29 protein-coding genes (1 of these 29 running past the window's edge) are annotated in these 52,587 nt (G+C 45.0%); 16 read left to right on the plus strand and 13 right to left on the minus strand.

Going from position 1 to position 52,587, the window contains the following annotated elements; translation table 11 throughout:
• From FOT42_RS11865 to FOT42_RS11885, 5 genes are all read right to left on the minus strand, one after another.
• Nucleotides 1-435: the beginning of a cellulase family glycosylhydrolase gene (locus FOT42_RS11865; RefSeq protein ID WP_151890783.1), read on the minus strand. The gene continues 1,302 nt to the left of window position 1, outside the view; the window shows 435 of its 1,737 coding nt (coding positions 1-435); the start codon lies at nt 433-435; its stop codon lies off the left edge, out of view.
• Between the two features lie 9 nt (nt 436-444).
• Nucleotides 445-1,926 (minus strand): glycoside hydrolase family 30 protein, encoded by a 1,482-nt coding sequence (locus tag FOT42_RS11870; RefSeq protein ID WP_226789877.1) that lies wholly within the window; start codon nt 1,924-1,926, stop codon nt 445-447.
• A gap of 204 nt (nt 1,927-2,130) precedes the next feature.
• The gene (locus FOT42_RS11875) at nt 2,131-2,991 is read right to left on the minus strand and encodes a hypothetical protein (RefSeq protein ID WP_151890784.1); all 861 of its coding nucleotides are present in this window, start codon (nt 2,989-2,991) and stop codon (nt 2,131-2,133) included.
• Between the two features lie 23 nt (nt 2,992-3,014).
• Entirely contained in the window at nt 3,015-4,526 is a 1,512-nt protein-coding gene (locus FOT42_RS11880; protein ID WP_151890785.1) for a RagB/SusD family nutrient uptake outer membrane protein, read from the minus strand.
• A 10-nt stretch (nt 4,527-4,536) separates the two neighbouring features.
• Entirely contained in the window at nt 4,537-7,659 is a 3,123-nt protein-coding gene (locus FOT42_RS11885) for a SusC/RagA family TonB-linked outer membrane protein (protein ID WP_151890786.1), read from the minus strand.
• Between the two features lie 385 nt (nt 7,660-8,044).
• Here FOT42_RS11885 and FOT42_RS11890 point away from each other — a divergent pair, with 385 nt between their 5' ends.
• Nucleotides 8,045-10,885 carry a helix-turn-helix and ligand-binding sensor domain-containing protein gene (locus FOT42_RS11890; RefSeq protein ID WP_226789878.1) on the plus strand — a complete coding sequence of 947 codons (2,841 nt, stop codon included), beginning with the start codon at nt 8,045-8,047 and terminating at the stop codon, nt 10,883-10,885.
• A gap of 159 nt (nt 10,886-11,044) precedes the next feature.
• On the opposite strand, the gene FOT42_RS11895 is transcribed toward FOT42_RS11890, so the two are convergent.
• Nucleotides 11,045-12,184 carry a glycoside hydrolase family 43 protein gene (locus FOT42_RS11895; protein WP_226789879.1) on the minus strand — a complete coding sequence of 380 codons (1,140 nt, stop codon included), beginning with the start codon at nt 12,182-12,184 and terminating at the stop codon, nt 11,045-11,047.
• Nucleotides 12,185-12,515: 331 nt separating this feature from the next.
• On the opposite strand from FOT42_RS11895, the gene FOT42_RS11900 reads away from it, so the two are divergent.
• From FOT42_RS11900 to FOT42_RS11915, 5 genes are all read left to right on the plus strand, one after another.
• Entirely contained in the window at nt 12,516-15,608 is a 3,093-nt protein-coding gene (locus FOT42_RS11900; protein ID WP_226789880.1) for a SusC/RagA family TonB-linked outer membrane protein, read from the plus strand.
• Nucleotides 15,609-15,612: 4 nt separating this feature from the next.
• Nucleotides 15,613-17,556 (plus strand): RagB/SusD family nutrient uptake outer membrane protein, encoded by a 1,944-nt coding sequence (locus FOT42_RS11905; RefSeq protein ID WP_151890789.1) that lies wholly within the window; start codon nt 15,613-15,615, stop codon nt 17,554-17,556.
• Between the two features lie 180 nt (nt 17,557-17,736).
• Nucleotides 17,737-19,536, plus strand: coding sequence for a carbamoyltransferase family protein (locus FOT42_RS11910; RefSeq protein ID WP_151890790.1), 1,800 nt, complete (start codon nt 17,737-17,739; stop codon nt 19,534-19,536).
• Complete coding sequence (locus tag FOT42_RS18340; protein WP_220113944.1) at nt 19,536-19,685, plus strand: DUF5989 family protein; 150 nt, start codon at nt 19,536-19,538, stop codon at nt 19,683-19,685. Before FOT42_RS11910 ends, FOT42_RS18340 begins: the two co-directional genes overlap by 1 nt.
• Complete coding sequence (locus FOT42_RS11915) at nt 19,685-20,044, plus strand: hypothetical protein (protein ID WP_151890791.1); 360 nt, start codon at nt 19,685-19,687, stop codon at nt 20,042-20,044. The genes FOT42_RS18340 and FOT42_RS11915 overlap by 1 nt, the downstream gene beginning before the upstream one ends.
• 15 nt (nt 20,045-20,059) lie before the next feature.
• Here the strand turns inward: FOT42_RS11915 and FOT42_RS11920 are convergent, their stop codons facing one another.
• A complete protein-coding gene (locus FOT42_RS11920; protein WP_151890792.1) occupies nt 20,060-21,724 on the minus strand; it encodes an SGNH/GDSL hydrolase family protein in 1,665 nt (554 codons plus the stop codon).
• 316 nt (nt 21,725-22,040) lie between these two features.
• Between FOT42_RS11920 and FOT42_RS11925 the strand changes: the two genes are divergently transcribed.
• From FOT42_RS11925 to FOT42_RS11935, 3 genes are read left to right on the plus strand one after another with little or no spacing between them, the layout of a single operon-like run.
• Nucleotides 22,041-23,156 carry an endo-1,4-beta-xylanase gene (locus FOT42_RS11925; RefSeq protein ID WP_151890793.1) on the plus strand — a complete coding sequence of 372 codons (1,116 nt, stop codon included), beginning with the start codon at nt 22,041-22,043 and terminating at the stop codon, nt 23,154-23,156.
• A gap of 27 nt (nt 23,157-23,183) precedes the next feature.
• Nucleotides 23,184-26,168: a glycosyl hydrolase 115 family protein gene (locus FOT42_RS11930; RefSeq protein ID WP_151890794.1), complete on the plus strand. Its 2,985-nt coding sequence runs from the start codon at nt 23,184-23,186 to the stop codon at nt 26,166-26,168.
• Between the two features lie 35 nt (nt 26,169-26,203).
• A complete protein-coding gene (locus FOT42_RS11935) occupies nt 26,204-28,165 on the plus strand; it encodes a sialate O-acetylesterase (RefSeq protein ID WP_226789881.1) in 1,962 nt (653 codons plus the stop codon).
• Between the two features lie 88 nt (nt 28,166-28,253).
• On the opposite strand, the gene FOT42_RS11940 is transcribed toward FOT42_RS11935, so the two are convergent.
• From FOT42_RS11940 to FOT42_RS11955, 4 genes are read right to left on the minus strand one after another with little or no spacing between them, the layout of a single operon-like run.
• Nucleotides 28,254-29,936 (minus strand): glycoside hydrolase family 43 protein, encoded by a 1,683-nt coding sequence (locus FOT42_RS11940; protein ID WP_151890795.1) that lies wholly within the window; start codon nt 29,934-29,936, stop codon nt 28,254-28,256.
• On the minus strand, nt 29,933-31,105 hold the full coding sequence (uxuA, locus tag FOT42_RS11945; RefSeq protein WP_192938387.1) for a mannonate dehydratase: 1,173 nt from the start codon (nt 31,103-31,105) through the stop codon (nt 29,933-29,935). Before uxuA ends, FOT42_RS11940 begins: the two co-directional genes overlap by 4 nt.
• Before the next feature lie 26 nt (nt 31,106-31,131).
• A complete protein-coding gene (locus FOT42_RS11950; RefSeq protein ID WP_151890796.1) occupies nt 31,132-31,872 on the minus strand; it encodes an SDR family NAD(P)-dependent oxidoreductase in 741 nt (246 codons plus the stop codon).
• Nucleotides 31,873-31,889: 17 nt separating this feature from the next.
• Complete coding sequence (locus FOT42_RS11955; protein WP_226789882.1) at nt 31,890-34,070, minus strand: alpha-glucuronidase family glycosyl hydrolase; 2,181 nt, start codon at nt 34,068-34,070, stop codon at nt 31,890-31,892.
• Nucleotides 34,071-34,334: 264 nt separating this feature from the next.
• On the opposite strand from FOT42_RS11955, the gene uxaC reads away from it, so the two are divergent.
• Nucleotides 34,335-35,765 carry a glucuronate isomerase gene (gene uxaC / locus FOT42_RS11960; RefSeq protein ID WP_151890797.1) on the plus strand — a complete coding sequence of 477 codons (1,431 nt, stop codon included), beginning with the start codon at nt 34,335-34,337 and terminating at the stop codon, nt 35,763-35,765.
• 58 nt (nt 35,766-35,823) lie between these two features.
• On the opposite strand, the gene FOT42_RS11965 is transcribed toward uxaC, so the two are convergent.
• A complete protein-coding gene (locus FOT42_RS11965; protein ID WP_151890798.1) occupies nt 35,824-36,879 on the minus strand; it encodes a LacI family DNA-binding transcriptional regulator in 1,056 nt (351 codons plus the stop codon).
• A 300-nt stretch (nt 36,880-37,179) separates the two neighbouring features.
• On the opposite strand from FOT42_RS11965, the gene FOT42_RS11970 reads away from it, so the two are divergent.
• The 6 genes from FOT42_RS11970 to FOT42_RS11995 all read left to right on the plus strand — a co-directional run bounded on the left by FOT42_RS11970 (nt 37,180) and on the right by FOT42_RS11995 (nt 50,763).
• Nucleotides 37,180-38,664 (plus strand): xylulokinase, encoded by a 1,485-nt coding sequence (locus FOT42_RS11970; protein WP_151890799.1) that lies wholly within the window; start codon nt 37,180-37,182, stop codon nt 38,662-38,664.
• A gap of 13 nt (nt 38,665-38,677) precedes the next feature.
• Complete coding sequence (xylA, locus tag FOT42_RS11975) at nt 38,678-40,003, plus strand: xylose isomerase (protein WP_151890800.1); 1,326 nt, start codon at nt 38,678-38,680, stop codon at nt 40,001-40,003.
• Nucleotides 40,004-40,034: 31 nt separating this feature from the next.
• Nucleotides 40,035-41,687, plus strand: coding sequence for a sodium:solute symporter (locus tag FOT42_RS11980; protein WP_151890801.1), 1,653 nt, complete (start codon nt 40,035-40,037; stop codon nt 41,685-41,687).
• 515 nt (nt 41,688-42,202) lie between these two features.
• Entirely contained in the window at nt 42,203-45,406 is a 3,204-nt protein-coding gene (locus FOT42_RS11985; protein WP_151890802.1) for a SusC/RagA family TonB-linked outer membrane protein, read from the plus strand.
• Nucleotides 45,407-45,409: 3 nt separating this feature from the next.
• Nucleotides 45,410-47,131: a RagB/SusD family nutrient uptake outer membrane protein gene (locus tag FOT42_RS11990; protein WP_151890803.1), complete on the plus strand. Its 1,722-nt coding sequence runs from the start codon at nt 45,410-45,412 to the stop codon at nt 47,129-47,131.
• Between the two features lie 368 nt (nt 47,132-47,499).
• Nucleotides 47,500-50,763: a VCBS repeat-containing protein gene (locus tag FOT42_RS11995; protein ID WP_226789883.1), complete on the plus strand. Its 3,264-nt coding sequence runs from the start codon at nt 47,500-47,502 to the stop codon at nt 50,761-50,763.
• A gap of 10 nt (nt 50,764-50,773) precedes the next feature.
• Here FOT42_RS11995 and FOT42_RS12000 read toward each other — a convergent pair whose 3' ends face one another.
• Nucleotides 50,774-52,276, minus strand: a complete 1,503-nt coding sequence (locus FOT42_RS12000; protein ID WP_151890805.1) for an FG-GAP-like repeat-containing protein — start codon at nt 52,274-52,276, stop codon at nt 50,774-50,776.
• Nucleotides 52,277-52,587 lie beyond the last annotated feature (311 nt).

Below are 52,587 nucleotides of genomic sequence, written 5' to 3' on the forward strand. Positions count from 1 at the left end.
CCATTCCAAAAGATCGTCCGTCATGGCAAACCCCTTTTCCAACCACGTGATCTCCCCATTCTTTTCTTCCTCGATGGGAGGTGTGTAGAGGTTGTAGTGCATGGGCAACCGCACCGAATTGAAACCCCACGCCTTCAGCGAGTCAATATCCCTTTTAGTGATACCATTGGCCATATAGGCCTCATAGAAGGCTTCTGTATTTTCCTCGCCAATGAGTTCCGTGATCTTTTGTTTGATGACATGTTGTGGTCCGGCAAAACTGGCTGTTTGCAACATATAGCCTTCCTGCACCATCCACCCACCAAGTCCGAGACCTCTCAGGAGCACATTGTTTCCTTGTGCATCCACAATCTTCTGTCCATCAGTGTGCAGAAACCCTTGCCCAAAAACGGTGGAATTGATCAAAATGAATAAAAAGTATATTGATTTTTTCATGCGAAAAATTTATTGTTCCCAAATATACGTGGCAACAGCCCCACTGTCCAGCGTGGCGGTGACCCATTGGTTCTTGTATTTGATATTGAATGATGTAATGGCCCCTCCATCGTTTTCCACAATAAGGACCATCTGGCCATCTGGGGTCCTAAAGGCCACATTTTGAAGGTCGCCCTGTATATTGGAGCCCACCCGAACCGAACCCGAAGGAACAAATTTTGAGGCATGGGCCACAATATAGTAGCCCACATTGCGGGTAATGTTCCCACTAGAACTGATGGTAAGCCCTCCTTTGCAGACGGTGCAACCTCCATCGGTGTGCGGACCAAAGTTTTCATTGTTGGCCAGGTTCCACTCCAACGCATTCTTGCTCCAGTTGCGCATGGACCCAATGATCACATTTTTCAAATGCCATTTCAAATCCCCTTCAAAAGAGCCGCTTGAAGAAGTATACTGTTCTGTAAAATAGAGATTCTTTTCGGGAAAAGCATTGTGGACAGTAGAGAGTGCACTAATGTCTCCATTGTACAGGTGGAATGCGGAACCATCCACATAGGGATTGGTATCCGGATCACTGAGAATGGTGATCGGGTATTGTGGATTGTCGCAATTATGGTCCCAAACGATGATCTTGGTGGTGATCCCTGCACTGGAAAAGGCAGGGCCAAGGTGATTTTTGATAAAATCCGACTGTTCCTCGGCAGTCATGAACATACTGGGATTGTTCCCATCATGCATGGGTTCGTTCTGTATGGTGATGGCATCCAAAACTATCCCTTCGGCTTCCATAGCTTCGAGATACTTTACAAAATATTGCGCATATACACTATAGTATTGCGATTGAAGACTACCTCCCACAAAGCTACCATTGTCCTTCATCCAAACTGGGGCAGACCAAGGGGAGCCCATGATCTTGATGTTGGGATTGATTTCCAAAATTTCCTTGAGAACAGCCACGACGCCGTCCATATCCGGTTCCAAACTAAAATGTGTCAAGGCTTCATCGGTTTCCCCTTCGGGCATGTCATTGTAGGTAAAAGGAGCTTCATTGAGGTCGGATGCCCCGATGCTTATCCTTAGATAACTTATGCCTATATCACCTTCCGAAGTACCAAAAAGTTCCTGCAAAAGTGCATCTTTCTTATTTGTATCCAATTGATTGATGACCGCTGCGCTGCCACCTGTCAAGGTAAACCCAAAACCGTCTATGGTCTGATAGGTCAAGGATTCATCCACTGTAATGGTGGGAAAAGTGTTCGAAGTGGTCCCAAAGGACAGGACATTGTCCTGTTTTTTCAACAACACGGTCTGGTTCGAGAGCGTCAACCAAGCCTCCACATCACTTATGGTGGCCGGTGGGTTATTGCCCGGAGGATTTCCATCAGGGGTCTGTCCAGTATCGTCGGTACCCCTATCTCCTGAAGAAGAACAGTGTGTCATGGGAAGCAGAAGCGCCCAAACTGCCATTAGAACTATATTCTTTCTAATCATATGCCTATTTTATTTTTGTGTCAACCATCCTTTGATGGCCACCATTTCCATCTTGTTCATTTAGGATCAGCGTACCTATCTTGCCAGGAACTGACCCTTTATCCCTGTCTTGAACATGCCTTAAAAATAGCCCATGGCCAAGAAGACCATGGGCCTTGAATTAAAAAAAACTAACTCAACTCAAATAATCGATTAAATGATTTTTCAATTGGTACCTCTAAACTCCACATTGTCGATAGTGATAGCTCCCACATTTCCACCTCCGCATTTGATGACCAGATAGACCGTGGTGTCGGTATCAAAACTTACAATGTTTCCCTCACCAGCACAACTCAGTTGGGAGAGTTTTCCACTAAATGGTGCATTGCCACAACCATTCCAAGTGTTCAGGCCTATCTTGGTGCCATCGGCCGAATAATCGGATCCTTGGACCGGTGCTGTTGTGGACACATAGACCTCAAACCAAGTATCCACCGAACCTTCACCCTGCACGGACATATCCACGGCATAGTTTTTACCGCCTTGCACATCTATGGCCTGAAAGACTCCCTGTTGGTTCCAATCACTTGCCGTAATGGTAGCGGTGCCTGAACCGAAGGTCCAATTTGCCCCTGATGCACTTATGTTCAAAATGGTCCATTGGGCAATATCCTCTTCAGTTTCAAACTTGCCTCCTACGACCAAGTTTCCCGCATTGGGGTCCGATTCTGCCACAACCAGTTCTTGGGAACTGCTTAGGGTTGAACCTCCCCTTCCTATGGCAATGTGGGTAATGGTATAGTTCCCTGCATCAGGCAGAAAGATCTCCTCGGTGGACTTGCCTTGGTATATTCCCTCCCCGATGTTCCATTTGGAGGCAATGACATTGGTGGTGTTTGCTTCCAGCACATATCTATTGGATTCACCCTCGACAGGGGTTATGGTGAAGGATGCATCCACATTGTTATCGGTCAATCCATTGTTGCCAAAGGAGTCCTCCGGGGTGCATGAAGCCAATGTGACCATACCGAATATGACCAGGATGATCAATCTATAGCTATTGGTTATTTTATGTTTTAAACTCATAACAAAATTCATTTTATGGTTGATCAATAATTGGGGTTTTGAACGATCAAAGTGTTTTCCATTTCCCGTAACGGAATAGGGAGCACTTCGTTTTTTCCTGCAACAAAACCCTTATCTGCCAAGGCAGTGGCGGCATTCCCTGTCCGAACCAAATCGAACCATCTATGTCCTTCCCCAGCCAACTCGATACGCCTTTCATTCCATATGGCCTGAAGGGAAACGGGAACCGGTGACAAACCTACCCTGGCCCGTACTGCATCTAGAAGGGCCTGCGCCCTTGCACCGGAACCGCCCAAGGCCTCTGCTTCCAAAAGATAGGTATCGGCCAAACGGATCATATATACGTGTTGCTGATAGTTCAACTCCTTGACCCCTCCGCCAGTGGTGGCATCGCTGTTCAATGGCATAAACTTCTTCAAGTAGTACCCCGTGTCTTTATCCCCATACAAATATTCGATCTCCCCAGCTTCCTCATATGCTTTTAGATTGGCGATGGTCTCGTCAAATCTGGGATCGTTCTCAATGACATCAAAGAACTCGTCGGTAAACACATTGAAACTCCAGCCCGGTGCAAAGTCCGGTGCGGTGGAAGTGGCACTTCTCACATAACTGCGTGGGCCCACCATGATGTTGATACTGTTTCCTTCATCGGCGCCTGACCCCCAAAAACTCCAGTCTGCATTACTTTGATTGGTATTGGTGGTCTCCAAAATGGATTCCGAATTGAAGGTATTGCTGAAATCCCACAGATCTGCAAAATCGTCCAATAGACGGTAGCCATATTTACTGGTACCTCCAGGTGTTCCATTTACCTCGGCCAGTTCTGCGGCGGCTTGGCTGTTCTTGCCATTGTAGAGATATACCTTGCCCAACAGTGCCTGGGCTGCCCCTTTGGAAAAACGTCCTGCTTCGGTGGCAAGGTTCACCATATCGGGAAGACTGTTCTTTGCTTCTTCCAAATCGGTCTCGATTTGTGCATAGACCGCCTCTTTTGATGCCTGTTCCACATTGTAGATCTCTGCGGTCGGAAGGGGTTCCACTATGAGCGGGATGTTTCCGAACATCCGTACCAATTGAAAATAAAAATAGGCACGAAGGGCTTTGGCCTCAGCAGTGAATCGAGTCCTATTACCTTCGCTCATTGGGATTTCGGGCAGTTTGGAAAGCAACACATTGGCCCTGAATATGCCTTGGAAATAATCGTTCCAATAGCTTGCAGGGATGTTGGAGGCCGTAATGGTATAATTGGCGAATGCATGGATCCCTGCACCATCATCCGGTCCACCACCACCAGCGTGATGATCGTCCGACCCTGCGTTCATCATGGTCACCATGTTCTCAAATCCTTTGGATTCCTTACCCAAAACATCGTAAATGGCAATCAACCCGGAATAGGCTTGATTTTCATTGCTGTAATAGTTCTCTTCCAAATAGGTCCCTTTGGGCTCCACATCCAAAAACTCCTTGGTACAGGAAGTGAATGCGAAAACCAGAATTGAACCAAAAACCAAATTCTTTATGTTTCTCAGTTTCATTGTATCTTTTTTAAAATTGTAGATTAATGCCCAACATTCCCGTTCTGGCCTGTGGATAATAGCCTCTGTCTATACCAAATACATTGCCCCCTATTTCGGGATCAAATCCAGTATACTTGGTGAACGTGATCAGGTTTTCCCCTGTCACATACAATCGTATCTTGGAAATACCCACTTTGCCCAAAACATCTTGTGGCAAGGTATACCCGAACTGGATGGTCTTGAACCTCAAATAGTCTCCATCTTCCAAATAGAAGTCGGAGGGATTGGTGAAGTTCTTATTGGTATCATTGGTCGTAAGTCGTGGGAAGGTATTGGACGAACCTTCGCCGGACCATCTGCCCAAAGCCGATGTCTGGAAATTCGCACTTCCAATATCCAATCGACGTAGGGCCTGGAAAATCTTGTTTCCTGCGGCTCCTTGGGCGAAAACGAGCAGGTCAAAATTCTTATAATTTACATTGAGGTTGATACCGAAGGTCACTTTGGGAATGGAACTCCCTATGAAATCCCTGTCATTGTCCGTAATCGATCCATCGCCATCGACATCCTTCCACCTGAAATCCCCAGGTCTGGCCACAGGCTGCATCGGCTGCCCTTCAGAATTCACATAGGCATCTATCTCTGCTTGGTTCTGGAAGATTCCATCGGTCACAAATCCAAAAAATGAATTGACGGGCTGTCCCACTTGGGTGCGGGTAATGGGAAAGGTACTGGCCTGCACCGTAGTACCACCTGATAAGAACTCGACACCTTCTCCCAAAAAGGTGACCTCATTGTGTACGGTGGACATATTGCCGCTCAACGAAAATCTAAGATCTCCAAAACTTTTGTTATAGCTCAACCCAAGGTCCACGCCCTTGTTTTCCATATCGGCCACGTTGCCTGCCGGACTTCCTGTAGCTCCAACATACCCTGGAAGGGGCACATCCCTAAGAATGCCCGTGGTTTTTTTATAATACCAATCAAAGGTGACGTTCAATCCGTTGAACAGCGTTGCATCCAACCCGATGTTGGTCTGGCTGGTCTCTTCCCATTTCAAATCTGGGTTTGCAGGTGCATCGGGACTGTTTCCGATGACCACCGATCCTGTGTTTCCCACTGCGTAGTTTCGACCATCACCTATGGTGGACAGGTATTTAAAGTCACCTATCTGGTCACTACCCGTTACGCCATAGCTTCCCCGGATCTTCAATTGGTTCACAATATTGTTCTCTGGCCAAAAATTTTCCTTATTGGCTACCCATCCCGCTGAAAAGGATGGGAATATCCCAAACTTGTTATTGGACCCGAAACGACTTGAACCGTCCCGTCGCACAATGCCCGTGAACAGGTATTTTTCTTGGAAGGCATAGTTCAGTCTTGCAAATAGCGAGGTGACCTTATGGATTACCCCAGTATAGGCACTGGCATTGATCTGTTCTGTGGGAATGTCAAAATTGAAAGATGCATCCTTGTAATTGTTGACCGGAATGTTGTTATAGGTGATGGACTGTCCTTCGGTGATATTGTCCACATACACGCCTTGGCCCAACAGCACCGTAAAATCGTGTCCCCCAAGGGCCTTGTTGTAGGAAGCAGTATTTTCAATGTTCCAGCCAAACCCCTTGTTGGTGTTTCTGCTCAGGCTATTTTGGGATGTCACAAAAGAAGAAGTCAAAAAGGCAACTGGATTGAAGGATTCCCCTCCCCAGTAAGCCAACTTTCCACCAAAAGTGCTCCGTATCCTCAAATTTTCAATGGGTTCCACCTCAACATAGGCGTTGCCCACAAAATTGTCCGACCAGCTATGGTTGCCCAATCTTGTTTTGGTAAAGGCCAAGGGATTGGTCATCTCTTGTCCCACCAAAGTGGAAATACCGTAGGGAAATCCATTTGGGGCCAAAATAAGATCTGGTCGCAAACTCCCTGTACCATCCACATAGGGAACCCCTGCCAAAACAGCCGGGTCGGTCTCAATGGCCGGTGTTATTGGGTCCAAGTTGACCGCTGAGGACAATGGTCCACCATAGAAGGTGTTTCCATCAATGGCGGCATTTTTCTCATTGGAATATCCAAAAGTTTGGCCTACCCTGATGTAATCGTTGATTTGATGGGTGGAGTTCAACCGGAAATTCTTTCTGATGTAATGGGAAATGTCCGAAACCACAATACCTTCTTGGTCCAAGTAACCAAAAGAGGCATAAAACGTGGATTTTTCAGTTCCACCGCTTACACTAATCTCATGGTTCTCCCGCTTGGCACTATTGCTGAAAATTTGTTCCTGCCAATCCGTTCCCTTTCCATAGGAGTCTGGATTTGGAAAAAGAATGGAACCACCACCGGCCACGGAGGCCTCGTTTCGTAAAGTGGCATATTGGGCCGCATTGAGCAGATCCAACTTTCTAGCAGGGGCCGAAATACCTGTATAGCCATTGTAATTGACAGACAATTTCCCGGATTTCCCACTTTTGGTGGTCACAAGGATAACCCCGGCCGCGGCCCTAGATCCGTAAATGGCTGCAGAAGCGGCATCCTTCAATACTTCAATGGAAGCAACATCGGATTGATTAAGGTAACCTATCCCCCCCGCATCCACGATGACACCATCCACGACCCAAAGAGGCTCGTTGTTGTTCAGGGTAGTGATTCCTCTGACCCGTATGGTAGAGGCTGCGCCCGGTTGCCCAGAATTTGCCGCAATGGTAATCCCCGATGCCCTTCCCTGCAAAGATTGCTCCACCCGGTTGATGGGGAGATCTTGAAGATCACCTTCCTTTACCCCGGATATGGCACCTGTGACCACGCTCTTCTTTTGTGTACCGTATCCTACAACGACAATTTCATCCAGAAGGCTCACATCAGGTTGCAATGTGACCTCTATCTGAGATCTGCCCGCGATTGTTTCTTCTGCTGGCGTGTAGCCAACATAGCTGAAAACCAAGGTTCCATCCGAAGGAACCCCTATTTCAAAATTCCCGTCAAAATCCGTGGTGGTACCCCTGGATGTGTTTTTGAGAATTACAGATGCCCCAGGAAGCGGGGCGCCACTTTCATCCTTGACCGTGCCTCGGACAGTTGAGTCCTGTGCCTGTACGAGCACGGTAAACAGTAAAGATAAAGCACATAATACATATGACTTTGTTAGCTTCATGTGTTGTTAGTTTAAGTTAATTAATGTTAAAAAAATGTGCATTTTTCAGCGATGATAGGCAAGATTTTGACAATGCCACAATAAAATTCCCCTACAAAAACACATCAACATTAAATTTAAATCTTACAAAAACACATCAAAAAATACTATATATCATTGTTTTACAATATTTTAAAAACAAAATAATACTTATCTTGTATTTCATGTTTTTTGTAAAAAACACAACAAACGGATAAATTGCGCTTTATGGACACAATCAGGGGAAATTATGGGTAGTCTCAAATCAATTTTTTATCTATTTATTACGTTTTGCCATCTAGAAGGGAGAATCAAGGAAGACAGTCTAAAATTCACCTTTAAATGCATCCTTGCGTTTCTTGTTTTTTTGCAGCACCTATCCCCTGTCCAGGGTCAGGTCAAGGGCATTGGATTGCCCAGTATCACGAACTATACAAAAACAGAATATCAAAGTGGCACCCAAAACTGGGACATAGATCAAGATACCAATGGCAATGTCTATTTTGCCAATAACAATGGGTTGCTGCAATTTGATGGATCCACTTGGCGAACCTATAAAATACCCAACTCCAACAATGTACGGTCTGTAAAGTTCGACCCCTCGTCAGGAAGGATCTATGTAGGGGCATACAATGAGTTTGGATACTTTGAATCAAGTGAAGATGGTGGGCTTTCCTATGTTTCCCTAATTCCTAAAATTTTGGAATCCAAATACAGGTCCACTGATTTTATCTGGAACATCCATCTTTTCCAGGACGAGGTCATTTTTCAGTCTTTTGGAACTGTGTATGTACTTAAAAATGAGAAAATTACTCCAATGCCAGCGGAAGGCAGATTCCAGTTTTCATACAAGGCCGAAGACAAGCTTTACTTTCAAGAGGTGACCAAAGGAATCTTGGAGTATAAGGATGGAAGAATGTTCGCTTTACCAGGGACAAATTCACTGAATTCCTATGAAATCTGGGGAATCTTTTCACTGGAAGACGATACATTATTGATCGCCACATTGGAAGCAGGCCTCTTTATCCATGATGGGCAACATGTATACCCCTGGAACACTGAGGCAAATCAATTCATCAAAAACAACAGTTCATTGGGCGGGGTAAAGATCAATGAAGATCTCTTTGTCCTCAACTCGGTTTTAGGAGGCATTGTCATTTGCAATTCCAAAGGTGGGGTTGTTCAACAAATAGATTTAAAAAAAGGCCTAAAGAACAATACCGTATTGAGTTCCTTTTTAGATAATTCGAACAACCTTTGGTTGGGTCTGGACAATGGGATTTCCTACCTGAACATCAACTCACCCTTTACCTATTTCAGCTCCAGCCTGAATTTGAGTTCCGTATATGCCACTGTGGTCCATAACGAAAACCTCTACGTGGCCACCAACCAAGGTGTATTCTATCACAAATTGAACGGGACTTTTAAGGACGATTCCTTCAGATTGGTGGAAGGGACCGCTACCCAATCATGGAACATACAGGTAATTGCGGGCGAACTGATCTGCGCCAACAACAAAGGGGCCTTGGTCATTAACGGTAACAAGGTGAGCCGGGTATTGGGACATACAGGCTATTTTGGTTTCAAGGAAATCCCTGGGCTTCCCGGATATATCTTGGGATCCAACTATGGGGGTTTCTCACTTTTTAAGATGGGTCCAAGAGGTATTGAATTTCAGAACAGGATGGATGGTTTTTATAATTCTTCCAAGGATTTTGAAATGGATGCCGATTATGTCTGGCTCCTTCGCGATCAGTTCCTATACCAGCTCGAATTGGCGGATGACCTCCAGACCTTATCCATAAAAAAAAGGCACACGTCCTTAAACGGTGATGGCACCGGCATCAATACCCTTAAAAAAATAGACAACACCCTTTATTTCGTTTCTGAAAACCACTTCTATAGTTATTCCAAAGAGTTGGATGCCTTTCGAGAAGATTTGGTACTAAGTGGGCTCTTCAAGGGGCTCCCTACCATTAATTCCGTAGCTAAAGATACCCATGGAAATTTATGGTACACCTACGATCAATCCAATGAAATTGGGGTGCTCATGAAATTGGAAGGCCCCGGATACACCAATGTACTAGAGCCCTTTTCCAATCTTACGGGAAACCTTGTGTTCAACTACCTATCGGTGAACACGATCGATCCAAACAATATTTTTATTGGCTTGATCAATGGCTTGGCGCATTACGATTCCCAGTTTTCCAAGGAAAACATAGCCCGCCCCAAAGCCTTTATCCGAAGTTTCTCCTATGGGGATCAAACCATTGTACAGGGCAATCCCCAGCATAAAGAAATGGAATATGGACTTCCCTATGCCAACAATAACGTGAGTTTTACATTTTCATCCCCTGATTTTGAAAGTGGCAAGAATATTCAGTATTCCTACCAACTGGAACCCTTTGACAAACAATGGAGCATTTGGTCCAAACAAGCCCTGAAGGAATATACCAATCTCAGGGAAGGCACCTATACCATGAGGGTAAAGGAAAAGAACAGCTATGGTGTGGAATCGGAGCCTGCATCCCTGACATTTACCGTGAGTCCGCCATGGTACCGACATCCCTTTGCCTATATCGGATACTTTATTATGGGCTGTCTGATCATTTATTTGATCAGGTTACAGGTTCAGGCCAAAATCAGGAAGAACAAATATTATGAGACCATTGAGCAGCGTAAGTTATATCTGGAAAAGGAGTCCAAAATACGCATAGAGCAGTACCGTCTGGAAAAAAAGATACAAAAACTCAATAAGGAAAAACTAAAGACCAAGATTTTGGCCAAGGACAAAGAATTGGTGAACAACTCGCTCCAAGTGGTAAAAAAGAACAAGACCTTGAGCAATATTGTCCAAAAATTGAAGGAAATGGATATTGAGTCCATGAACGAGGAAACCAAGTCCCAACTCACCACTTTGAAGAAAAACATTCAAAAGGAAATTGGTGGCAACAGTTGGAAAGACCTTGAAAAACACATCAAAAATGTACACTTTGAGTTTTTGAAAAGACTCAAGGAAAAATACCCCCATATTTCGCCAAGGGAACTGGATCTATCCACCTACCTGCTCATGAACATGTCCACCAAGGAAATTGCCCAAGTGATGAACATATCCAATGGCGGTGTCGAATTGGCCCGCTATCGGCTACGAAAAAAACTCGGCCTATCCAGAAAAGAAAACCTTTCCGGTTTTTTGATGAACATTTGATTGGTCGATTGTTTTTCAGTGCATGGTGGCCTTTCTCAAAAAATGCCAAATATCTTTATTGAGTCCAATCTTGATCTACCATCCAAAGTCGTTTCAAACCTATGCAAATTTTTCTGGTTTAAAATCCCCTGGACGTCCATGGTCCCGTGATATCCATTTTTAATTTTCCACAAAAGCATTCATCCTGAGTATGGTCCCATCTGGATTATGTATAAGTTCGGTCATTTTCACACTTCTCAAATGCGTCTTTCCACCCGACATGGAGCTATCATGGAAAAACAACCACCACTTGCCCTGATATTCCACTATGGAATGATGGTTGGTCCAACCCAATACGGGATCAAGGATCACGCCTTGGTACGTGAACGGGCCATAGGGATTATCGGCAATCGCATAAGCGATGTTGTGTGTATCCCCTGTGGAATAGGATAAATAATAGGTGTCATTGTATCGGTGCACCCATGCTGCCTCAAAAAACCTGCGGGCGTTGTCCCCAGCCTTGATGGGGTCACCATTTTTATCGAGTACAAGAACATCCTTGGGTTCTTCGGCAAAACTGACCATATCATCGTTCATTAGGGCAATCTTGGGAGCGATGGCGGGTTCATCATCTGTAGGATATTGGTCCTCACCAAGGTATTTACCATCTTTCCATTGTTGGAGCTGTCCGCCCCAGATACCTCCAAAATACATATAATATCTGCCATCGGTATCCTCAAAAACCGCAGGGTCCATACTATAGCTTCCCTCGATAGGGAGATCCAACGCCTTGAAGGGACCTGCTGGCGAGTCACTTTTGGCCACACCAATGTGAAAGATATCTTTTTTGTCCTTCACTGGAAAATATAAAAAGTATTCCCCTTCCTTTTCGGCGGCATCGGGGGCCCACATTTGTCTTCCGGCCCAAGGCACATCATCAATATGCAGTGCCAATCCATGGTCTGTCACCTCTCCCCCTACACTATCCATGGAAAACACATGGTAATCCTCCATATTGAAGTGACTGCCCAGATCATCTTCCGGAATACCTGACTCAAAATCGTGGGAGGGATACACATATAGTTTCCCTTCAAAAACATGGGCCGAAGGATCGGCGGTATATAATTTGGAGCTTAGGGTATATACAACATCTGGGGTTCTCCCGATAGTATCCGCCACAATGCTATCATTCGTAGCGACCTCATCGGGCATTTTCTTTTGTTGCTTACAGGAGGCGGCCAAAACCAGTAAAAATGACAAAATACCTGGAAGATAAAATCGAGTTGGGTTGTTTTTGCAGGTGAAAATTGTGTTTTTCATAGGATAATGTATGGATTTAAATGTTAAAAATACACATTAATATGGTATAGCAATCGTTTGCTTAGTCTTTTTAAGGAACCTATTCAGTTGTATATCCATAGTTTAAGCCCTATAAATAGGGCTTATCAAATATTTTTCAGCTCAATTTTAAATTTTTTTACGCAACCGATTGCGTCAACAAATATAATGTGTATATTTATCACATTCTAAATATTATGTACACTTTTTTGTCATAATGGAACGAATTAACTAAACAAAATAAAAACTTAGTAACATGACTAAACAACCATTAACTGTTCACACAAATAACAGGGGGACAACACCTTTGTTTTTGTACTTGACAAGCCTTTTGCTGTTCGTGCTTTCCACCACTACTGTGCTAGCCCAGAATACCATACAGGTATCCGGTTCCGTCACCGATACTTCGGGCGCTCCTATTCCAGGGGTTAGCATCATCGTGCAAAACACGACAAATGGAACAACAACAGATTTTGACGGGAACTACGTAATTGAGGCGGCTTCCAATGCCACGTTGGAGTTCCGCTATCTTGGATTCGTAACACAAACGGTTGCGATCAATGGTCGATCCACAGTAAGTGTCCAGTTGGCAGAAGACACCCAAGAATTGGATGAGGTAGTCGTAATCGGCTATGGAACGCAAAGAAGGGAGTCCGTAACGGGTTCGGTAGTTTCCATTAAAGGCGAAAGCCTGAACGAGGTGCAAAGTGCCAACTTCACCCAAGCCCTTGTGGGACGTGCCGCTGGTGTAAATATTTCCTCTACCAGTACGCGGCCGGGAGCTGCGCCACAAATTCAAATTCGTGGTGTACGCTCGCTTACTGCCTCAAACGACCCCCTTATTGTATTAAATGGTATTCCTTTTTCTGGGGGACTGAGTGACATCAACCAAAACGACATTGAGAGCTTGGACATCTTAAAGGATGCCTCGGCCACCGCAATTTATGGGTCTAGGGGAGCCAATGGCGTAATCATCATCACAACAAAGTCAGGCACAAAGGGGCAAAAGGCACAATTCACTTACAATTCCTATTATGGCACCAAGGAAGTATTTGCCAAACTTCCCGTAATGAATACGGCCCAACTATTGACATTACGGGAGATTGCCGCTGCCAATGGTACAGGAACGCCCACAGGAAATGATGAAAGTGTTGATAATGATACCGATTGGCAAGATTTATTGTTTGGATCATCGATGCAAACCGCGCATGATATCACTGTACAAGGGGGTACTGAAAATGGTACCTACAATGTAGGTTTGGGCTATTTTAAAGAGACTTCTCCTGTTCCTGGCGATTCTTTTCAAAGATATTCCCTACGTTTTTCATTGGACCAAGAGGTGGGCAAATTATTTCGCTATGGGGTAAACTCAGTGATGAACTATAGTATTACCAATAGTATAGTCGGTCCAGCCGGGGTGTATACCGCATCACCGCTTTTAAGTCCTTATGATGAAAATGGAAACTTTTTGGAATCTGTTAGACTTACGGATGGCCAAGACCAAGTATTTATCCCCTCGCGAAATGAAATCAGCCGAATAGGAAAACGAAGAGCAAACGAACAATTGGACTTCGGTACCTATAACAACATTTACGGTGAACTTAAAATGCCCTTTATTGCTGAAGGCCTTAAGTACCGCCTCAACATTGGTCTTAACCTAAGGTCGAGCAGGGATGGTGATTTTACGGGACAGGGTGTCTTTAGTTTTAATCCGGATCAACCTAACTCGGCCAGTTACGGTACCAGTCTTACACGGGACTATGTAGTTGAGAACCAATTGATTTTCGACCGCATCTTTGCCAATAAGCACAAAGTGAATTTTGTGGGGCTTTTCTCGGCTCAAGGAAATGATTTTGATAATTCCTTTATCCGGGTTCAAAATATACCGGACGAAAACGATTTATGGTACAATACGGATTCAGCCTTATTGGAAGATGTAATGGATTACGATACCGGTTATACAGAATGGGGGCTGTTATCTTTGATGGGAAGGGTGTTGTATGAATATGACAACCGTTACCTGCTTACCGCTACCATCCGTTCAGATGGATCTTCCCGATTATCTCCCGGGAACAAGTGGTATACGTATCCTGCGGTATCCGTGGGGTGGAACATTGCCAATGAAGCCTTTATGGATAATGTTGATGCGATCAACCAATTAAAATTAAGGGCGGGCTATGGAGAAACCTCCAATCAGGCCATTGATCCTTTCTCAGTTCAAGGACGACTAAACGGTGGTGACACCAATCCTGCATATAATTTCGGTGATACCTTTTCAAATGGTTTTGTGGTGACCCAATTGCCCAACCCAAATTTAAAATGGGAGTTTTCGCAAACCTATAATTACGGTATTGATTTTGGGCTGTTCAACAATCGACTCTCAGGAACGGTCGAGTATTATGAAACCAAGACCAACAATATTCTGCTTAACCTCGGCCTACCAAGTACTTCTGGTGTAAGCAACGTAACCAGCAATGTGGGTAAAACAAAGAGTAATGGTGTGGAAATAGCACTGAATGCCACCCCAATCCAAACTTCGGATTTTACCTGGGATATAGGTGTTAACTTGTATACCAACAGAAATGAGATTGTGGAATTGGCATCAGGTCAACAAGAAGATGTAGGTAACCTTTGGTTCGTAGGCCAACCCCTTAGCGTTATTTTTGACCATGAACGATTGGGATTGTGGAATGCCGATGATGAAGGAGCTGAATTTCTAGAACAATATGAACCAGGCGGTAATCTGGGTATGATTCGGGTTCGATATACCGGGGAATTTAATCCGGATGGTTCTCCTGTTCGACAAATCAATGCTGATGACAGGGTAGTTATAGATCCAACTCCAGATTTCCGAGGAGGGTTCAATACCCGTTTGGCTTACAAGAATTTTGATTTTAACATGGTGGGTTCCTTTCAGAGTGGAGGTATTTTGGTAAGCACCCTACACAATAATAACGGTAACACCATGAGGCTAAATGGTAGGGGAAACAACCTTAACGTGGAGTATTGGACCCCGACCAACACAGATGCCAAATATCCTGCACCAGGGGGCATAGGGGGAGACCGTCCAAAATATGGTAGTACCTTGGGATATTTTGATGGCTCTTACCTGAAAGTACGTGCCATGACCTTGGGCTATAGGTTTGACCCCAATGTGATCAAGGCAATGGGAGCCAAAAATTTATACCTATATGCCACAGTACAAAACCCATTTGTACTATTCTCCGATTTCAACGATGCATCGGGATTGGATCCAGAAATAACAAATTCCGGGGTGAACAACGACGGAGTCCGGCAAAATGCGGATATAAATACAGCAGGTCTTATTTCCGGTAATATCCCGACTATTGGTACCAACGTACCATCTACACGAAATTATTTATTTGGATTAAATGTAACTTTCTAAAAAAATGACTGTGAAAATTAATTTTAAAGCTAAAGTGATTACGGTTCTTTCTGTTGCCTTTTTATTGGGCTCCTGCACAAAGGAAATTATAGAAGAGAACCCTAGAGGACAATTTACCCCTGATTTTTTCCAGTCAGAGACTGGTGTTCAGGGCGGAGTGGTGTTCTTATATGAAACCATGAGGGACATATATGGGAACAACGGTTTCTTTAACGCTACGGAAAACGGTACGGACCATTATACTTGGGCAGAGTCTGCAACGGGTGATTTTAAAAACGTGGACTTGTCCGGTGAAGGACAGATTATATCAGATGAAGGTGCAACGGCTGGGGTATGGTTTTCGAGTTTCCCAGCAATAAACACAGCCAATGGTATTTTGGAAAATGCAGAAGCTGTAGGATTGGACCCTGCCCTTGTTGCCGAAGTACGGTTTTTTAGGGCATTTTATTACTTCTTATTGGTACAGACCTATGGAGGCGTACCATTGGATCTGGGGTCTGGAGAACTTGCATTCAATAGGTCTGCGGTGAGGACTTCGACACGAAACACGGTTCCTGAAGTATATTCAAAAGTCATTTTTCCCGATCTGGTTACGGCCGTTAACGATTTACCTGAAAATCCGAGGTTGACCGGTACGGTAACCAAAAATGTGGCCAGACTCATTTTGGCCAAGGCGTATTTGACCTATGGCTGGTGGTTGGAGAATCCAGAAGGGATTCCCACATACCCCGAAGCTCCAAGAAACGATCTCGATGGTAACGGTGCTTCATTTTATTTTCAAGAGGCATACGATTTGGCCATGGATGGTATTCAAAATCCCGGCCCTTACGGCTTGTTGGAGTATTTTTATGATGTTCACGAAGGCTCCAATGATCGACACGAGGAGATGATGTTGTATGCCGACCGTACCCAGGATAACGAACAGTTCAATGGTGCGCCGGTAACAGGTTGGGGGACCACTTCCAACAGTGCCAACACCGCAGTTTGGATGGCGACATCCAATTATACCACCATCAGTGTCGATGGTGTTCCTGCAGTGCAACGGCAATCCGTTCAGAGCCTTGGTAGACCATGGACCCGTATGGCACCTACCATCAACGCTTTGACTGAGAACTTTACCGATAAGGATATAGATTCGCGTTACGATGGTACTTTTACGACCAGTTACCGAGGCAATTGGGACCAAGGAGGCGATCCTACCCCATCATTGACTGGTGCCAACGGCTTGGAAATAGAACCGGGCGACGCTGTCATCTCATTTTTGGATGAATATGATCCGGCTGTGGTGTATGAAGACAATGGAGCGCCCATAAACGGTGCCAATATTGGTGGTGGAGTATTACCGGGAAGAGCAGATTATGTGATCAATTTAAACGAATTCAATAGAAGGTTTTATCCCGGTTTATGGAAGACAGGACCCTTCCGTACCGATAACGAAGGAGGTCTGGGCCAGCCCAATGTACCAAATACGCGCCCTTATCCCATAGCCAAGTTTTCGGAGTTCTATTTTATTGCTGCTGAAGCTGCCGTAAAAGGTGCATCCGGAACAATGAGTGCCAGGGATTTGATAAATGTGCTTCGTGCCCGTGCGGGTAAATGGAGATTTGACAATGGAGAGCAAGAGGAGCGGATTGAAGACAACAGTGCCGCAATGGTGGCTGCCACTCCCATGACCATTGATATCGATTATATCTTGGCTGAGCGTTCACGTGAGTATTTTGGTGAAAGTATCAGATGGTATGATCTGGTACGTACCCAAAAATGGAGTGAAATTGCTGGATCATTTGAAATTGTGGCAAGTATCATTGCAACAGATCATGGCCCTGCGACCACCATATCACGGGAAATCCAGCCTTATCATTACTTAAGGCCTATACCACAAGGTCAAATAGACAATTTGGATATGACCGATGCCGAAAAAGCCACATACCAAAATCCTGGATATTAAGAATAGTAATTGAGTAAATTTCATATAATTAGTTTGAGTTAGTTATTTTAGTTGCGTAAAGAAGGAGGCTGTCCCAAAAGACAGCCTCCTTTGATTATGGAGGGCAATGGGCAGCAAACGAACCACACAATTTATCCCTGCACCAAAGACCTTCTTGTAATAATGAATACCTTTATTTAAATGAAGATTCTTGGAATATCTGCCTACTATCACGACGCTGCCGCTGCCTTAATTGTGGATGGCGAAGTAAGGTATGCTGCCCAGGAAGAACGGTTTTCAAGGATAAAAAATGATGCTTCCTTTCCTGCGGAAGCCATTCAATTTTGCCTGGCCGAATCTGGATATGCCCTTGAAGACCTCGATTACGTAGCATTCTATGATAAGCCCTTCCTAAAATTTGAACGGCTTCTGGAAACCTACTACGCATTTGCACCCAAAGGCTTCAGATCATTTGCCATGGCAATGCCCGTTTGGTTGAAGGAAAAGCTCTTTACAAAACAAGTAATCCGAAAACAACTGAAAAAAATCGGCGGACCACATGCACAAAAAATTTCCATTGTATTTCCAGAGCACCATTTATCCCATGCAGCCAGTGCTTTTTACACCTCTCCATTTCCCAAAAGTGCATTTTTGACCGTAGATGGGGTTGGTGAATGGACAACAACTTCATACGGGCTGGCTTCTGGTGACAAAGGAATTGAAGTACTGGGAGAACTCCATTTTCCAGATTCGTTGGGGCTATTTTATTCATCCTTCACCTATTTCTTGGGATTTAAAGTGAATTCCGGGGAATACAAAATGATGGGCCTTGCCCCCTACAGTAACCACAACTCCAAAGCTGCGCAAAATTTTGTTGCCATTATCCAAGAAAAATTGGTGGACATCAAAGCCGATGGTTCCATCAAACTGAACATGGACTATTTTGAATATCCCGTTGGTTTATGGATGGTCAATCCAAAAAAATGGGAAACCCTCTTCGGATTCAAAAAAAGAACAACCGATGAGCCTTTAACGCAAATGCATGCCGATTTGGCTTTTGCGGCGCAAAAGGTTTTGGAAGAAATCGTCCTTAAGCTGGCCCATCACATCAAAAAGGAAACACAAGCAGACTATTTGTGCTTGGCCGGAGGGGTTGCCCTGAACTGTGTTGCAAATTCGGCAATATTCAATGAAAACATTTTTAAGGATGTTTATGTACAGCCCGCTGCAGGTGATGCCGGAGGGGCCATTGGGGCAGCATTGGCCACTGCCCATTTAAAACAAGATTTGAACTTCACTGGATATAAAAAAGCGTTCAACCCCTATGTGGGCCCATGTTATTCCAATTTAGAAATAGAACGATTGTTGCGCAAACACAAATGCTCCCATCAACATTTTAAATCGACCGATGAACTTCTACAACTAACCGCACAACATATCGGCGATAAAAAAGTGGTGGGATGGTTCAGGGGGCGCACAGAATTTGGTCCAAGGGCGCTGGGCAATCGGAGCATCCTTGCAGACCCAACAGACCCTGAAATGCAATCCAAGCTCAACCTAAAAATAAAGTTTAGGGAAAGTTTTCGGCCTTTTGCCCCTGCGGTTTGTGAAGAGGATTATGACACCTATTTTGAGCCAGGTAAACATTCAGCATATATGCTGTTCACAAATCCCGTAAAGGAGTCCCTAAGAATACCCCTACCCAAAAATTTTGACGAACTTAGTCTGGAAGAAAAGCGTAGAACCCCTAAATCCAGTTTGCCCGCCATTACCCACGTGGATTGTTCAGCCAGGGTACAGGTGGTGAAAAAGGAAGTCAACCCCACATTTTGGAGTTTACTACAGGCCTTTAAAAATTTAACGGGGAACGGAGTGCTCATCAACACCAGCTTTAATGTTAAGGATGAGCCTATTGTAAACACGCCAGAAGATGCTTACCAATGTTTCATCAACTCAGGCATGGATATTTTGGTTTTGGAAAATTATGTAATTGAAAAATAATGGAGTTTTTAAAAGAATTCTTTCTATTTCTAAAAGAGCGCAAAAAGTGGTGGTTGGTGCCCCTGATCATCATATTTGTGCTATTTGGCATACTTATTTTTTTAACCAGTAGTTCCGCATTGGCACCCTTTATTTATACCCTATTTTAATGACTCGGGAAAAAGCTTTTGAGACCATCCTTGTTTTGGCGCTGGCATCGCTCATAATCTCGCTATGGCTGAATGTGGACTGGCTGGAGTATGTCGCCATTGCTTTTTTGGCCATTGGCATTATCTCCAAGAGTGTTTCAATGGCCATTGCCAAAATATGGCTGGGCTTCTCACATTATCTGGGCATTGTGATGAACTTTGTGTTGATGTTCATCATCTTCCATTTTATTTTGATTCCCTTGGCGTTCTTACAACGCTGGTTTGGCAACAATCAGATTCGACGCAAAACAAACGGGAACACTTATTTTCATCCACGTAACCACCACTATTCCAGCAAAGACATCGACAATCCTTGGTAAGTGTCAGAGTAAGATTTACTCCAGTGAAGCTTTCATGCTCTTAAGGTACCGGCTTTTCTTAAAGTAATATTCCGCATAGGCATCGTCCCCTAATTTCTGGCACATCTCCCCTGCCATTTCATATACTTTAAACTGCTCCGGGAACTCAAAAATTAAGGTCTGGGCCACTTTAAGGGCTTTTTTGTAGTCTCCGTCCTCATTGTATTTATGGTAAGCCTGTGTAATAAGATACTGCCATTGTTCCTGATGGTTATGTAGATTGATGGCGGTTGTTTCCTCAAAGGTTGGGTTTTGGGTCACATAATTGTACCCGACCGGTTTGGTTCCGGACATGCTCAAATCATAAGGCCATGACTGTTTAAGGATTTCCACCGCCAATTTCCCTTTGAGCGAATCGATTTGGGTCACTGGAATATCATCAAAGGCCTCTTCATAAGGCACATAATGTTCCCAATCTTCCAATAGGTTCAATGCTTTTACCTTCTCATAAAAAGCATCTGCCATTACAAAATAACCTTCCACATTGGGGTGCACATGCTCGGCCACCAATTCATCGCCTAGAATCCCATTGGGTACCTTTGACTCAAATATGTTCTTCATGTCTACCAAAGGTAGTTTGCGCTCATGGGCCTGCCCCATAATCACTTCATTGATTTTCTCCGGAGCCCGAAACCGAAGCAGGTCCAGTTCTTTGGCCAGGTGCAGGTACTTTTTGGCGGAATCTGGGTTCCGCTCCAGATAGTGTTGTCCCAAAATGTAGGCGGCATCTGCATTATTCTGTGCCAATTCATGCACCTCCGATTTGTTTTCTTCTATTGATTCAACAAAGTTTTCTTTGTCCAGATCATCGCTGATAAAAGGTTTTACATCCTTTTCATTGGATACCAAGGTGGAAAGGATTACTGGAATCCCATGACGTTCGTATTTATCCAAAATTCGTTTCAAATTACCCTCAAATTGGGATATTCCTGCCACAAAGGCTTCTGAATTCAACGGAATTTCCTGCTCTTTGGCCATAACCTCCATTAAAGTGGTCTCGGTAACCGATTTCTTATTTTGGGCACCTGTACCCATCAAACCCGTTAGTGCATTTTCAATCAGTTGAAAAAAACGAAGGTTCTTGAGCTTTAAATAACTCCTTACCAAAACGGGGTGACTCCCAACCGAAGCTGAGGATCCCACGCCCAAAGCACCATAGTACTCATTGTGTCCGGCATAAATGATCACCAAATCAGGCTTCTGATCTATGATCTTGTCCGTTACATCCCACAAGGTATATGAATTGACGGCGGTGATTCCCGTATTCACCACTTCAACGTTCTTCTCAGGAAAAGTTCGGGAGAGTCGATGCTTCAATAACCTTGGAAACGAGGCCCCCCGATAAAATGGATACCCCACCACCGTTGATGCTCCTTGGACAAACACCCTAAAAGTACTGTCGGTTTTTTGCCGTAGGAACAGATCAAATTGACTGTCCGCTCTAAAATCAGTGTCCTTAAAGTATTTTTTGGATAGATTGGGATTGACAACAAGATACTCTACCCCGTTTTCCCCTCTCACCCTATTGAAAAGCTGGTATCCCTCCCCATATCCGAAGAGGCGTAAAACTACCTCAACCAACAAAATCAGGATAATTGGAAGTGCGGCAGCGATGATTCTAAACAATATTTTTTTCTTCAAATCCAGAGTGTATTAGTATTCAAAATCAAAACTTTTGGACAATCGGAATGAATCGACAAACACATAAGGTTAATGAAATTGTGGTTTGGATCGATTCAACAAAACAAGTATCGTATTTCATACGCAATCGATTGCGTTTTCTAAATTTATTAATTATTTTTGAAGGAAATCACTACCATCGCTAATTTACTGAGATTATTATAACAATTATGCAAAATCGATTGTTGACCAAAGGAAATGCTGAACAGGGTAAAATGAGGGTTTTTCAGTACAAATCAACGTGATTAATCTATAAACATGCACATAAAAACAAACCATGAACAAATTCCTGATCCTGATTTTATCCGCAATCGTCTTTGCAGGTAATCAATCCACGCAAGCGCAAACAAACTCCTTGAAAGAAGCGTTCAAGGATAAATTTTTAATGGGCGTTGCCATCAATCGCTCCCAAATAAACCAAGCAAACAAGGAAGAAATCGACCTGATTACATCGCAATTCAATGCATTGACCGCAGAAAATGACATGAAATGGATGTATCTGCACCCCAAACAGGACGAATTCAATTTTGAACAGTCCGACAAATTGATGGAATTGGCAGAAGCCAATGATATGTTTGTGGTGGGCCACACCCTTGTATGGCACAGCCAATTGGCCCCGTGGGTATTTAAAACGGCTGAAGGGGACACCATTGACAATGCCGAACTGACCAACCGCCTAAAAAACCATATTTCCACTATTGTAGGCAGGTACAAAGGAAAGATAAAAGGCTGGGACGTGGTCAATGAAGCTTTGGCTGAAGATGGATCCTACAGAAAATCCCCATTTTTTAAAATAGGTGGGGAAAGCTTTATTGAAAATGCATTTCGGTTTGCCCACGATACAGACCCAGAGGCCGAGCTATATTACAACGACTACAACTTGATCAATGCGGACAAAAGAGACGGTGCCATCCGCATCGTAAAAAACCTAAAAAGCAAAGGAATCAAAATAGACGGTGTGGGCGTCCAGGCCCATTGGAGTTTGAATGAACCTTCCATCGAGGAAATTGAAACTGCCATTGAAATGTATGCGGCAACCGGGGTTAAAGTGATGTTCACCGAACTGGACATTTCAGTCTTGCCAAGCCCTTGGGAAAAGTCAACCGCGGATATTTCAACAAGGTTCGAAAACAGCCCTACCATGAATCCATACCCAGAAAGCCTGCCCGATTCAGTGCAGACCCAACTGGCAAACCGCTATGCTGAAATCTTTGAACTTTTCAACAAACATTCCGATAAAATCAGCAGGGTCACCTTTTGGGGATTACACGACGGCCTATCCTGGAAAAACAACTTCCCCATCCGTGGAAGAACGGACTACACCTTGTTGTTCAATCGGGAAATGAAACCCAAAAAGGCCTACCACGCCGTAATCCAAACCGTTGAAGACTAACATACACCTTATATTTATACAAAACCCATGAGAACAAGCACGGATTTCCGTTTTTTCATATCCCATTGCTTAGCAGGATTGTTGCTGATTCCAGTGTTCGTATCCTGCAAAGGGGAACCAACACAACAAACTGGCGGTGAAACGAACAATTTGGAGAAAATAAACACCCTTCCTACGGAAGATTCCTTTCCCGAAACTTCATTCTTGACAACCGATAAGGCAAAAAGTGGGTTCACATTGGTTGAAAACGGGGTTCCTGCCAATATTTTAGTCAGTGAGTCCGATCATCCCGGTGTTTTACGAATAGCCGGAATGTTTCAAAAAGATTTGGGCCATGTCTCAGGGCAAGAACCGGAACTGATCGTGGGTGAAGCGCACCAAACACAAAACCTCATCATTGTGGGGACTCTGGGCAAAAGCAGTTTGATCGATAAGTTGGCCCAAGAAGGCAAAATTGATGTCACCGAACTGGACGGCAAATGGGAGCAGTTTTTGATCATTCCGGTTCAAAATCCCATGGATGGGGTGGAAAATGCACTGGTCATCGTTGGAAGCGACAAGCGGGGCACCATCTTTGGCATGTTCGACCTTTCGGAAAAAATGGGGGTTTCTCCTTGGCACTGGTGGGCCGATGTTCCCATAAAGGTCCGCAAAAACATCTATGCAAAACCAGAAACCTATACCCTTGGCGAGCCCAAAGTGAAATACAGGGGCATCTTTATCAATGATGAAGCACCGGCCCTATCCGGTTGGGTGACAGAAAAATACGGGGACTTCAACAAGCAATTTTATGAAAAGGTGTTTGAACTCATCCTTCGGATGAAGGGCAATTACCTGTGGCCCGCCATGTGGGGAAGGTCGCTTTGGGACGACGACCCGACCAGTGCCCCTTTGGCAGATGAAATGGGGGTGGTTTTGGCCACATCGCACCATGAACCCCTGATGCGCTCCCATGTGGAATGGGACCGTTATGGGGAAGGTCCGTGGGATTATGAAAAGAACCCCGAAAAGCTCCGGGAATTCTGGCGAGAAGGTATGGAACGCACAAAAGGACAGGAAAAGGTCGTCACCCTTGCCATGCGCGGAGATGGGGATGAAGCCATGAGTGAAGGAACCAACATAGACCTACTCGAAAAAATAGTGGAAGATCAGCGGGAGATTATTGAAGAAGTCACCGGCAGGCCCATTGAAGAGACCCCTCAGGTATGGGCACTGTACAAAGAAGTCCAGGATTATTATGACAAGGGAATGCGGGTTCCCGACGATGTGACGCTATTGCTCTGTGATGACAACTGGGGACAGGTACGCGTTTTGCCCGCTTTGGATAGTGAGCCCCGCAAGGGAGGTTACGGCATGTACTACCACTTTGATTTTGTCGGCGGACCCCGAAGCTATAAATGGCTGAACACCACCCAAATTGAGCGTGTATGGGAGCAAATGCACCTCACCTACTCCTACGGTGTGGATGAGATTTGGTTGGTGAACGTGGGCGATATCAAACCCATGGAATTTCCCATCAGTTTCTTTTTGGAGTATGCTTGGAACCCAGAGGCCTTTCCTGCGGAAAAGCTACCTCAATATTATACCGAATGGGCCCGAAATCAATTTGGAGCCACACATGCCAAAGAAATTGGAGAAATCATAGCATTGTACACCAAATACAATTCCCGTAGAAAACCGGAATTGATAGAACCGACCACCTACAGCCTTGAAAACTTCAATGAAGCGGAAAACATGGTGGAAGATTACAATTCCCTTGTGGAAAGAGTAAAAAAAGTGAAGGAACAATTGCCGAAGGAAGCGTATGATGCTTTTTACCAATTGGTGCAATATCCGGTGGAAGCTTGTGCAAACCTCAACGAAATGTATGTAGCTGCTGGCAAGAACAGGTTATACGGATTTCAAGACCGGGCCTCGACCAATTTCTATGCCGATAAAACAAAAGAACTGTTCTATAAAGACGCGGAATTCACAACCTATTATCACGATTCTGTGGCCAATGGCAAATGGAACCACATGATGTCCCAGACCCACATGGGGCATATCAGTTGGAGTGATCCCGCTTACAATAAAATGCCTGCGGTGTCCTATATCCAATCCGGCACCGAAGCCAATTTGGGTTATGTGGTAGAAAATGGCATCAGCAGGTCCCGATGGCTCCCAAGTGGGCTCAACAGCCGCAGCTTTTCCACTTTTGACCCCATCAACGATCAAAACTATTATGTAGAGATCTTCAACAAGGGCAAAGAAGCGTTGACCTATACCATTACCACAGAAAACGATTGGATAAAATTGTCCTCAGCGGGAGGAACCGTTCAATATGGGGAAAAGGTCTATGTGAGCATTGATTGGGACAAAGCCCCAAAAGGACAGGTTTCCGGGGAAATTGTCATCAGCGCCGCCAATGCGGAGGAAGGCACAAAGGTAAGCGTCCCCATCCGAAATGACATTCCCGAAGGGATAACCGGTTTTGTGGAAAACAATGGCATTGTTAGTATTGATGCGGTGAACTATCAAAATACCAAGGAAACGGATAACGTCTCATGGCAGGTCATACCCAATTTGGGACGCACAGGATCGGCGATAACTTCCATGCCCGTGACCGCATCCAAACAAAATCCAAGCGAAAATGGCCCTTATTTGGAATATGGAGTCTATCTTTTGGATGGAGGAACCTATAACTTGACGACCTATTTTTCGCCAACTCTTAATTTCCAGAAAGATGAAGGCCTGATCTATGCCGTTTCCATTGATGGCGATACACCCCAAATGATAAATTTGCACAAAGATGCCACAGCAGCGGATTGGACCTACCCGACTTGGTGGAACGAAGCGGTAAAGGACAACATCATGAAACAGACCGTTCTTGAAAAAGAATTGTCCGCAGGGGCCCACACCATAAAGTATTGGGCCGTTGATCCCGGGGTGGTGTTGCAAAAAATCGTGTTGCAAAAAGAAGGCGTCAATGCAGAGAACTATTTGGGTCCACCAGAAAGCAAGATCATTAAATGATTTTTTAAATTAAACCATACCGTAAACCCATCATTGTGAAAAACAGGCAATTTTTAATAACATTCATCCTACTGGTGTTCACGGCCACAGCCGGAATGGCCCAAGTAACACTCCCAGAAATCATTCGAGATAGTATGGTCTTGCAGCGCAATGCAAACATCATTATCTGGGGATGGGCATCCGCAGGAGAGCAGGTAACGGCTACTTTTAATGGCAAGCAACGAAAAGCGACTGCCTCAGCAGAAGGAAATTGGAGTGTGGAATTTCCCAAAATGAAGGCAGGTGGCCCCCATACACTCAAGATTTCAGGTAAAAACGATATTCTACTAAAGGATATCTTGATCGGGGATGTATGGTTGTGTTCCGGGCAATCCAACATGGTGCACCAAATGAATATCCATGATGTTACCTACGCCAAGGATATTTCCAATGCCAATTATCCAGAAATACGGCATTTTAAAGTGCCCACAAAAACAGACTTGCAGGGACCCAGCAAGGATTTGGATGGTGGGACTTGGAAGGCTGCTGTGTCCGATGAAGTCCGACCTTTTTCTGCCGTTGCCTACTTTTTTGCACTCAAATTGTATGAAAAATATCAGGTTCCCATCGGATTGATCAATGCCAGCGTTGGCGGTACGCCCATAGAAGCGTGGATAAATGAGCAGGGTTATCAAGGATTCCCTGAAAAATTAAAAATCATAGAAGAAAACAAGGATACTGCTTTTGTGAACAGCCATGTTAGAAGGGGCTTTTCAGGAAATCAGGGGGCCAAGGAACCTTCGGACAAAGGACTTACTGGAGAAATCCCTTGGTATGAGGTGAACTTCACGCCCAAAAACTGGCGCAGGATCAACATTCCAGGGTATTGGGAAGATCAAGGGGCCAGAGACCTCAATGGGGTGGTCTGGTACCGAAAGGAAATTGTGCTGCCCCCCTCCATGTCCGGCCAAGAGGCCACTGTCTTTTTGGGCAGGATTGTGGATGCGGATGAACTCTACATCAACGGAAAAAAAGTGGGAAATACCACCTACCAATATCCCCAAAGAAGATATGACGTGCCCGCAGACCTCTTAAAAGCCGGCAAGAACATTTTTGTCATCCGGGTGACCAATAATTTTGGAAAAGGTGGTTTTGTGCCGGACAAACCTTATTATATTTTTACGGACAAGGATACCGTCGACCTAAAAGGATATTGGCAGTATAAGGTGGGAGAAGTGTTCCCTCCCATTGATTTCTCTTCTTTTTCAAGAAATGAGGAGGAAGAGCCCCGCGAAAGGACCGTAAACCCCCAGAATGAGCCCACGGCCTTGTACAATGGTATGGTGGCGCCCTATATTCAGCTTCCCATAAAAGGAGTGTTGTGGTACCAAGGGGAAAGCAATGCTGGTAAACCTGAAGAATATTTAGATCTTATGCATGCCTTGATCAATGGGTGGAGAGGAATTTACAAAGATCCCGAGCTGCCCTTTATCTATGCACAGCTGCCCAATTTTGGGGATGTGACCTACTCCCCAACGGAGAGCAATTGGGCCGAACTTAGGGAAGCACAGCTTAAAGCGTTGGGCGACCCCAACACCGCAATGACCGTAAATATTGATTTGGGGGAATGGAACGATATCCATCCGGACAACAAAAAAGATGTGGGGGAACGAATGGCCTTGGCGGCCAAAAAGATTGCCTATGGTGAAGATCTAGTGTATTCAGGACCACTTTATGAAGCTTCCCAGATAGACGGAGATAAAATCATCATTTCCTTTTCCCATATGGGCGGCGGATTGATTACAAATGATGGAGAAGCGTTAAGCAGTTTTGAGATTGCAGGGGAAGATAAAAAGTTTGTGTGGGCCGATGCAAAAATTGAAGGAAACAAGGTCATCGTTTGGAGTGATGAGGTGCCCAACCCAAAACATGTGCGCTATGCGTGGGCTGATAATCCGGACAATCCAAATCTATATAACGAAGAAGGACTTCCTGCATCACCATTCCGTACGGAGTAAATTACCTACCGAAGGCTAAAAACAAAAAGGGGAATTCGATGTCGATTTCCCCTCTTTCTTTTATTGAAAAATGCTGGCGGTTATTGAATCAATCCCTAAAAACAGGATCGTTTCCGGTATATTTCAAATATTCGAATGAAGCTGAGTTATTCGCTTTTTCTCCTGATGAAGTGGCATACATCCCATACAAGCAGCCGATAAATCCGCCGGCTTCCTTGGTACTTAGAAATTTGGCATCCACATCATCTTTGACCAACTGCCAGTCCTTTCCATTTATGGAATATTGGAAACTATACACATCTCCTTTTGACTCAATGGCCAGTTTAATCTCATCATTTTGTCCTTTTAAGGGAACTGCAGCCAGCTCTTCCATTTCTCCTCCATCAGGATTGCTTTTGTACAGTTGGATGACCCGCTGACCTTCTTTTTGGGATAGGGCCAAAAAATAAAAGTGTTCTTCGTTTTGAAAGGCCACCAAACCTGCTTTTTCACTTTCGCTTTGCGCCCTAAATTGCATTTCCGTCTCTGCTCTACTGTAGAGGTGTTGCTGCCGTTTTCCCACAAAGGAAGGGTTACCATACTCCGCAATGGTCTCTGGTTTTAGCTTTAGGACCAATCCATGTTTTTTTGAAATGGAAAAAGAACTGCTGTCCACCGTTCGCATAAAGAGCATTGAAGGGTCCAGGCCTTTTTTAAGGTCCAAGGTGTACTCAAAATTTCCAGACTGGGGCAAAGCTCCTTCCTGCAGTATTTCCTTATAATCGCCCTCATAGGCGTATTTTACTTCTTCTCCGCCCAAATCAAAATGGGGCCAGTCGTTCTTCCATTCGATGGGAGCAATAAATGTTTCGCGCCCGGTGTTGTAATAATCCCCTTCATAGGGCCTTACGGCCAAAAAAATGGAATAGGTTTTTCCATCTGGTCCTTCCACAAATTGGGCATGACCCGTGGATGTGATGGGGTTTTCCCTGTCTTCAGGCAAATGCCTTTGGGTAAGGATGGGATTGTTCTCGTAGGCCACATAAGGGCCTTTTGGAGATTTGCTCCTGAAAACCACTTCGGAATGATTGACCGATGTTCCTCCTTCTGCCGCGTACAGATAATACCAGCCGTTTCTTTTCCAAATGTGCGGACCTTCTATCCAAACCGGTTTTTGCGAAATGTCCACTCCCCCGTTCACCAATTGCGTTTCCTCACCAACAACTTTCAGGTTTTTATAGTCAAACTCATACATCCTGATGGTCCTATGCCCAGAATATAATGGTTTATTATCTGGAGCATCGCTATTATAAAGGATGTATGCCTTGTCGTTTTCCTTATCAAAATAGATAGAAGGATCGATTCCCCTGACTTCGGGAAGTTGTACAGGGTCGCTCCACGGTCCAACAGGGTCTGTCGCCGTGACCACAAAATTGCCCATATTATCGATATCTGTGCAACTCACATAAAATATCCCTTTGTAATAACTAATGGCGGGGGCAAACAATCCCCGGGTCATCCGCTCACCCATAAAATCCATTTGCGATGGACGATGGATAACGTTACCAACCTGCTTCCAGTTTTTGAGGTCCTTACTGTGCATGACCGGAATACCCGGAAAGTAGGAAAAAGTGGAATTGATCAAATAATAGTCAGTATCGACCTTTACGATGCTGGGATCAGGGTAGAATCCAGTCAGTATAGGATTTACGATAGTGGTTGATTGGGCTTTTGTGTACTTGGGGCTTAGAAATAGCAGTAAGACCAGCGGGAGTAAAACTATTTTTTTCATTTTGCTTTTGATGGTTTCAATTTATAGGAAATTCCAAGTTCCAATCCTCGTATTTCGGCCAAACCCTTAAGTCTTCCGATCAGCGAATAGCCTGGGTACTTTTCCTTGCCCTCAAAAGAGTGCAGGAATCCGTGGTCGGGTCTCATGGGAAGTGCCGTTTTGTTCTTGTTCATCAACAGCAAGAGCTTTTCGATGATTTCTTCCATGGGATTGTCCCCATTCAAATGCTCCGATTCCCTAAACCGTTTTCCATTCTCTCTCTTTACATTCCGCAAATGCAAAAAATGGATGCGATCTCCGTGTTCATCTATAATCCGAACCAAATTATTGTTGGGTTGTGCACCCAAAGAACCAGTACAATAACAAAGTCCATTGGCGTTTTCCGGAACTGCCGATAAAATTTCTGCGATATCCTTTTCCGTGGATACTACCCGAGGAAGTCCCAGGACCGAAAAAGGAGGGTCATCGGGGTGTATGGCCAATTTTAACCCAAGTTCTTGTGCCACAGGAGCAACCTCGGAAAGAAAATGGATCAAGTTCCTTCTCAGGGCTTCATCATCGATGCCCTTATAAGCGTTCAATATATCCAAAATCTTTTCAGGCGTGAAGCTTTCATCGCTGCCGGGCAATCCCAACAACACATTTTTGAAGAGTTTTTCCTTTTCCAACTCATCCAATGCGTCTCCGTAGGCCTTGGCCTCATCCAATTGTTCCTTGGTGTAACCATCGATTGCTCCAGGTCTTTTCAACAGATACACGTCAAAAAATATAAAGGCCGTCTCATCGAACAACAATGCCTTGGTGCCATCGGGATTGGTATAGGCATGGTCCGTGCGCACCCAGTCCAAAATGGGCATAAAGTTGTAAGTGACCACCTTGATGCCACACTCGGCCAAGTTTCGCAAGCTCTTTTTATAGTTCAAAATGTATTGCCCGTGGTCTCCCCCTCGCCTTTTGATATCTTCATGAACGGGCAAACTCTCAACCACAACCCATTCCATACCTTCGCTCCGGATGATTAGTTGCCGTTCTTGGATATCTTTCACCTCCCAAACTTCTCCCACCGGAATTTGGTGCAAGGCCGTAACAATTCCCGTGACACCGGATTCCCTGATATCCCTAAGGGATACCCCATCCTGGGGACCATACCATCGCATGGTCTGTTGCATTTTGATCATATGTTGTTCCTCTGTGCTCAAAATCCTATACTATTGCCGCCGTCAATGGGGAGTACGGTCCCTGTTGCAAATTTTGATGCGTCCGAAGCGAAAAAATAAACGGCATCCGCAATATCCTCAGGCATGCCCATTTTGCCCATGGGCGTTCGTGAGAAGACCTTGGCCTTCCGTTCCAGATCGGAGTCGAGGGCCTTGGCTGTCATTTTGGTCTTGATGAAACCTGGTGCGATGCAGTTGACCCGTATCCCATGTTCAGCAAGTTCTACGGCCATGGCCCGGGTCATACCCTCTATGGCGGTCTTGCTGGCCGAATAGGCGATCACTTTGGGCATGCCGTACTGTGCCGCCATGGAACTGATGTTGATGATGCTCCCGCCATTGCTTTGCTTCATTTTTTTGACCACTTCCCTACTGATGGCAAAAACACTGGACACATTGGTCCGCATTACTTCTTCAAACTCAGCATCGGTCACCTCCACAAAGTCTTTTTTCATATTGATGCCCGCATTGTTGACCAAAATGTCTATCTGCCCCTCTTTCTTGAAAATATCATCGACCATGGCCGGAATCCTTTCAAAATGGGTCAGGTCCATGATGACGGGAACGGCATTGGGGCCTATTTCGGCGCAGGCCTGCTCTGTTTTTTCCCTGTTCCTTCCCAAAATATATGTCCTTATGCCTTTTTCACAAAACTTTTTGGCAGTGGCAAGGCCCAATCCTGAGTTGCCCCCTGTAACTATGGCTATTTTTTTGTCCATCAATTTTTCTCTGAAAATTAATTCCATGTGGGCCGGATCCCCGGAGCGAATGGAAATTGTAACGATTTGTAATGTTCGAGGGTATTCTCCGGCTTTTCCATTTCCTTTGGAAAATCCATTTTTGAGTATGTTTGAAAATACAGCATGCAGGCATCCCGCCACCATTTGGCCTCCTTGAGCTGTATACCCAATAACATGCTTACTTGATTGTGCCTATATTCATCCACAAAGGGCTTCATGTCCTCCCAAGTTTTTATCATATCCCCGACTTGATCCACTCCTTGCTGGTATTTGATCCCCAAACCATCCCAAAGTGTTCTTCCATTCTTTAGCTGGTAATCCCATGGCAAGTGATGGAACCACAAGAGGTATTCCTCGGGACACGTTTCCAAGTTGCCAAATTTCTCCCCTAGTTCAGGTGCGTATTGGGACAGGGCATCGCTGCCTGTCTTGGTCCTGTCAAAACCAATGCCTTCATCATCTGCTTTATGATAGTATACAGGATTCCATTCCGGTCTGGAAAGATTGTCCACCCAAGGTCCAGGGCCATAATGGTGGCCCGTATCAAACATATGGTGCAATCCCAACGGGTTCATGTAGTTGACCACGGCTTCCCTGGATTCCAACATCATTTTCTTCACGGGCCCCACAAAATTTTCGTTGTTGGTGAAGGTGCAGCGCAGCCATTCCTCCGCAATGGTCCCCGAATCAAGGTATGGATCCCATGCCAACCGCCCAAAGCCGTACCAATCGGCCTGCCCAAAAGGATGGCCCGTCCAGTTGGCATCGGTCCCGATATTGGCAACCCCTGCCATCCCCGTCACTTTTTTATGGTTCAGGGAACCATCGACGACCTTGGCAACCGTAGATCCTTTTCCTTTTTGATAGGTATCGCTCCGGAGTACCTCTTCAAAAAGCTTGGGCAAATAGACAAGGTGTGTGGCAAAGCCCAAATATTCCTTTGTAATTTGAAATTCCATCATTAGGGGCGTCTTCGGCATGGCCCCGAACATGGGGTGAAACGGCTCCCTCGGCTGGAAGTCTATGGGACCGTTCTTTACTTGGATCAGTACATTGTCCCTATACTTCCCATCATCGGGCACAAACTCACTATAGGCTTGTTTGGCCCGGTCCGTATCGTCATGTTCAGAATATACAAAAGCGCGCCAGATGACCACTCCCTCATGAGGCTTTAGGGCATCTGCCAATAGGTTGGCCCCATCCAAATGGGTGCGTCCGTAATTTTGCGGTCCAGGCTGTCCCTCTGAGTTTGCCTTGACCAGAAAGCCCCCAAAATCAGGAATCAGGTCATAAATTTCCTTGGTCTTGTCCTTCCACCATTGGATCACGTCGGCATCTAAGGGATCGGCAGTCTTCAGGCCACCTATTTCAATGGGAGCGGAAAAACGGGCGGTGAGATAAACCTTAAGTCCATAGGGGCGGAACACATCGGCCAAAGCCTTGACCTTTTCCAGATAATGTGGTGTCAAGACCAGCCCATTGGCATTGACGTTGGTCAGTGCCGTGCCATTGATTCCTATTGAGGCATTGGCCCTGGCATAGTCGATATAGCGTTGGTCTATGTAATCGGGCAGCGTATGCCAGTTCCAGATGGAAAACCCAGCATATCCTCTTTCAACGGTGCGGTCGAGATTGTCCCAATGGTTCAGCATACGGATATCCACTTTGGGAGACTCCATCACTTGTAGGCCATCCAATGCTTGGTGCATTTGAAGGATACGGAGAAAATGAAAGGTCCCATAAAGCAGTCCAATGTCCGTTTGGGCCGTGATCAACACCATACGATGTTTTTTATTTTCAATGGTTCTGATAAAATAACCCTCACTTGTAAGATCGGCAGGGTCGACCAAAGTCCGAAGGTCCTCCCCAAGCTCTGCATATCGGGAAACGATCAATTGATTTTGGAAGGTAGGGTTTGGTTCAAACCTTACCTCTTGCTGCAACAACCCTCCCAGACCCCTGTCCAGTTCCCTTTTGATGACATCCATAGTGGCCCCACCATCCGTTACGAACACAGTCTGCAACTGGTTCCTGTAGGTTTCCAAAAGGGACGCATCATCGATTTTACTGTAATTCAACCAAAGGTTGTAGCCATTGTCCATGGAAAATGACATATTGAACAGCAAAAGCAACAAACCAACTAAGTAGGCCGCTCTTGTTTTCTTGGTAAGTTTCATCAGTTGAAAGTTCATAATGGAGAAGTTGATAAATTTATATATCAACCAATTGCGCTCGGTAAAATAAATAAAATATTTATAGATTTGCAAAATAATTACGCAATCGATTCCGAAAATGAAAGTTTTTGCGGAAATTGGATTATAAATGCATAAAAAACAACCAAATACCAAAACTCTCCTTCGAGTCCCCTCAACAAGAATACCAGGGAATGATAATATCATGGCGCAACCACCATACTTTTACCCAGACCTAGAGACTGACTTATGAAAAACTTTATCCATGACGATTTTTTGTTGGAGACCGACCATGCCAAGGAACTATATCACGTCCATGCAAAAAAACAGCCCATCATAGATTACCACTCCCATCTACCCCCAAGTGAGTTGGCGGAAGACAAAAAGTTTAAAAACATGGTCCAGCTTTGGATAGACGGCGACCATTATAAGTGGAGGGCCATGCGTGCCCTGGGCATTTCTGAAAAATACATAACAGGGGATGCGCCGGACAGTGAGAAATTCAAGAAATGGGCAGAAACGGTTCCCTATACCCTTCGAAATCCCCTATACCACTGGACCCATCTGGAACTTGGCCGTTATTTCGGTGTCCATGACCTTTTGGGACCCAAAACTGCAGAAAAAATATACGAAGAATGTAACGCCAAACTAGATTCGGCGGATTATTCGGCTCGTGGCTTGATAGAAAGGATGAACGTCGAGGTGGTCTGCACTACAGATGACCCTTTGGACAGCTTGGACCATCACAGGGACCTTGCCGGATCGGGGTGGCCCGTGAAGGTGCTCCCCACTTTCAGGCCGGACGGACTGATTACTATTGAAGGTGCGGCATTTATCGACTACCTGTCATCGCTTTCCAAGATAACCGATATCAAAATCACCGATTTTGAAACTTTGGGGCTGGCCATCAAGAAAAGGGTGGAATATTTTCATAATAACGGTTGCCGACTTTCAGACCATGGCCTTTCACACGCTTATGCCATGGATTTTACCGAGGCGGAAATCAATAACATTCTGTCGGACCGTCTAAAGGGAAAGACCATCTCGAAAAAAGAGACGGCACAATACAAATCTGCCATTCTTGGTCTTTTGGGTGGCTTCTACACCGAAAAAAAATGGACCATGCAACTCCATTTGGGTCCCATTCGGGACACCAACGAAGCCATTTTATCTAAAGTTGGCGTCAATGCGGGAGTGGACAGCATCGGTGATTTTCCACAGGCCGAACAGCTTGCCGGTCTATTGAACAGACTGAACAACAAAGGCCATCTTCCAAAGACCGTGCTCTATAACTCAAACCCCAACGACAATGAACTGTTTGCTACCATGGCGGGCAACTTCAACGGGGATGGTATAAAGGGCAAGGTACAGTTTGGGGCTGCTTGGTGGTTCTTGGACCAGATGGATGGCATCACCAATCAGTTGAACGCCCTTTCCAATATGGGACTGTTGAGCTGTTCCGTTGGGATGCTGACGGACAGTAGGAGTTTCCTATCCTTCCCACGACATGAATATTACAGAAGGATCCTCTGCAATGTACTGGGCAACGATATCAAGGCCGGTCTTTTACCGAATGATATGGAATGGATCGGGAAAATTGTAAGGGACATCACCTACAACAATGCCAAGGATTTTTTCCAGTTTCCAGATTATGTGGAACAGGTTCCTTTGGAAAATTGATGGGATCTTTTAATGCAGTGGTACTCCCCCATCCCAAATGGCAGTGTCCTGCCTTGGTTCAGCTTGTTTTGGATCGGAGCATCCTTGTCCTTTTCAGCGAGGAGTCCCTTACAATGATCTCCGTGCCAAGGACCGTTATCTCCGTGAGGTCGGCATCATAATTTTGTCCGGAGTGGTTGAGGATTCTTTTGGCCGAAATGGCCCCCATTTTACTGGCCGGGTGCGATACGGTGGACAGGGAAGGCTGCATGATTGAAGCTATCGGGTCGTCATTGAACCCAATCACGGCCAGTTCTTGGGGAACCTCCACTCCCATTTTTTTTGCGCACATAATGGCACTCACGGCTGCCGTGTCGTTTGCAGAAAATATCCCATCGGGCGGTTCGGGCATTTTTAAAAGCTTTTTGGTGGCCTTGTTCCCTTCCTCAAAACTCAAGGTCTTGAAATGGATGATCAGTTCGTCCCTGATGGGTAGACCAGACTCTCTCAGAGCGTCCAGATAGCCCTTTTTCCTTTCCTCGTAGATGTTCCTATGTTGCGCGCCCGCAAAATGGGCAATCCTTGTACATCCTTGGTCTATCAAATGTTTGGTGGCCGAATATCCCGCGGTGTAGTTGTCTATCACCACTTTGTATGAATTGAAGTTGTCCGGTACCCTATCCACAAAGACAATGGGGATACCTTGGTCTATAAACTTCTGGAAATGGGCCATGTCCACCGTTTCCATGGATAGGGAAACAATAAGCCCTGTGATCCTGCTGTCATATAATGCGTTGCAATTGCTCACCTCATTTTCATACATATCGTTGGACTGGCTGATCAGTACATTGTACCCGGCCTTTCGAGCGGTTTCCTCTATACCGCTGATCAGGGAGGCCATAAATGGACGGTTTATCCGAGAGATGAGGACACCTATTGTATTACTCTTGTTGTTCCTGAGACCTGCTGCTAAATTGTTGGGGCGGTACCCCATACCCGCCGCAGCCTCTTTGATCAGCTTGATGGTTTTCTTACTGATGCTCTTATGGTTGTTCAAAGCTCTGGAAATCGTCGAAGGGGAATAGTTCAATTCTTTGGCGAGATCGTAGATGGTAACCTCCTTTTTAATCTTCATCTGTCAAATACCGTTAGGTTCTTTATGCCCGTTAATGGGATAAGCTTGAATTTCAATTTACTAAATTAACTTTTAGTTTCCTTTTAGAATAATTTTTTTAAATTGTTGAAAAAACACTTATTAATGGATAATACCTTGTTTTTTACATATTTCATCTTAATTTTCCCCAATGAAAAAAATAAAGGTTCGGTATTGTAAAAAAAATTATCCTTTCTGTACAATTTAAGGAAATAAAGGTACGCAATCGATTCCGTTGATTATATTTGGAAAGCATATAAATTACTCTAATCATTAAAATTCATGTATTGGATAGGATTCGACATTGGTAGTTCGTCCATAAAAGCTGCCTTGATAAATGCTGAGGATGGAAGCGTGGTGGACATGGCACAACAACCCAAAAAAGAAATGCCCATTGTTTCCATCAACTTGGGTTGGGGCGAACAGGACCCGGAACTTTGGTGGAAACATCTGTGCACAGCCACACAAGAACTGATTAGTAACAACCCTATTTCAAAAAAGGAAATCAAGGGTATCGGTATCTCGTATCAAATGCATGGTTTGGTCACTGTGGGCAAAGATCTAAAGCCGCTAAGGCCTTCCATTATCTGGTGTGATAGTAGGGCCGTGGAAACCGGGGAGCAACTGTTCCAAAAAGCTGGCAAAGCAAAATGTGTGGAGCATTTGCTCAATGCACCGGGCAACTTTACCCTTTCCAAACTCAAATGGGTGAAGGACAACGAGCCTGAGGTCTATGGAAAAATCCACAAATTCATGTTGCCCGGAGATTATATCGCCCTAAAGTTATCCGGAGAGTGTGTGACCACCCCTTCTGGACTGTCCGAAGGTATTATGTGGGACTTTAAAAAGAACCAACTGGCCGAGTGGCTTCTGGAAGATGCAGACATTGATCCGCGAATGGTTTCCGAAATACGTCCCTCCTTTTCGGAACAAGGCTTTGTTAACAAAGAGGGAGCGGAGGAATCCGGTCTCCCCGAAGGCATTCCCATCATGTACCGGGCAGGGGACCAACCCAACAATGCCCTCTCGCTCAATGTAATGGAACCTGGCCAAATAGCTGCCACCGGGGGTACTTCCGGAGTGGTCTATGCCATATCGGGACAAGAAAAGACAAGGGAACACACACGCATCAACAGTTTTGCCCACACCAATCATACCGCCAAGAATCCAAGTATTGGCAAGTTGCTCTGCATCAACGGCACTGGAATCCAGTACAGTTGGATCAAGAACGAGCTCACCCATGGCCTTTCTTATGACCATATGAACCAGTTAGCGGAATCCATACCAGTGGGCTCCGAAGGGCTCCAGATTTTACCTTTTGGCAACGGAGCGGAACGAATGCTGGAAAATTGCAACAAAGGCTCACGGATGTTGAACCTCAATTTCAATGTGCACAAAGCCCCCCATCTGTTCAGGGCAGTTCTGGAAGGCATTGCTTTTTCCTTTGTGTATGGCATGGAAATCCTTAAAAATGACGGTGTGGATATCACCTCCATCAAAGCGGGCAACGATAATCTGTTCAGGGCGGGGCTACTCTCCCAGACCATAGCAACGCTGACGAACAGTAAAATAGACATTGTGCAGACCACTGGGGCCGTAGGGGCGGCGAGGGCGGCGGCCTTTGCCCATGGGGATTTCAAAAGCATTGGCGAGGCAACGGCATCGGATGCCATACAGATGACCCATGAGCCTGTGACTGCATCCGATGCATATCACGAAGCCTATCAAATATGGAAAAAAGAATTGAAAAAATATATTGATAACTGAGCAAACCACAATCATGATCACAATAGGAGACAAAGAATATTTTAAAGGGATAGGAAAAATCCAATATGAGGGAAAGTCATCCGATAATCCACTGGCATTCAAGTATTATGAAGAAAATAAAACCGTGGGAGGAAAGACCATGAAGGAGCATTTCAGGTTTGCCATAGCCTATTGGCATACTTTCACGGGAACAGGTGGAGATCCCTTTGGTGCACCTACCCAAGATTTCCCGTGGCTTATAAGCACTGACCCGATACAACAGGCCAAGGACAAAATGGATGCCGCTTTTGAGTTTATGACAAAGATAGGGACTCCCTACTACTGCTTCCATGATTTCGATTTGATCTCGGAAGGAGCTACCCTTTCCGAATCTGAAAAACGATTGGACCTCATCACAGATTACGCCCAAGAAAAAATGAAGGCCTCTGGGGTAAGACTGCTCTGGGGAACGGCCAATTGTTTCAGTAATCCCCGTTACATGAACGGTGCGGCGACCAACCCCGATTTTGATGTGGTCGCTTTTGCCGGTGCACAGGTGAAAAACGCCCTGGACGCCACCATCAAACTAGGTGGGGAAAACTATGTCTTCTGGGGAGGCCGTGAGGGTTATATGTCCCTGTTGAACACCGACATGGGGCGTGAACTGGACCACATGGCCCGTTTTCTGCACATGGCGAAGGACTATGCCAGAAAGCAAGGCTTCAAAGGTACTTTTTTCATCGAACCAAAGCCGATGGAACCCACCAAGCACCAATATGATTTTGATTCGGCGACAGTGCTCGGCTTCTTGACCAAATATGATCTTTTGGACGATTTCAAACTGAATATCGAGGTGAACCATGCCACACTGGCCCAACACACTTTTGAGCACGAACTCCAAGTGGCCGCGGACAATAACCTCTTGGGAAGCATCGATGCCAATAGGGGCGATTATCAAAATGGATGGGACACTGACCAATTCCCTGTGGATGTGTATGAACTCACCCAAGCGATGCTGGTCATCTTACAAGCAGGTGGTTTTCAGGGTGGTGGAATCAATTTTGACGCCAAGATCAGAAGAAATTCCACGGACCTGGAAGATATTTTCCATGCCCATATCGGCGGAATGGATGCATTTTCAAGGGCATTGCTGGCTGCAAATGCCATATTGGAAAATTCCAACTATGTCAGTATGAGAAACGATCGTTATGCCTCTTTTGATTCTGGGAACGGAAAAGCGTTCGAAGAGGGAAGACTTATTTTGGAGGACCTCTATGCGCATGCCTCTTCCAACCCGGATATCAAAAAGCGTAGTGGCAAGCAAGAATTGTTTGAAAATTTAATCAACCAATACATATAATTATACCCGAACAAGCTAAACCAAAACAACTATGGAATCAGTTTTAGAAAGACCGGATTGGATCGTTCTCGGCATTTATTTCTTGGCCCTTATCGCAGTGGCGGCATGGGTGGTCCTCCAAAAGAACAAGGACACAGAGGATTACTTTTTGGCGGGAAGGAACGTTGGCTGGTTTGTGATCGGGGCTTCCATCTTTGCATCGAACATTGGCTCGGAACACGTTGTGGGACTTGCCGGGACCGGATTTGAATCGGGTACTCCCATGGCCCATTATGAGCTCCATGCCTGGATCGTACTCTTGCTGGGTTGGTTGTTTCTTCCTTTCTATATCAGGAGCGGGGCATTCACCATGCCTGAGTTCCTTGAAAAGAGGTTCGATAGTCGTTCCCGTTGGTTCCTTTCCATTTTTTCGTTGGTCGCTTATGTATTGACCAAGGTTTCCGTCACTATCTATGCCGGCGGCATCGTGGTCTCGGAACTTTTGGGCATCCCCTTTTGGTATGGGGCCATCGGGGTGGTGGTCTTTACAGGGATCTACACCATCGTCGGTGGAATGAAAGCCGTGATCTACACCGAGACCTTACAGACCGTGATCTTGATTTTGGGTTCGTTGACCATCACCTATCTGGGATTACAAGAAGTGGGTGGGTGGGAACAACTCAGGGAAACGGTGACATCCGTTAGTCCAGATCATTTCAATATGTGGCGCCCTATGAGCGACCCCCAGTTCCCATGGACCGGCCTTTTGATCGGTGGGACCATTGTGGGAATCTGGTACTGGTGTACAGACCAGTACATTGTGCAGCGTACCTTGGCCGCGAACAACATTAAAATTGGAAGACGTGGTGCCATTTTTGGTGCCTATCTGAAACTGATGCCCATCCTGATCTTTTTGGTGCCAGGAATTATTGCCTTTGCCCTTACCATCCAAAATCCAGAGGTTTTTAACGTTGATCGTGCCGATAGGGCATTCCCCATGCTGGTAAAGACCCTTCTCCCCGTTGGTTTGAAAGGTTTGGTGGCCGGTGGGCTTATGGCTGCTCTAATGAGTTCGTTGGCATCAGTGTTCAACTCCTGTTCCACCATTTTCACCATTGACATCTATAAAAAACTACGTCCGGAAAAGACCGAACGTGAACTATTGACCATTGGCAAGGTGGCCACTGGTATCATTGTGGTCCTGGGAATCATCTGGATTCCGATTATGGACAAGATAGGTGGCGGGGTCATGTACCAATACTTGCAAAATGTGCAATCCTATATTGCACCTCCGGTCACCACAGTGTTCCTCTTGGGCATCCTCTGGAAACGGGTCAATTCCAAAGCGGCCATAACCACGCTCACAGCCGGGTTGGTACTTTTAGTCCTTCGGTTGGGTTCTGAAATTTATTATCAACCGCAAATTGCCTCCAATGCAGAAGTGACCGGTTTCCTTTTCCAGTTCGCAACGGTGAACTTTGCCCATATGGCCATTTTTATGTTCCTATTTTCCGTAATCTTATGTATTTCGGTCACTTTGGCCACCTCACCTCCCGATTATATAAAGATCAAAGGGCTTTCCATGGGCACATTGTCCGCAGATGACAAAGCGGCCACTAAGGGAAGTTACAGCACTGTTGATGTCGTTCTCTCGGTATTGTTGGTGATCATAGTAATTGTTATACTATCTTATTTCACAGGATAGGGCACATCACGTTATTCATTGTAGGAATATATTGGTTTCAGAAGACCTTGATAATCTCGGATTGATCAAGGTTTTTTTGCCTTCTTTTGTTTCATCATTCCTAAAAAATCACATGGTGATTTTGAAGGCTCCATACCCTTTTCCAGCTGCTTTCAAGTGAATAAATCATCAATTATCAGGACTGTTTTACCAAAATAGGCCCTATGGGATTTGAAAAATACCCAATGCTTAAATCTATTTACATCACCCATTCAATTGTTACAGAATCATCGATAAAATGATTTATTGTTATGCATATCACAATTAATTATACTATAAAACTATGCATTTTATAAGCCTATCTACCGTCAGTGTTCAATCTACACATATTCCACGAATATCAGATTGATGTTTTTTTAAGTTTATTTTTTTGATCTGTTAACAATACGTGTTAAATTTTTGATAAATTTTATTAATATTGTTTATCGATTGGAACTACTTGCTCAGTTCCAATCTAACTCAACAAACTAAACTTTATGGACAAAAACAAAAATCAGACCTTGACAAAGGGGGCTGATCACATCAAAACAATTTCAGCCCTTTTTTTGTCATTTGTATTGCTCTTGACGTGGGAACCCGCATTATCAGCAATCCCGCACTTGGATGGAACCACACCTCCCTATCAGCTAACGGTAACAGGTACGGTCGTGGACAATCTTGGAAACGTTTTACCTGGTACAAACGTCATTGTAAAAGGAACCACTACAGGTACGCAAACAGATTTTGATGGAAAGTACTCCATCACCGCTGACTCTGATGCTACCTTGATTTTTTCTTATGTTGGTTTTAGGACCATTGAAGTACCAATTAATGGCAACCCAACCGTGGACGTTTCCTTGGTAGAAGATGCTGCCGCCCTGGACGAAGTGGTAGTTACCGGTTATGGTACCCAAACAAGGGGTGAGTTGACCGGATCTGTCGGAACGGTTGATGTTTCAGAAGCCACCAAGACACCCATCGTGAATGCGGCCGAAGCACTTCAGGGTAGGGTCTCCGGGGTCACCATAACCAATAACGGAATTCCGGGAGCTTCTCCAGTGGTACGTATCAGGGGGTATGGAACAGGCAATAGTAACGACCCGCTATATATTATAGATGGGGTACAGACCGATGACCCCAGTATCCTAAACTCCATAAATCCTGCGGATATCCAACAAATGAACGTTTTGAAGGACGGTGCCGCCGCCATTTACGGTGCTCGGGCATCCAATGGTGTTGTGATCATCACCACCAAAAGTGGAGGATATAACCTGAATAAGGCAAGGGTATCGCTGGATATGTACACAGGGTTTTCCATCGCCACCAATTTGCCCGAACTGTTGACCCCCCAGCAGCATGGCCAAATGATATGGCAAAGTATTTTGAACGATGGAGGTACACCTTCCCACCCTCAATATGGCAATGGTGCAAATCCAGTTGTCCCCCAAACTATACAAGGGGACGTTCCTGTGACCATGAACGTAAGGCCAAATGGAACAGATTGGTTGGATGAGATCAATAGGACCGCGATTACCCAAAATGCCTCCATTACCTTGGAGAACGGGAACGAAAAATCAAAATTCCTCTTTTCTGCAGGATATTTGAACCGAGATGGTATTCAAATCCATACGGGGTTTAAAAGAGGTTCGGTGAGATTGAACTCTGAGTTTAAAGTTGGGGAGAAAATCAGAATCGGGCAACACGCCAATATTTCCTTTGACCGAAGGAGTGGAGGACAATCGTGGTACAACTTTGCCATGAGGATGTCCCCTTTAGTCCCTGTTTATGATGCAGAAGGAAACTTTGCGGGCAGCTATAGCAACTCCAATGGCTTATCCAACCCCAATAACCCTGTGGCAGAAGCTACCCGACAATCAAATGATTTTAGGAAAACCTTTAGGGTGTTCGGGGATATCTACGCCACTTGGGATATCTTGGACGGCCTTCAGTTCAAAACCTCCATTGGTGGTTCCATAAGGGCCTATAACGATAGGCGCTTTAGGGCGTTGATACCTGAATCTCCTGAACCTATTTCCACAAATACCCTGACGGAAGCCGATCAAGACACCTACGAATGGGTGTGGAGTAATACATTGAGCTATACGAAATCGTTTGGCGACCATAGTATCAATGCACTGGTGGGTATCGAGGCATTGGATGTTCATGGGAAAGGAAAAGAAATTTCCAGGACAGGTTATTTCTTCGAAATACCCGAATACTATCTATTGAGCAATGGGGGTGGTGCAGCGAATGTTGCCTATGCCTATGACAATGCATCTTCCTTGTATTCCTTGTTCGGGACCGCCAATTATGACTATGATGGCCGTTATCTTTTGACGGCGACTGTGAGACGGGATGAGTCATCTAGGTTTATTGGTGACAACAAAAGTGATATTTTCCCATCATTCAGTGCTGGTTGGGTGGTGAGCAACGAAGCCTTCTGGCCAAGTGACACCTTCTTCAGTAGATTGAAATTAAAAGGATCTTGGGGGCAATTGGGAAATCAAACGCTGCCTGTGAACAACCCAACCGTCAATTTCTCAGTTTTAAGCGAGCAATATGCCAATTACGTATATAGCGGCAGTGGTGGGGCCACCCAAGGAGCAATCCTCTCCGCAGCCGGAAATCCAAACCTAAAATGGGAGACCAGCGAAACCACCAACTTTGGTATTGAACTGGGCTTCTTTGACAATAGGTTGAATCTTTCAGCGGAATATTTCACCATCACCACTAAAGATCTGATCAACCAGAACAACAGTTTGTACAGTTCCACTTCCGTTGATGCCGCACCGCCTTATGTAAACCTAGGTTCCATTGAGAACAAAGGTGTTGATGCTACCTTGAGTTATTCAGACCAGACCGATTCTGGTTTTAGTTATGGGGTTGACATCAATTTCTCCAGCTATAAAAATGAGGTTGTTGATCTGATCAGCGCATTCCAAACCGGTTTTGGAGGTTTTAGAACCACTGGTACGGTCACTAGGACACAGGAAGGACAACCTATATCATCCTTTTATGGTAGAATAGTGGATGGAATTTTTGCCTCAGAATCCGAAGTGGCCAGTGCGGCCGATCAAGGGTTCGACAACGATGCAGATGGGGTCGGAAGGTTCCGGTACAGGGATTTGAACGATGATGGCGTAATCAACGATGACGATAGGACCTTTATCGGTTCGCCCCACCCCGATTTCACCTATGGGGTCAACATCACATTGGGGTATAAGGGCTTCGATATGTCCGCCTTCTTCCAAGGTTCCCAAGGAAACGAAATATTCAACAACGAGAAGGTATATACCGACTTTCCTACTTTCTTCGATGCCAACAGAAGCGTAAGGGTACTGGATTCATGGACACCAAACAATTTGGATGCCGAATTGCCCGCTTTAAGCCAAAGCATCACGAACAATGAAGGTTCGGCAAACTCCTTCTTTGTAGAGGATGGTTCCTATATGAGGTTGAAAAACCTTCAGATTGGCTACACCTTCAATCAACAGGTATCCAGTATTTTGGGCATGGACAGTGTACGGTTATACCTGCAGGGCACCAATCTATTTACCATAACTGGTTATGACGGTCTTGATCCTGAACTACAACCAAGATTCTTGGATAGTGGAGCCATAGACAACCTTACCATTGGTGTCTCGGACAACAACTATCCTTTAGCTTCAATTTATTCCTTCGGAGTCAATCTAAAATTTTAAAGAATGAAAAAGAAAGTAATATATACAATAATATTTGCCGGTCTCTTATTATGGACCTGTAGCGAAGATTTTACAGAGAAGGCAGCAACAGGAAATATACCTGATGAAGATTTGAAGACTGCTGTAGGTGTTGACCTTAAACTTACCGCCGCTTATTCTGCCATGGATGGAGAACGTGTGAACAGACAAGGAGAGGGTGTTGCCGCTGGTGGTGACAACTGGTGGACCGATGTGGTCTCCGACGATGCCCACCGTGGTAGTGAGGACGGGGACAACACTGCATTGTTCCAAGTAGAGACCTTGGATTGGCAAACCGGAAACAGCTGGTTCTTGGGCAGGTGGAGTGCCCTGTTTGGAGGGGTCAACCGATGCAATGCCGTTCTGGATCTTATCAGTCAAATCCCGGATGGGGATTTTACCCAACAAGAAGGCGAAGCGTTTTTCCTCAGGGGGTATTTTAACTTTGAACTCCAAAAATTTTGGGGCAATGTCCCTTTCATTTCTGTAGAGAACTTGGTCAATGAAGAATTCAATCAACCCAACCCCGGTCCTATATGGACGGAAATTGAAGCAGATTTTCAAGCAGCTATTGAAAAGCTGGGAGACGACATTGTTCTAGGAAGGGCAAACTCTTGGGTCGCCAAGGCCTTTTTGGGCAAAGCCTACTTGTACCAAGGAAAATATGATGAGGCACTTCCGTTGTTCAACGACGTGATCAATAATGGGCCATATACCTTGAACGAGGAATTTGTGAACAACTTTAACTTCGCTGGGGAGAATGGTCCCGAGTCCATGTTCGCCATTCAATTTTCTTCGGATACAGGCCGTTCCTTTAATGGAAACGGAGCTGGCACCTTGAACTTTCCCGGTGGTGGACCATTGGAAACTTGCTGCGGTTTTTACCAGCCTACCCATGACTTGGTGAACGCCTTCCAAACTGACGGTTCCGGTTTGCCCTTGTTGGATTCCTATGCTGCAACCGATGTTGAAAACGATTATGGAATCAACAGTGATGCTCCCTTTACACCACATACAGGACCATTGGACCCTAGACTGGACTATACAGTAGGAAGAAGGGGAATCGATTATAATGGCTTTGGGCTGAATCCTGGAAAACAATGGATCAGGGCGTCTTTTGGCGATATTTCCGGCCCCTATTTGCCCAAAAAGAACATGTACCAAGCGGGTGAAGTGGATGCCAATCGTGGTATTGGTGGTTGGGGCTCCGACTGGTCGGGCATCAACTATAACGTAATGCGGTTTGCGGATGTATTGCTGATGGCAGCAGAAGCTGCCGTGGAGAAAACTACTCCGGATCTGCCAATGGCCTTGGATTACGTGAACAGGGTACGCAACAGGGCCAAGAACATGACTTATGTACAGGCACTGGACGCTGATAATAATCCTATCCCGAACACTGATGCCGCCAATTATCAAATTGAGCCCTATGCTTCCTTTCCCAATCAGGATTTTGCCAGACAAGCTGTGCGCTTTGAGCGTCGCTTGGAACTGGGCATGGAGGGACATCGTTTGTTCGATCTCAGAAGATGGGGTGTTGCCGAAGACGTTATCACCACCTATATCCAAAATGAGGGTGAAGATTTTGATCAGTCTAGTTATGACACAAAATTTAAAGCTTACCAACCCAAATTCGATCTATTTCCAATTCCAATAAATGCCATAGACCAAAGTGGTGGTATATTGACCCAAAATACCGGATATTAAGAATGTATAATAGCTTGAGTTAGTTTAATTTTGATTTAAGTAAGGTAGGTTGTCAATGTATATTGGCAACCTATTTTAATTATAGATGGACAGCATTAATCAAAAATTAATCCTTATTAGTTGATTGTTAATCATTGAGAATTAAAAATGCAGTACTGGAATTTGTATTTTTAATTCTGAGGTATCTCCATCAAATAAAATAAGCCCAACTTATGGGACAAACAATTGCCCGATGTCTTGCAACCAAAAGCATCTTATCAAAAAATTGGTCAACCCGTAAAAACTTCAGCACAGTGAATAAAAGCTATATTTTAATTGCACTAGTCTCTTTACTGATCCTTTCTTGTTCTAAGAAAAAAGAGGACACCTTGTTCTCAAAGGTTTCCTCAAAACACTCGGGTATCACATTCAACAACCAGATTGTTGAGACCGACAGCTTCAACATTCTCACCAGTGAATACATCTTCAATGGTGGAGGTGTGGCCGTGGGTGACTTTAACAACGATGGAAGTCAAGATCTTTTTTTCACGGGAAATCAGGTGACCAATAAGCTGTACCTGAATAAAGGTGGGTTCAAGTTTGAGGATGTCACTGAAATTTCTGGTGTGGGAGCCCCTGACAAATGGAAAACGGGTGTTGCCGTGATCGATATCAACAACGATTCCCTGCTTGATATCTATATCTGTGCGGCCATGTACGCCACTCCTGAAGAAAAAGCCAATATCCTCTTCGTGAATCAGGGCATTGATGAAAATGGCATTCCTAAATTCAAGGAAATGGCCAAGGAGTATGGTGTTGCAGACACTGGTAATAGCATGAACGCGGCCTTTATCGACTATAACAAAGATGACCATCTGGATCTGTATGTGCTCAACAATGTGGACATACACGTGCTGCCCGCAAATTATAGGGAGAAGATAACCGACGGCTCCTCATTGAGCAATGACCGTCTGTATCGGAACAATGGGGACAATACCTTCACGGACGTTACCATGGAAGCAGGTATCACCATAGAAGGGTATGGTCTTGGCATTGCAGTTTCCGACCTGAATTATGACGGTTGGCCGGATATTTATGTGAGCAATGATTACCTGAGCAATGACATCCTCTATATCAACAACAGGGACGGGACGTTCACGGACCAAATAAGCCAGTTCGTGAAGCACCAGAGCAAGTTCTCCATGGGTTCCGACATCGCAGATTTCAACAATGACGGCTTTCTCGATATCCTTACGCTTGACATGTTGGGCGAAACCAATTACAGGCTAAAGACCACCATCAAGGAAAGCCGCTACAACGATTATTACATGAATGACAAGTTTGGGTATGATTATCAGTACATGAGGAACATGCTCCAAATGGGCCAAGGGCCCAATATGCCCTTCAGTGAGATCGGGTTGATGGCCGGAATAGCCAAAACAGATTGGAGCTGGTCTCCCCTCTTCGTGGATGCCGATAATGATGGACTCAAAGATCTATTGATCACCAATGGTTTTCCACGGGACATCACCGATCTTGATTTTGGTGAATTTCACTTCAACGTGCGCAAATACCTTCGCCCTTCCCAAATTTTGGATTCCATTCCAGTGGTCAAAATACCCAACTATGCCTATAAAAATGAAGGAAATGGCCAGTTCAGGGATGTAGGGAAAGCCTGGGGGTTGAACATTCCCTCATTCTCAAATGGTGCGGCCTTTGCCGATCTGGATGGAGATGGTGATTTGGATTATATCGTGAACAATATCAACGATGAAGCATTCCTTTTCAAGAATAATGCAGAGAACAAGAACCAGGGGCAAAACAACCACATTCAGTTGGACCTGAAAGGCCCATCCACCAATCCGGCAGCATTGGGCACCAAGGTGGCCATCCGATTTGCCGATGGGAGCTTTCAGTATTATGAGCATCAGTTGAACAGAGGCTATTTATCCACTGTTCAGGGCATGGCCCACTTTGGTCTGGGCGCCCATCAAAACATGGCCTCCATTGAAGTGTTGTGGCCTGATGGAAAATTCCAAGCTTTAAAGAACATTCCAAGTAACCAAATCCTGACGATCAATCATGGGGAGGCCGTTTCGCCCAGTTCCCAACAACTTGCATTTCCCCTTGTTCCAAAGGAATCCAAACCCAATTATAAGGAAGTTTCCGATGAATTGAGAATCGATTATGTACATGAGGAAGAAGACAAGGTCGATTTCAACGTGCAGCGCACCCTACCCCACAAACTCACACAAAATGGACCCTGCATTGCCAAAGGCGACATTAACGGCGATGGCCATGAAGACTTTATCATTGGTAGCTCATCCGGATACTCCCCCATGCTGTTCTTCCAAGAATCATCTGGATCGTTTACCAGCACGCCCTTGTTTCTGGACGACAAGAACAAAGGGCATGAGGAAACGAGCATTGCGCTTTTTGACTTGGATAACGATGGTGATCTGGATATGTATTTGGTTTCCGGCAGCAATGAGTTTGACTTGGAATCCCCTTACTATACCGATCGGTTGATGATCAACAATGGCAAGGGAAATTTTACGCTTTCAACAGATAAAATGCCCAAAATAAATGCAAGTGGATCGGTGGTCAGGGCAGAAGATTTTGATGGGGACGGCTATACGGACCTGTTCGTAGGTGGACGCACGCCTTTTTCACAATATCCCACGCCCGAAAAGAGCTATCTGTTGAAAAATGAAAAAGGTATTCTTATCGATGTGACGGAAACCTATTGCAAGGATCTCAGAAGCCCTGGAATGGTGACCGATGCCAAATGGGCCGATCTTGACGGGGACAACCTAAAAGACCTGATTTTGGTCGGCGAGTTTATGCCCATCTCTGTTTTCATGAACAAAAAAGAAATATTTCAGCCATTGGAAAATACAGGTATCCATCAACTATCAGGTTGGTGGGAGTGCGTTTTGGTCGAAGATTTTGACGGGGACGGGGATATGGATATCATAGCAGGAAACTTGGGCGCCAACAACTTTTATCGTCCCACAACAGAAAGACCCGTGACCATGCTGGTGAAGGATTTTGACAAAAATGGATCTAGTGACCCCATCCTTTTTGCCTACTTCAGGGAAAGTTTTGAAGATTCGACCTTTACTTCCTATCCCGTAAATTTCTGGGGGGACCTGATAGGACAGAGTCCATTGTTCCGAAAAAAGTTTGACTACTTTAAGGAATACGCCAATGCGAACAAAAATGATCTCTTTACGCCGGAAGAGCTGGAAGGAACCTTTGAACTGGCAGCAAACCATGACCAAACCAGCTATTTCATCAATAATGGAAATGGGCAGTTCAGTATGGGTGAGCTTCCCTGGCAAACACAGTCGGCACCCATAAAATGTATGATCACAACACCATCAGGTGGGGACGCTTTCGCAAATGTGCTGATGATCGGCAATGATTTTGGCAATGAAGTGTTCATCGGTCGGTACGACGCTTTCAATGGCGGAATATTGGTGGGTGACAACAAAGGTGGTTTTGAATTCAAAAATGCAGAAGAGAGTGGTTTCAAAGTCCCCGGAGATGGAAAGGACATGATATTGGTGGAAAAAGCAGGTGGTGGTACACCTTATGTGGTGGTAACGCAAAACAGGGGCAAACTGCTGGTGTTTTCCAAAAATGAATAATTTATGTGGACTATTTCAAAGTGTTTTCCAGCACCATCAAATCGGTCAATGATTCACTCCATTTTTGGGACAAATCTTTAGGGATTGGCGTAAAATAATAGGTGAAAGTACTGAGTATGATATCTTGGTCCCCATCGGCATCCACATCGGCGGCCTTCATCAAAAACCATTTGCCATCAATTTGTTTTGGTAAGATACGCTCCGTAAAATCAAACCCATCACCGCCTGCGTTTTCAAGATAGACAAAAGACTTTACAGGTCTGTCCGCATAGTCAGGGAATGTGGAAACGAGCGCTATGTCCAAATCCCCGTCCCCATCATAATCAAAAGTTTCACTTCTGGTGGCACCGTACATGGGATAGAAAAAGGATTCTTCATATTCATTATCACCATTGTTCAAGTGGATCCGCAATCCATGATACGGTTTTAATATTTGGGTCTTGTCAGCATTGTCGCCATGCACAGTGATGATATCCTCATCCCCATCCCCGTCAAAATCCACCATTTCGAACCAACTGGTGCCCAACACAGGACTGAATCGCAATAACATATCTGCACTGAAGGTCATATCATCCTTTTGGTAGAGTACCATTATGGCCTCGTCCCCTTGTGCCTTCATGAACACAATATCATCCTTGCCATCACCATCCAAATCCCTAACGATGGACCGCATTGATCCTGGGCTCTGTATCAATACCTTCTTTTGGTAAATACCGTTGGAATCTTTTTGCAAGAGGGAAAGCTCCCCTGTCAAATGGCCAAACTCGCAGACCACAATTTCCAGTTGCCCATCCTTATTGAAGTCATGCACCAAGCTATGCACAGGCCTATGGAGTCCCGCGATTAAAGTATCCGTGGCAACTTCGTTCCTTAGCAACAAGGCCCCCTCCTTTTGTTGTGAAGGGTTCAAAATCCCCACAGCAGTGACGATGTCCCCTAAATCTGTTGGGTTAAATGCGGTCACCGCACTTTGGGCCCTAAAAATGTTCTGGGATGTGCCCTGTAGATAATCAAATGTGTTCACACTCCCATCCAAATTTCCAATCAAAATATTTTGACTGCCCTCATCATAACCCAAAAAGGAAATTGCCGCACCGGGAACACTATCAATGGATATGGATTTGAATTCAAACTGTTCCAAGGTCTGTATTGATGGATTCTTGGGAATCACGGGAAGCCCATCCGGGGCATTTGCCAAGATATAATCCTTTAACTTTATCCAGTCTTCTTGGGAAATAGTGGGTATAGGACTGTATATCCCAGCCTGTTTGATATCAAACTGCTCTGCATGGGTGTATCCTTTATAGGGGTCGTAGTTTGGATCTTTGATCCCCATACGTGCCCCCATTTCCGGCAAAATCGAATTTTCCCAAAGCTCTTTGGTCAAATGGTCTATTCTAGGGGCTGTATGGCAGCTTGCACAATGGGAAGCATATAACCTTTCACCTCGGTTCTGGGTGGGCTTTGCACATGATACAACGATTAGGCAAAGCAATAAAAATTGAAGTCTCATTCAATTTGTTTAACTGCAATATAATATTATTCGCCTTGCCTTCCAATTTATATAAACACACTGTATCAGAAAGATAAGGCATTCGAACTGATTGTATCCAAATCCATTTTCACCTCGATGGGAACAATTTTCTTTTGCCACACCAAAGGCATCTTACAACAAAAAAAGCGAACCCCTTGAAAGAGGTCCGCTCCGAATTAACTAAACTAACTCAAATCCCCTCCGTGGTGCCCATTGCACAGGTGCCCACAAAGAAGTTTCATTCAATCCTTCCGGTCAGGTAATCAAATTCCCGTTCTCGTCCCATTCGG

It is taken from the genome of Flagellimonas hadalis, from assembly GCF_007785775.2.
In the GTDB taxonomy this organism is placed as follows: domain Bacteria; phylum Bacteroidota; class Bacteroidia; order Flavobacteriales; family Flavobacteriaceae; genus Flagellimonas; species Flagellimonas hadalis.

What these genes read in the sequence shown, in the direction of transcription:
- FOT42_RS11910 (WP_151890790.1), top strand. Translation starts at nt 17,737, where the DNA reads ATGAAGATTCTTGGAATATCTGCCTACTATCACGACGCTGCCGCTGCC.
- uxaC (WP_151890797.1), top strand. Translation starts at nt 34,335, where the DNA reads ATGAAAAACTTTATCCATGACGATTTTTTGTTGGAGACCGACCATGCC.
- xylA (WP_151890800.1), top strand. Translation starts at nt 38,678, where the DNA reads ATGATCACAATAGGAGACAAAGAATATTTTAAAGGGATAGGAAAAATC.
- FOT42_RS11905 (WP_151890789.1), top strand. Translation starts at nt 15,613, where the DNA reads ATGACTGTGAAAATTAATTTTAAAGCTAAAGTGATTACGGTTCTTTCT.
- FOT42_RS11940 (WP_151890795.1), bottom strand. Translation starts at nt 29,936, where the DNA reads ATGAAAAAAATAGTTTTACTCCCGCTGGTCTTACTGCTATTTCTAAGC.
- FOT42_RS11990 (WP_151890803.1), top strand. Translation starts at nt 45,410, where the DNA reads ATGAAAAAGAAAGTAATATATACAATAATATTTGCCGGTCTCTTATTA.
- FOT42_RS11880 (WP_151890785.1), bottom strand. Translation starts at nt 4,526, where the DNA reads ATGAAACTGAGAAACATAAAGAATTTGGTTTTTGGTTCAATTCTGGTT.
- FOT42_RS11980 (WP_151890801.1), top strand. Translation starts at nt 40,035, where the DNA reads ATGGAATCAGTTTTAGAAAGACCGGATTGGATCGTTCTCGGCATTTAT.
- FOT42_RS11970 (WP_151890799.1), top strand. Translation starts at nt 37,180, where the DNA reads ATGTATTGGATAGGATTCGACATTGGTAGTTCGTCCATAAAAGCTGCC.
- FOT42_RS11925 (WP_151890793.1), top strand. Translation starts at nt 22,041, where the DNA reads ATGAACAAATTCCTGATCCTGATTTTATCCGCAATCGTCTTTGCAGGT.
- FOT42_RS11955 (WP_226789882.1), bottom strand. Translation starts at nt 34,070, where the DNA reads ATGAAACTTACCAAGAAAACAAGAGCGGCCTACTTAGTTGGTTTGTTG.
- FOT42_RS11895 (WP_226789879.1), bottom strand. Translation starts at nt 12,184, where the DNA reads ATGAAAAACACAATTTTCACCTGCAAAAACAACCCAACTCGATTTTAT.
- uxuA (WP_192938387.1), bottom strand. Translation starts at nt 31,105, where the DNA reads ATGCAACAGACCATGCGATGGTATGGTCCCCAGGATGGGGTATCCCTT.
- FOT42_RS11985 (WP_151890802.1), top strand. Translation starts at nt 42,203, where the DNA reads ATGGACAAAAACAAAAATCAGACCTTGACAAAGGGGGCTGATCACATC.
- FOT42_RS11875 (WP_151890784.1), bottom strand. Translation starts at nt 2,991, where the DNA reads ATGAGTTTAAAACATAAAATAACCAATAGCTATAGATTGATCATCCTG.
- FOT42_RS11950 (WP_151890796.1), bottom strand. Translation starts at nt 31,872, where the DNA reads ATGGACAAAAAAATAGCCATAGTTACAGGGGGCAACTCAGGATTGGGC.
- FOT42_RS11870 (WP_226789877.1), bottom strand. Translation starts at nt 1,926, where the DNA reads ATGATTAGAAAGAATATAGTTCTAATGGCAGTTTGGGCGCTTCTGCTT.
- FOT42_RS18340 (WP_220113944.1), top strand. Translation starts at nt 19,536, where the DNA reads ATGGAGTTTTTAAAAGAATTCTTTCTATTTCTAAAAGAGCGCAAAAAG.
- FOT42_RS11930 (WP_151890794.1), top strand. Translation starts at nt 23,184, where the DNA reads ATGAGAACAAGCACGGATTTCCGTTTTTTCATATCCCATTGCTTAGCA.
- FOT42_RS11885 (WP_151890786.1), bottom strand. Translation starts at nt 7,659, where the DNA reads ATGAAGCTAACAAAGTCATATGTATTATGTGCTTTATCTTTACTGTTT.
- FOT42_RS11965 (WP_151890798.1), bottom strand. Translation starts at nt 36,879, where the DNA reads ATGAAGATTAAAAAGGAGGTTACCATCTACGATCTCGCCAAAGAATTG.
- FOT42_RS11915 (WP_151890791.1), top strand. Translation starts at nt 19,685, where the DNA reads ATGACTCGGGAAAAAGCTTTTGAGACCATCCTTGTTTTGGCGCTGGCA.
- FOT42_RS12000 (WP_151890805.1), bottom strand. Translation starts at nt 52,276, where the DNA reads ATGAGACTTCAATTTTTATTGCTTTGCCTAATCGTTGTATCATGTGCA.